Raw genomic sequence first — 56,257 nt, 5'->3', positions numbered from 1 at the left:
CGGCGGCCACGTGCTGCAGGCCGCCATCGCCCGCGCGGGTATCGAGCCGGGCGAGGTCGAGGATGTCATCATCGGCTGTGCCAATCCGGAAGGCGCCACGGGCGCCAATATCGCGCGCCAGATCGCCCTGCGCGGCGGCTGCCCGGTGTCCACCGCCGGCATGACGGTCAACCGTTTCTGCTCGTCGGGCCTGCAAACCATTGCGCTCGCGGCGCAGCGCATCATTGCCGGCGAGGGTGACATTTACGCCGCCGGCGGGGTCGAGTCGATTTCCTGCGTGCAGCAGGAAATGAACCAGCACATGCTGGCCGATCCATGGCTGATGGAGCACAAGCCGGAAATCTACTGGCCCATGCTGCAAACGGCAGAAACCGTCGCCAAGCGCTACAACATCGGGCGCGACCGCCAGGATGAATATGGCGTGCAGAGCCAGCAGCGCGCTGCCAATGCGCAGGCCGCCGGCTTGTTCAATGCAGAAATCGTGCCGATGACCACCACCATGGGCGTGGCCGACAAGGCCTCGGGCATGCTGCTCACGCGCGAAGTGACCATCAGCGCCGACGAAGGCATCCGCGCCGACACCACGCTCGAAGCCGTCTCGAAGATCCGCACCGCGGTGCCGGGCGGCGTGATTTCCGCAGGTAATGCCAGCCAGTTCTCCGACGGTGCCTCGATTTCCATCCTGATGAGCAGCAACGTGGCGCAAGCGCGCGGCCTGCAGCCGCTCGGCATCTTCCGCGGCTTTGCCGTGGCCGGTTGCGAGCCGGATGAAATGGGCATCGGCCCGGTGTTTGCGATTCCTAAACTGCTGCACAAGGCTGGCCTGTCGATCGCCGATATCGGTCTGTGGGAACTGAACGAAGCGTTCGCGGTCCAGGTGCTGTATTGCGCCGACCGCCTCGGCATCCCGATGGACCGTCTCAACGTGAATGGCGGCGCCATTGCCGTCGGCCACCCATACGGCGTCTCCGGCGCCCGCCTGGTCGGTCACGCGCTGATCGAAGGCAAGCGCCGTGGCGTCAAGTACGTGGTGGTTACGATGTGCATCGGTGGCGGCCAGGGCGCGGCCGGCCTGTTCGAAGTCGTCTGATCCACGCCGGGGCGCGCCGCTCCGGCGCCGCCCCGCTTCCTTGCTGTCTTCCCCGGGGCCCAAGATGCAATCCAAAATACTGTCGCGCCGCGACCTCGACTTCCTGCTGTACGAATGGCTGGACGTGGAGGCGCTGACCGCGCGTCCGCGCTTTGCCGACCACAGCCGCGAAACATTCAACGCGGCACTCGATACCGCCGAACAGATCGCCACCGACCTGTTCGCACCCCATAACAAGAAGAACGATCAGCACGAGCCGCATTTCGACGGCCAAACCGTGACGATCATTCCCGAAGTAAAGACCGCGCTCGACGCCTTTTCCGCCGCCGGCCTGATGGCGGCCGGGCAAGACTACGAGTTCGACGGCATGCAATTGCCATGCGTGATGGAAAAAGCCATTACCGCGTACTTTACGGCGGCCAATGTGGCTACCTCGGCTTACATTTTCCTGACCATCGGCAACGCCAACACCTTGCTCAAGACCGCCACGCCGCAGCAGATCGAGCGCTTCGTGCGGCCTTTGTACGCCGGCAAATTCTTCGGCACCATGTGCCTGTCCGAACCGCAGGCCGGTTCCAGCCTGTCCGACATCGCCACGCGCGCCGTGCCGGACCCGGTTGACGGCCCCGATGGCGAGCGCCAATACCGCCTCGCCGGCAACAAGATGTGGATTTCCGCGGGCGAACACGACCTTGCCGGCAATATCGTGCACCTCGTGCTGGCCAAGATCCCCGGCCCGGACGGGCGCCTGATTCCCGGCGTCAAAGGCATTTCGCTGTTCATCGTTCCCAAGTTCCTGGTCGGCGACGACGGCGAGCCGGGCGAGCGCAACGACGTCGTGCTGGCTGGCCTGAACCACAAGATGGGCAACCGCGGCACCACCAACTGCCTGCTCAACTTCGGCGAAGGGCGCTTCAAGCCGCTCGGCAAGGCCGGCGCCGTTGGCTATCTGGTCGGCCAGCCGCACCAGGGCCTGGCGAACATGTTCCATATGATGAACGAAGCGCGCATCGGCGTGGGTCTCGGCGCGGCCGTGCTGGGCGTGACCGGCTACCTGCACGCGCTCGACTACGCGCGCGGCCGCCCGCAAGGGCGCCATCCGGCCGAGAAAGACCCGGTCAAGCCGCAGGTGGCCATCATCGAGCATACCGACGTGCGGCGCATGCTGCTGGCGCAAAAAGCCTATGCCGAAGGCGCCATGGCACTGGTGCTGTATTCGGCGCGCCTGGTCGACGAGCAGCGCACCGCCCCTGATCCGGAAGCGCGCGCCCACGCCGGGCGCCTGCTCGATTTTCTTACGCCGATCACCAAGTCGTGGCCGTCGCAGTGGTGCGTGGAAGCGAACAGCCTGGCGATCCAGGTACACGGCGGTTACGGCTATACGCGCGAGTACAACGTCGAACAGTTCTACCGCGACAACCGCCTCAACGCCATCCACGAAGGCACGCACGGCATCCACGGCCTCGATCTGCTGGGCCGCAAGGCGTCGATCCAGGAAGGCGCGCTGTTCAAGGCCATCGGCGGCGAAATTGCCGCGACGATCGCCAGGGTGCGCGCGGCCGATGTGTCGGTCGACCTGCACGCCAATGCCGACCTGCTCGAAGAAGAATGGCAGCGCATCGCCACCGTCACCAGGACCTTGTACGCCGCAGGCGACATGAACAAGACCCTGGCCAATGCCAGCCTGTACCTGGAAGCGGTCGGCCACACGGTGATCGCCTGGATCTGGCTGGAACAGGCGCTGGTGGCCGCGCATGCGCTGGCGGATGCGCGGCCGTCTGTTGATGACAGCAACTTTTACAACGGCAAGCTGCAAGCCTGCCGCTATTTCTTCCACTGGGAGCTGCCCAAGGTCCAGCAGCAGCTCGACCTCCTGGCCAGCATCGACACCACCACGCTCGACATGCAGGATGCGTGGTTCTGAGGATCGACTAATCAATGATCAAACACATCGTCATGTGGAAGCTGAAAGACTTCGCCGAGGGCGCCGACCGCGCTACCAATGCGCGCAAGATGAAGGAACAGCTCGACGCCTGCGCCAACATCGTGCCGGGCATGTTCGCCTTTGAAGTGGCGCTGGCCCAGCCGGGCCTGGAAGCAAGCTACGACGTGGTGCTGTATTCGGAATTCGCCGACAAGGAAGCCTTGAAGGCTTACGGCGAGCATCCGACCCACCACGCACTCAAACCATTCTTTGGCGCCATTCGTGAAGCGCGCCAATGCATGGATTACACCATCTGATAACGACAGCTGACTGACAAGGATTCGCTATGCGCACTACGCAAGAATTATTTTCCCTCGCCGGCAAGACGGCACTGATCACCGGCGGCTCGCGCGGCCTTGGCCTGCAGATGGCCGAAGCGCTGGGCGAGCAGGGCGCCAGGATCGTCATTTCCTCGCGCAAGCAGGCTGACCTGGACGAAGCTTGTGCCCACCTGAAAGAGCGCGGCATCGACGCGACCGCCATCGCCGCCGACCTGGCGCAGGACGCGCATATCCAGCCGATGGTGGACGAAGCGATGAAGCGCCTCGGCCACATCGATATCCTGATCAATAACGCGGGCGCCAGCTGGGGTGCGCCGGCCGAGGAATATCCGGTCGAGGCGTGGGACAAGGTGATGAACCTGAACATCCGCAGCATCTTTTTGGTGACGCAGGCGGTCGGCAAGGCGTCGATGATTCCGCGCAAATACGGCCGCATCGTCAACATTGCGTCCATCGCCGGCCTGGCGGGCAACGCGCCGGGGACCATGAAAACGATCGCCTACAACACCTCGAAAGGCGCGCTGGTGAACTTTACCCGCACCCTGGCGGGTGAATGGGGCGCCTACGGCATCACCGTCAACGCCATCGCGCCGGGATTTTTCCCGTCCAAGATGACCAAGGGCGTGCTGGAAACCCTCGGCGTCGAAGCGCTGGCCAAGGATGCGCCGCTGGGCCGCATCGGAGACGGTGAGGATTTGAAAGGGGCAACCTTGCTGTTCGCGTCCGACGCGGGCAAGCACATCACCGGCCAGACCCTGGCGGTGGACGGCGGAGTGTCCGCGGTATGACGGCCGGTACCTATCAGCGCATCGTCCTGGCGTCGCGTCCGCGCGGTGAACCGCAGCCTGACAATTTCCGCCTTGAGAGCGCGCAACTGCCGCAGCTTGGCGACGGCCAGGTACTGATCCGCAACCATTACCTTTCGCTCGATCCGTACATGCGCGGACGCATGAGCGAAGCGAAAAGCTACGCGGCCACCCAGGCGATTGGCGAGACCATGATCGGCGGCACGGCTGGCGAAGTGCTGGCCTCGAAGCATCCGAAATTTGCCGTTGGCGACATGGTCGTCGGCATGCTCGGCTGGGCGGAGATGGGCGTGGCCGACGGCGCCACCCTGCGCAAGGTCGATACTACGCACATTCCGTTGTCGGCCTTCCTGGGCGTGGCGGGCATGCCGGGCATGACGGCCTGGTATGGCTTGAATCACATCATGAAGCCGAAGGCGGGCGACACGATTCTGGTGTCGGCGGCCAGCGGCGCGGTCGGCAGCGTGGTCGGCCAGCTGGCCAAGCAGCAGGGCTGCCGCGCGGTCGGCATCGCGGGCGGGCCGGACAAGTGCGCCTACGTCGTCAATGAACTCGGTTTCGACGCCTGTATCGACTACAAGGCCGGCAAGCTGGTGGAGGATCTGGCGGCGGCCACGCCGGACGGCATCGACGCCATTTTCGAGAATGTGGGCGGAGCCGGTTTCGACGCCGCCTTGCCGCGCATGAACGCGTTCGGCCGGGTTGCGCTGTGCGGCATGATCGCCGGCTACAACGGCGATGACGTGTCGATCCGCAATATGCGTCACATGCTGACCAGCCGCCTGACGATTCGCGGCTTCATCGTCAGCGAGCACCTCGAGCTGTGGCCGCAAGGGCTGGGCGAACTCGGTGCGCTGGTGGCCAGCGGCAAGCTCAAGTACCGCGAAACAGTGGCGCCGGACCTGGCATCGGCGCCTGAAGCATTCATCGGCCTGCTCAAGGGCCGCAACTTCGGCAAACAACTGGTAAAGCTCATCTGACATGAAAAACTTCCAAGATAAAGTCGCCGTCATCACCGGCGGCGCGAGCGGTCTCGGCCGCGAATTCGCGAAACGCGCCGCCGGCCTGGGCATGAAGCTGGTGTTGGCCGACGTGCAGCAAGATGCGCTCGATGCGACGCAAGCCGAGCTCGAAGGCGAGGGCGCCCAGGTGCTGGCCATGCTGTGCGACGTGCGCAAGGGCGAGCAAGTCCAGGCGCTGGCGGACGCCACCATGGCGCGTTTCGGCGCCGTGCATCTGGTGTTCAACAATGCGGGCGTGGGCTCGGGCGGCTTGATCTGGGAAAATTCCGAGGCCGACTGGGAGTGGGTGCTCGGCGTGAATCTATGGGGCGTGATCCATGGCGTGCGCATCTTCACCAAACTCATGCTGGAGTGCGCCAAGGACGACCCGGCGTATGAAGGGCATATCGTCAACACGGCCTCGATGGCGGGGCTGCTGAACGCGCCGACCATGGGCGTGTACAACGTGTCCAAGCATGCGGTGGTGTCCTTGACCGAAACCTTGTATCACGACTTGCAGCTGGTGGAGGCACCCATCGGCGCATCGGTGCTGTGTCCGTATTTTGTTCCGACCGGCATCAGCCAGTCGCACCGCAACCGGCCCGAGGACGTGAAGATGACGGGCGGGCCGACCGCCAGCCAGAAGGCGGCGCAGGCGATGACGGTCAAGGCGGTCGAGTCGGGCAAGGTGTCGGCGGGCGACGTTGCGCAAACGACCTTTGATGCGATCCGCGACGGGCAGTTCTACATTTACTCGCATCCGGGGGCGCTGGGCAATGTGGGCGAGCGCATGGAAGAGATCGTCAAGGGGATCAATCCGGGCGACCCGTACAAGGCGGCGCCGCATATCCGCGACATGCTGCGCGCGAAGATGAAGGGCTAGGATGGCGAGGCGGCCGGCGCCACGCCGGCCGCTTTCACCTTGCAAGGCGCCGGCCACGGCAGTGGGCGTTGCCGCGCAGGAGCGCAGGCTAAGTCGGCATCTTGTCGCGCGGAAGGCTGATCATGAAGACGCAACTCTTGCACGGGACATCGCGCACGGTCAGTTGCCCGCCATTGGCGGTAATGCTCTGTTTTGCGATGGTCAATCCCAGGCCGATGCCGGTCCGGTCGACGCCGGCCTGGTTGAACGGCAAGAACATGTTTTCCGCGACGCCCGCCCAAGGCCGCCGCACTCATCCTGCACGTCGATATGGATGCGATTGCCGCAGGCTTAGGCCGTCAGGACGATCTGCGTGCCCGGCTTGGTGAATTTGAAGGCGTTTTGCAGCAGGTTGGCCACCGCCGCAATGAGCAGGTCCCGCGTGCCGACCACGGCCAGCTCTGCGTCGACCGGGGCTACCCGCAATGTACAGCCGTGAATTTTTGCCGACAGGGATGCGGCATTGTCGATCTCGGTGATCAGTTCGGCCAGCGAAAACGCCTAGAGCACAATACTGCTTTGACCTACTTCCCTGACATCTTCCAGCGAGGTGGTGATCAGCTTTTCCAGGCTGGTCAGGCTGCGTTCGAGGATATTGCCGGTGGCGCCGCCGAGACTGAGATTTCCCTGCTTGGCGGCCGAAAAGGCCAGCGAAGCGGTCCCCAGCAGGTTGCGCAGTTCATGCGCGAAATAGCCCATTTTTTCGCGCGTGTCCATGGCATGCGGATCGGCGACGGCCGCATCTTCCAGGAACCCGAATTCGGTGACCGCTTCGGCAATGGCGTTGTCGAGGCAACGGTTCAAGGTGCGAAACTCGACCACTGCGAACGGCGCGTCGCGCTCCACCGCAAGGTCGGTGATCGCCTGGCACAAGTCGCCGTAATCGTGCACGACCTGGTCGACGGTCAGCCCCAGCGCCAACAGATCCTTGCCATGCCGTGCGGCTGCCACACGCACTTCCGACAAGGCCGCGCCCCCGCCGGTCGGTCCCGACACGCGGCGGCTGTCGGACGGCGTTGTGGTCTGCTCGATGCGCAGTGTGCTGATCAATTGATCGAGGAACAGGGGAATGCCATTTTCCAGCTGCTCTTCCGTGGCGGAACGGCCCGGCCGCTCGCCAACCTTGACGCGGCACCTGCGCGCCAGTTCGTCGCGGTTGTCCGCTAAAAAATCATGCATCATATGAGCCTCGCGCCTTAAGACTGGCTTGAGAAAAGCATCGCAGATGTGCCAAGCAATCTTGACGATTACTCATCTTAACACCGTCGAATTGGCGCACGGCAATACTATTGGTATTTTTCGATGGATTACCAACCAGGTGGGCTTGGGCACTTCCTTGACCGGGACGAACCTCAGGCCAGCATGCGCTCGTGCAGTTCGGCAGGGGCGTCGTCATACAATTTGACCACGGTCGAGGTGCGCGTGCCGTAGCCGGGAATTTCGATGCACACCGCCGACAGCCCGCGTTCCAGATCGAGCGCGATGCCCGTATCGGGCAGGCGCATATCGGCCGCGCGCGTGGTATCGGCCAGCATCTCGAAATACGCGTCTTCCGGGGCGCCCTGGCACAGCAGGCTGGCGAACTGCGCCTTGGTGCGCACCACCTTCGGCCACGGGGCATCGAGCAGGCTGTTGGAAATGCCGTAAATCCCCGGTTCCAGCGCCTGCCCGTTGCGCGCATCGCTCCCGCCGCGATTCGAGAACCAGTACATGCCCGTACGGTCGCCCAGCACCAGATTGAAGCCGTTGTACGCGGCGCTGCCGTCGGCAATCTGTGCGATGTAGTCAGCCGCAGTCATCGTGCCCGCCAGATAATCGACCACCAGCGCCCCGCGCGATGGCGCATCGGTGCGGCGTTCTTCCGGCGCGCGGATATTGGTCAGGGCTGCGAAGCGCGGGCCGTTGGCGCCGTCCTGCGTGATGCCCATCCAGCTGCCGCCGAATTTCAGGTCGCGCCCGGCATAGATGTTCGGATGCTCGGGCCACACGCCGGCCGGGGCGGTCGGGCGGTCATAGAATTCGTCGCGGTTGGCGGCGGCAATGAGGGGCACGCCGGGAACGACCTGCCATGCAAAAACGATCAGGCACATGTGCTTATATCCGTAAAAACTTCCGTGTGGCGCGGGCCATCGGTGAACTGGTCCAGTCCGGCATGCTGAAGCGCCGCCGACAGTGCCTTGTCGAACCCGTCCGGCGTGGCAAGGTAGATTTCCATCCAGGTCTGGCGCCCATCGAGCGCGCCGGGACGGCGCTTGACCGTGCCCGACACCCCGGCTTGCGCGGCCAGCGCGGCCTGCATGGCGCGCACGCGCGGGGCAAGCTGCTGCGCGTGCTCGTCGCGCACCTTGTAGTAAATATAGAGGTCAACCATGGCAGGCTACAGGTCGAGGGCGTCGAGCGCGTAGGGCAGGGACAACAAGCGCAGGGGCACGCCGCTGGCCGAGCCGAGGCGGACGTCGCCTTGCTCAAGCGCGGCGAGTTTCATTTCCACCAATGCGTCGACACCGCCGCTGCCGTTGGGCGCGCTGTTGACGATCATGCCGCAAGGCTGGTCGGGGTCGTCCACGGCGAACACTTCGTCCCCGGCCTGGGCTGGCGCATCGATGGCAGCCAGGGCCGTACGGCGCTTGAGCTTGCCCAGATACTGGCTGCGGGCGACGATTTCCTGGCCCGGGTAGCAGCCTTTCTTGAAATTGACGCCGCCGAGCAGTTCAAGATTGACCATCTGGGGAACGAATTGTTCCTGCGTCTTGAGCGTCACTTGCGGCACGCCGGCGTGGATCTCGGCCAGGCGCCAGGCATCGGTGCCAGCGGGGCGCAAGGCGGCGGCCAGCGCCGGCCAGGCAGTTTGGGCCGCTTCGGGCGTTGTCAGCCACTGGTAGCGGGCACTGCCGAAAGCATCGGCCACGCGGATCAAGATGCCGAGCGGGTGATCGATACGGGAATAGGGCGTTGGCGGCAGCGCGCCGAACAAGGGCGTCAGCGTGGCCTCGGCAGCGGCGCCGCCGATGCCGAGCAGCACCTGGCCGGTGCCGGCATCGGCCAGCTTGGCCTTGGCGCGCAGTACGAACATGGACAGGCGCTTTTGCAGCGCCGGCTGGAGTTCGCGCGCCAGCTGCAGGAAGACGGACTCGCTGGAGCGCCACATCAGGAACGTCGCCTGCAACCGGCCTTTGGGCGTGCAGTAGCCCGCCAGACGCGCTTCGGCCAGGCCGAGGTGTTCGACGTCGTTGGTCAGCTGCTTATGCAGGAAGCCGGCGGCATCGTCGCCGGTGACGGCGATCAGGCCCTGGTCGGTAACGGGCGCGACAAAGCCCGGCGCGAGCTCGGCGACGCCCAGCGATTGGCCGAAATCAGGCACATGGCCGCTGCCATCTTGCGCGAGGCGGGCGCCCCGGGACGAGAGATATTCATTCCAGTTGTTCATAAATTCCAAATATTTCCCGATTTAAGCTTTATCATTACGGCCTCATTATAGAGATGTCGTGAAAATCGCGCCGGCAACGGCGAAAACCACAGAATCGAGTACGCACTTGTTCAAAAAATTACTCATATTGACGCTCCTGCTGTGTACCGCAGCGATGACGTACTTCTTCCACTGGGCCAAGGAGCCGATCACGACGGACGGCGATCCGATCCCGTTTACCGTAGAGCCGGGTAGCGGCGTGGGCGCCGCAGCCCAGCAGATCGCCGAGGCCGGCGCACCGGTCAACCCGTACATGCTGTCGATGCTGGCACGCGCCACCCAGACCGCGTCGAAGATCAAGGCCGGCACCTACGAGCTCAAACCCGGCACCTCGCCGCGCAAGCTGCTCGACCAGCTGGTGCGCGGCGAGTTCGCCCAGGAATCGCTGACCATCATCGAAGGCTGGACCTTCAAGCAGATGCGCCAGGCGGTGGCCGCCAGCAAGGGCCTCAAGCACGATACGGTGGAGCTGTCCGATACCGAACTGCTGGCCAGGATCACCACCGAATACAAGGCGGCGGAAGGCTTGTTCTTCCCGGATACCTATCTGTTCGCCAAGGGATCGAGCGACTTGCATATCTACAAGCAAGCGCACGCCTTGCTGCTCAGCCGCCTGGGCGCCGCCTGGGAAAATCGCGACCCGAGCTTGCCGTACGAAAATCCGTACCAGGCGCTGGTGATGGCATCGATCATCGAAAAGGAAACCGGCCAGAAGTCGGAGCGCGCCATGATCGCCGGCGTGTTCGTGAACCGTTTGCGCCTGGGCATGATGCTGCAGACCGATCCGACCGTGATTTACGGCATGGGCGACAAATATGCCGGCAACATCCGCAAACGCGACCTCGAAACCGACACGCCTTACAATACCTACACGCGCACCGGCCTGCCGCCGACCCCGATCGCCTTGCCCGGCGTGCAATCGCTGGCAGCGGCGCTGGGCCCGGCCAAGACCGACGCCCTGTATTTTGTGGCGCGCAAGGATGGCACCAGCCAGTTTTCCAGCAATTTGTCCGACCATAACCGGGCAGTGAATCAATATCAACGATAGGCGTTTTGCGTTCCATGACCGACAGTACCGCCTCAAGAGGCAAGTTCATCAGCTTTGAAGGCATCGACGGCGCCGGCAAGTCCACCCACATCGCCTTCGTGGCCGCGACCCTGGAAGCGAAGGGCAAGCGGGTCGTCTCGTCGCGCGAGCCGGGCGGCACCGCGCTCGGCGAAAAGCTGCGCGACATGCTGCTGCACGAGAAGATGCATCTGGAAACCGAGGCGTTGCTGATGTTCGCCAGCCGCCGCGAGCACATCGCCCAGGTCATCGCGCCGGCGCTCGAACGCGGCCACTGGGTCATCTCCGACCGCTTCACCGATGCCAGCTTCGCCTACCAGGGCGGCGGGCGCGGCCTGGACCGCGCCAAGATGGAGGCGCTGGAGCAATGGGTGCACCCGCATCTGCAGCCGGACCTGACCTTGCTGTTCGACGTGCCGCTCGATGTCGCGCGGGCGCGCCTGGACGCCACCCGTACCTTGGACAAGTTCGAGCAGGAAAAGGCGGATTTTTTTGCCGCATGCCGCAATGAATACCTGCGCCGCGCTGCCCAGTTTCCCGAGCGGATTGTTGTCATCGACTCCACGAAAACCATTGCTGAAACGCAGGGAACCCTGGTCGGAATACTTGAGAAACTAGGTTAAGTGTAACTTGAAACCACATGAGGTTTCTCATGCAAGTAATTGATTAAACGAAGAATGTCGCGATGAGTAATACAATTTATCCTTGGCAGGCAAGCGCGTGGCAGCAGTTGCAGCTGATGCGCGAGCGCTTGCCGCACGCGATCCTGTTTCACGGCGCCGCAGGCACCGGCAAGGCCGATTTTCTGGAAGCCTTTGCCCAATCCCTGCTGTGCGAAGACGTGCGTCCGGATGGCCACGCCTGCGGCGCGTGCGGTTCCTGCGGCTGGTTTTCGCAACAGAACCATCCCGACTACCGCCGGGTGCGTCCCGAAGCGCTGGAAGACGAGCCGCCGGCCGAGGGCGAGGAGGGTGCCGAGTCCGATGGCGGCAAGAAAGCCAAGTCGACCAAGGCACCGTCGAAAGAGATCAAGATCGAGCAGATCCGCGCGCTGGCCGACTTCATGAATATCTCGACCCACCGCCAGGGGCTGCGGGTGGTGGTGCTGTATCCGGCCGAAGCGCTGAACATGCCGGCCTCGAACGCCTTGCTCAAGACCTTGGAAGAGCCGCCGCCGGGCACCGTATTCCTGCTCTCGTCGAACAGCCTGGACCGGCTGCTGCCGACGATCTTGTCGCGTTGCCGCAAGTTTGCCCTGCCGATGCCCGACGAGACGGCGGCGCTGGCCTGGCTCAAGGAGCAGGGACTGGCCGACGCCGACAGCTGGCTGCGCGAGCAGGGCGGCGCGCCGCTGGCGGCGCTGGCACAGTCCGAGACCGGTAACCGCGACGATCTGGAAGCATTATTGCAATGCCTGGCGCATCCGAGCGTCGATGGCGCGCTGCGTACTGCCGAGAAATTGAGCAAAGCGCCCCTGGCGACGTTGGTTTCTTGGACGCAGCGCTGGCTTTACGATCTGTTTTCCTACAAACTATCGAACAGTATCCGGTATTATCCACGTTACCAGAAGGAAATCGCCGTGCTTGCTGGCAAAGTGCACACCGCGAACCTGCTGCGCGCGATAAAAAATGCAAACGACCGGCGTGCGATCGCGGACCATCCGCTGTCGCCGAAACTGTTTGTCGAAGACCTGTTGCTTGATTACACTTCATGCTGTACCTGAAAGGATTTTAATGTCTGGCAACCCTACTGACCCGAGCGCTCCGCAAATCACGCGTCCTTCGGTCCTGTCGCTTGCCATCAAGGAAAAGGCGGCGCTGTATGCCGCGTACATGCCTTTCCTGCGCAACGGCGGCATGTTCGTGCCCACCGTGAAGCCGTACAAGATCGGCGATGAGATTTACCTGATTCTGGCGTTGATGGACGATACCAACAAATACCCGATCGCAGGCAAGGTTGCCTGGATCACGCCCGCGGGCGCAAACAATAACAAGGCACAAGGCATCGGCGTGCATTTCCCCGACGACGAGACCGGCCAGCGCGCCAAGTTGCGCATCGAAGAGATCCTGGGCGCCGCCCTGCGGTCCTCGCGCGCCACCCACACGCTGTAGGACCCGGCCTTTTAACCTGACTGTCACCGTTCGCCGTATGCCGTCTTTCGTTCACCGCGTTGCCCGTCCCGACGACTTGCCCGTCATCGTCGACATTTACAATTCGACCATCGCCTCGCGCGAGGTGACCGCCGATACCGAACCGGTGTCGGTGGCGTCGCGCCAGCAATGGTTCGACGACCATGACCCGGAGCGCCGCCCGCTGTGGGTGCTGCACGCGGCAAACGATACGAGCGCCAGCCCGGCCGTGATCGGCTGGATGTCGTATTCCAATTTTTACGGCCGCCCGGCGTATTCGGGCACCGCCGAACTGTCGATCTATATCGCGGAAAGCTGGCGCGGCAAGGGCATCGGGCGTTATTGCCTGGAACAGGCGATTGCCTACGCCCCGAATATTGCCGTGCACACCTTGCTCGGCTTCATTTTTGGCCACAATGTGCCCAGCCTGGCCTTGTTCAAGAAGTTCGGCTTCGATACCTGGGCCAAGCTGCCGCGGGTGGCCAACCTGGACGGCATCGAGCGCGACCTGATCATTCTGGGCAAGCGTATCGCCTAGCGTTTACAATGGCGGGATGTATATCGACTCCCACTGCCATATCAATTTCCCCGAGCTTGCCGCGCGCATGCCCGAGATCCTCGCCAAAATGGCCGAGAACAAGGTTACCCACGCGCTGTGCGTGTCGGTCGACCTGCCGGATTTTCCCCAGGTGCTGGCCCTGGCCAAGGAATATCCCCACATCTACGCTTCGGTCGGCGTGCACCCCGATTATGAGGACACGCCGGAACCTTCGGTCGACCAGCTGGTCGAACTGTCAGCGCATCCGAAAATCGTCGCCATCGGCGAGACTGGGCTCGACTATTTCCGGCTGCAGGGCGACCTGGAATGGCAGCGCGAGCGTTTTCGCGTGCATATCCGTGCTTCAAGAATTACCGGCAAACCCTTGATCATTCACACCCGCGCCGCCAGCGTGGACACGATCCGCATCATGCAGGAAGAGGGCGCGGGAACGGACAAGGGTGGTGCGGCGGGTGTCATGCATTGCTTTACGGAATCACTGGAAGTGGCGGAGGCCGCCATCGCGATGGGGTTTTACATCTCGTTCTCGGGCATCGTCACCTTCAAGAGCGCCAAGGATCTGCAAGCCGTGGCGCGGGCCGTGCCGCTCGATCGCATCCTGATCGAGACCGATTCGCCGTATCTCGCGCCCATGCCGCACCGGGGCAAGATGAACGAACCGGGATTCGTCTGTCATGTGGCGGAGTACCTTGCGGCGTTGAAAGACGTGCCGCTGGCAGCGGTGGCGCAGCAGACTACCGACAATTTCTTCAATCTTTTCAAGGTGGTACGGAGCTGAGTTCATGTTGAATCCGCGCTGTCCGCGGTAACTGCACAGTTCTCGATGCGCCAATAGTTTTCTCAATGTTTTCAAGGCAGTAGGGAGTCAACTTCATGTTCATTCTGATTAAGCGTTTGCTGCTTGCCACCCTGCTCGCTGGCGCGAACGCGGCGGCCGATCCGGTGCGCGATGTCGTGGTGGCGGCGCAGATGGACAACGCGTCCATGGTGAAGAAACTGCTGAAAAACGGCGTCAGCCCCAACACGGTCGACCCGATCACCGGCCAGACCGTGCTGATCCTCGCGCTGCGCGAGGACGCCAACGACGTCGTCAATGTGTTGCTGGCCCAGCCCGGCATCGACCTCGAACGGGCCGCGCCGAATGGCAACCGCGCCCTGATGATGGCCGCGTTCAAGCACAACAAGCCGGCGGTGCTGGCCATGCTGGCCAAGGGTGCGATCGTCACCTATCCCGGCTGGACGGCGCTGCACTACGCGGCCGCCAGCGGCTACGCCGAGATCGTCCGCATCCTGCTCGAGCACCACGCCTATATCGACGCCGAAACGCCCAGCAAGCTGACCCCGCTGATGATCGCCGCGCGCGAAGGCCACGAATCGGCCGCCAAGCTGCTGATGCAGGAGGGCGCCGACGCCACGCTGAAGAATAACGAAAGCCTGACCGCCGCCCAGATCGCCGAGCGCGCCGACAAGCCGCGCATCGCCGACGCCATCAACGCCCACCTTTCCCTCGGCCGCAAGGGCTTGTAAGGGCTTCCCGCGGCGTGCAAGCGCCGAACTGGCACGGAAAAGCGAGTTATCTCGCGGCATCAAATTACACCCATGTTGTTGATAATGATTATGTCGTACTGATCAAGCCAAGCAACGGCGCAGGGCATCCGGGGCGCCACATCAAAGGGAAAATTTATGCTGAACGAACGCGAAATCGAAAGCTGCTATCTGGGGCAATTCATTCCTGTCCATTATCACCACAATATGTTGATGGACCAAAACCGGATGCACGGGTTCAAGTCAGCGATCCATTACGCGGTTTTCCCTGGCGCCAAGGTGCTTGAGCTCGGCGGCGGCACCGGCGTGCTGTCCTGGTTTGCGGCCGCCAAGGCCGAAAAAGTCTACTGCGTCGAGTTCAATCCCGACATGGTCAAGGAAGCGCGCAAGATGATGGCCAGGAACCCCAACGGCCACAAGGTCGAGGTGGTGCATGCCGACGCCTTCGAATACCTGCCGCCGGAACCGGTCGATATCGTGATCTGCGAAATGATTCACGTCGCCATGCTGCGCGAAAAACAGGTGGAAGTGATCGAATCGTTCAAGCGGCGCTACCTGGCGCGCTTCGGCGGCCCGCTGCCGCGCTTCTTGCCGGAAGCGGTGATCATGGCGGTGCAGCCGCTGCAGCAGGAATACGATTTCGAAGGCTTTTACGCACCCATCGTCCAGTTCCAGGAAACCACGGTGATCCATCCCGGCACGGTGGAACTGGCGCCACCGTCGGTGTACAGCATTCTCGACTTCAGCCAGCCGCTCGACACCCGCATTGCGTGGGAAGGCAAGTTCCTGGTGGAGAAGAACGGCGTTGTCAACGCGATGCGTTTCATCACCAAGAATGTGCTGGCGGTCGTGAGCGAAGAAAACGCCACCATCGACTGGCTGAACCATTACATGACCTTGCCGCTGCAACAGGGCGTGCAATGCAAGGCTGGCGACGTGCTGCAGGTCAGTTTCCATTACCGCGCGGGCGGGTCGATTCCTTCGCTCGAAGCGGCGATCCGGGTCGACGTGCTGCACGCGGTGGTGCCGGAAACCGCCGAACGGGTCCGGGTCTACGCCTGATGCCGCTTGCCGGTGGCGGGGGCTGGCCAGGGCCGCCCCGCCATCCTGGCCGATCCATTTGCCGCGCGGCAGGCGAGCCCGTAAAATGGCGGCTTCAACCGTTTATTTAAGTGCTCCATGGAAAATATTGACCAGCGTTACCTCGTCCAGCAAAACAAACTCAGCGATGATGCGCTGAAACCGCCCGTGTTCGCCAAAGTCATGCGCAGCAAGGAAGGCAAGTTCGAGGGCGTTTCCTTTATCAAGAACAAGGAAAAAGCCACGATCATGACCGTCGGGCAAGCCCAGGAAGTAATCGACTGGGCAACAAACAAGAAATCCAACGCCCACGAGTACGCCACCAAGATTATCTGCGTCGGCCAGTAAATCCCGTTTATCCGCGTTTTTTGCGCTTTGCGCGTGCCAGCCTGCGCTTGGTCGCAGCCGCATTGCCGCATTCGCCCCATGTCCTTACAGTGAACTCACCTGAACTTTTCCGATACGGAGAAAACGATGTTGAGTTTCCTGCTGTGGCTCGTGGTCCTCTTCCTGTGCTGGCCCCTGGCTCTGCTTGCGCTGCTGCTGTATCCGCTGGTGTGGCTGTTGCTACTGCCGTTTCGCCTGGTGGGCATCGGCGTGGAAGCGGTGTTCGAATTGCTGCGCGCCATAGTCATGTTGCCGGCGCGCGTGCTGCGCAGCAGCCCGGGGCGCTAGCCGGGCACCGCTTGCGGCGCGCTTGCCCGGTACTGGCGCGTCACGCCTGTTTTAATGCCTGACGCTTGGCGCCGGCGGCACGGCGCGGTGCGGCGGAAGCAAGGGGACGGGCAGGCGCGGGATGGCGCGCCGCGGCCTGCACTGCTTCATTTCCAAGTGTAAAGATACTCATCGCCTCCACCAGCGTGGCCGCCTGTTCCTGCAAGCTGCTCGACGCCGCGGCCGTCTGCTCGACCAGGGCCGCGTTTTGCTGGGTCATGTCATCCATCTGGGTGACCGCGTGATTGATCTGCTCGATGCCGGCGCCTTGCTCGGCCGAAGCCACGGCAATCTCCGCCATGATGCTGGTGATGCGCGTGACGCTGCTCAGGATCTCGCCCATCGCCGTGCCGGCTTCGTTGGCCAGCTGGTTGCCCGCTTCGACCTGGCCCACGCTATGGCTGATCAAGACCTTGATTTCCTTGGCCGCCGAGGCGGAACGCTGGGCCAGATTGCGTACCTCGCTGGCCACCACGGCAAAGCCGCGGCCCTGCTCGCCGGCCCGGGCCGCTTCCACGGCGGCATTGAGCGCCAGGATATTGGTCTGGAAGGCAATGCCGTCGATCACAGCGATGATGTCGACAATCTTGCGCGAGCCATCGTTGATGTCGCCCATGGTCCGTACCACCTGCGACACCACCGCCGCACCCTTGGTCGCGGCTTGCGACGCGCCAAGGACGAGTTCGTTGGCCTGATGGGCGTTGTCGGCGTTCTGCTTGACCGTGGACGTGAGTTCCTCCATGGACGAGGCTGTTTCTTCCAGGTTCGAGGCCTGCGATTCCAGGCGCGATGACACGTCGTTGTTGCCGGAGGCGATGTCATGCGTGGCCGCGCTGATGTTGTCGATGCTGTTCCGCACATCGCCGACGATGCCGCGCAAGCTGTCGTTCATGTCCCTGAGTGCACGCAGCATCTTTCCGACTTCATTGTCGGCGCCGACATCGAACTCATTGACCAGGTTGCCGCCGGCGACGCTTTGCGCCACCGCGACCGCATTGTTCAGCGGCACCGTGACGGCCCGCGTCACCAGCACCGTAAAGTAGCCGGCGGCGACCAGCAGGGCCAGCATGACGCCGAGCATGGTCCAGCGCTCCGTGTGGAAGTTGCCGATCTTGGCGACAAACATGGCGTCCAGATCGGCCTTGGCGGCGCTGTTGACCGCGAACTGGGCATCGATCGCGCGGGTGGCGGCCGCCACATATTCGCTCGCGCTGTAGCTGAGCGTCTCCGGTTTGAGAATCTGGGCGGTGGCCAGCTCGGTGAGCGCGACCGACATCGACACCGCGTCGTTCATCACGGCGCTCAGGCTCTTGCCGATGTCCGGGTTGTAGGCCGCCGCTTTGCCGAAGGCATTCGTGGTCTGCAGCACGCGGTCGTTGATGCGGCCGATCATCGATGAAATGATCTGGCGTTCTTCCTGGCTCGCTTCTTTCTTGCCGAGCAAGCCGGCACCTTTGGCGCGCAGCTGGCCGAGCTCTTCCGTCAAATACGGGAGCTGGTAGTACATCGCCTGGATCAACTGGTAGGAATCCTTGTCCGGATCAAGGCTGAGGCCGTAGTAATCGCCGACCAGCTCGTTCACCTTCAGCAATTTGGCCAGCAAGGCGGTATGGGCGGCGTAACTTTGAGGCACGGTAATCGTTTTTCCGGAAACGCCAGCGCGCAAGCTTTCCCATTCCCGCTTCGGGTCCGACCACAACCGCCCAATGGCAGGATCGTTGATCTTGCCGACGAGGGCGTCGACGTCCTTGTAGGCGGCGTCGGCGTCTTGTTGTTTGGCGGCACGCTTGTCGCTTGCGTCGCCGGTGCCGCCCAGCACCAGCGCCGACAGGCCGCGATGCTGCTGGGTGAACTGGATCACGCGCAGCATGCTCGCCACGCCCGGCATGCCCTGCTGCTCGGAGGAATAGGCCGCCAGGGCCTTGCCCGCTTCCTTGATGTACAGGTAGGTCGGGATCCCCGCCACCATGATCCCGATGACGCTCAGGATCAGATACGTGTGCCACACCTTGAGCCTGCCGAGTATCGATTGCGCGGACATGATAATTCCTTCATTAAGGTCGGTCAGGATTGCATCTTGAATGTTGCTCTACGCAATCAATAAACCAATCATAGCTTTATCGATCCCAATATGCATCAAAACTCACGGCGTACTCAACAAACGTTGGCACAAAAAAGACATCTCATGTTGAATACTTAACAGACGAACCGGCGCGGCTAGCCTACATTGGGGCACGGACACTGCCTCCACGCGGAAAGCAGGAGTTCGCATTCTCATTTTTATAGGACATCATCATGCGCTTGGACATCTACCGCAGGGCCGAACACGACGGCAAGTTCTCCTACCTGGCAGTTCCGCAAGACCGTAATATTCCGAATGAGGCCACCAATACGGACTGGGAAGTGGAGGCCAGGGCCTTCGAGATCGCTGACGAAGCCGACCAGCTGCCCGACTACGATATCGAACGCCTTAACGAGCAGATCGCCGAAAAAGGCTATGCGGTGACCGCGCTGCATTAATAACCCACGTAACCGTCCCTGCTGGCGGCGCGCGCCATCGATGCGGGCTGCCAGCGCCAGTAATCAATTCCATTTTTTGCAAGAATATCCGGTGAGTCCCACTCCGGACGTGCTGCCTTGCCGCGGCGATCGTCGTGCGGCCAAGGAGCTGAACGAGCCGGGCAGAGCATCCGGGTCGATGGGATAAGGCAGTGGCGGGGCGCAGTGCGCGCCCGCGCCGTATGAAGATTACTGCCCGAACGCAAGGACGGCGCACGCCGTCCCTGGTCTTCGTCAGTCCTTATGCGCCCGTCAGGCCGCTCGTCCCCGCCAGTGCGGCATCGTCGGGCAGCGTCATGCCGACCAGCTGCACGGGCGTTGGCGCCACGCCAGCCGCGCCTTCGGCCTGGTTGAAACCGACACCCTTGGCATCGACAAAGTTCGCCTGCGTCAGTGCGCTGTGCCAGTTCACGGTGGCCAGGTCGATCCGGCCCTCCAATGTCGCTTTGCCATTGTCCGCGCCCGCCAGATCCTCGATCGAGTAGATCATCGCGGCATTGGTGGTGCCGTCGACCACTGCCACCACGTGGGTCATGGTTTCGGCGTTGTAGCCGTTGAAGAGGGCGCTGATCTTGGTCAGCGTGTCGTTGGTCGTGCCTGCCGCGACGATGGTGATCGACTTGTCGGTCGCCAGGTCGGCCGTGAGGGTCCTGCCGCCCAGTGCCGTGAAGTCCAGGTGATCGATGCCGGTGCCCGCCGCGTTGAAGCGGACGATGGTGTCGTTGCCGAAGTTCTTGTCGAAAACCACGGTATCGTTGCTCGACGCCGCTTTGGTCGCCCCTGCGGCCGTTCCAAGGATCACCACATCGTTGCCCATGCCCGGCAAAATCAGGTTGTCGCTGGCCGCGGTACTGTTCGCACCGGTGAGGCTGTGCACAGCGCCGTGATCGACCGCCATCGCGCTCGCGTAGTCGCCGTTCGCATTGAATGCGGCCAGCGAGGTGTGGATCACGTTGAGCAAGCTGTCGATCGATACCGCGCCGCCGGTCAGCCCGTAGGCCGCGGACCAGGCGCTCACCTGCGCCTCGGGCAGGCTGGCGGGGTCCAGCGTTTGCAGCGATATGTTCAGGTCGGCCGGGCTCATGACGCCGTCGATCAGCGCATGCACCATCAGCGCGCTGCCGGGACCGTCGTTGGCGCGGAGCAGTTGGCTCAGCACCGGGTCGTCATTGATGGCATGCTTGATGGCCTCGTTGATATCCTTGTCGGTCGGCATGGTCATCGTCAACTTGGTTCCCACCGTCACCGTGCTGCCGATGCCCTGGAAGGTCACGTTGACCTTGGTGCCGGCCAGCTTGTAGGTATCGAGTGCATCGCTTTTCAGCGCGCCGAACTCGCGCGCCGGCGCCAGCAAGCCAATCTGGTCGGCGGTGTTGAAGACCCATTGCGCCCCGATGTAGGTGGTCGACGTCATGGTGGGCTTGGCCTCGGTCGACAGGGTCACTTCCTGCAAACCAGAGCCTTCGGCGTAGATGGCATCGTTGCCATTGCCGCCGTCGAGCACGGCATCGCCCGCACCGGGCTTGCGCAGCGTATCGTTGCCTTCGCCACCGCTCAGGGTAATGTTGTTGTTCAAGTCCTGGTTGGCCATCCAGGCATTGTTCCCTTGCACGGAAGGCAGGATACGCAAGGTCATCTGGTCGTCCCCGAAGCCGCCGGCCATCTTGAAGCGGAAATCCGTCACGCCGGCCGCGCGGGTGCCGTGCTTGGCAGCCATGTTCGACGTGATGTCCAGCATGAGATTGTCGTTGTTGTTGCCGCCAAGGTAGATGAAATCGACGCTCTCGGTGAGCGCGCCGGTCTGGCTGCCGGGCTGGCCGATGTACTTGGCCACCGCCAAGTCGCCGATCACGGCTTCGATATCGACCTTGCCTTTCATGGCGCCGGCGTTGACCTGACGTACATCGTGGAAACCGTAGGTGTCGCCGTGCTGGGAACCGCTGCGCTCGCTGACGAGGCCGGGCAAGGACTGGTCGGCGCTGTCGGTGCTGCCGCGCACCGCCACATCGCCCTTGACGACGCCATTGACCAGATTGACCGATTCGAGCTTGTTGTAGGTCGAATTGATGGTTTGCAGGCGGCTGGAGTTTTCCACGGTGATATTGAAGGCCTCCACCCCGGGCTGGGCGAGCGTGGCGGTCGCTTTGGCGCCGATGACCAGGTCGCCGCCGGTGCCGCCGCGGCCGACGCCATCGAGAACGACGGTGCTGGTAATGAGCGCGCGCCCCGCCGCGGCCGGACCGATCGGGAGCGCCTTGTGCATGTATGCATCGTTGGGGATGACCGGTGACAGCCAGCCCGAAGTGTTGTCGGTGGTCATGGTGCCGGTGCCCGGATTGGTGATCACGATTTCCGTCCCGCTCAGCAGGTGGCCGGACTGCGAGTCGTACGTCTCGAACTTGCCGCCCAGGGTCGCCACCAGCTTTTCCAGGCCCGGCGTGACGGCGAGCTGCGCCCGGATCGCGACGAGCAGCTCGGGATAAGTCTGGGCGTTGTCGATCGCGGGCGAACGGACCTGCGTCGGCTTGCCATTGAACGAAAACACAAAACCGTCGTAAGGGTTGCCTTTCAAGGGCGCGCCGTCGGTGTCGGCCGAGCGGGTATCCATCAGCTGCAGGCGCAAGCTGTTCCCGCCAACGGTCGGATTGAGCGCGCGCAGGGCGGCCGTGTCGAAGTACACGCCGAAGTCGACATTGCCGGCATCGGTGCCGACCATGGCGACGGTGACGTTTTCCGGCAGCTGCGAACTGGCGATGCCGGCGCGGTCGATGACCAGGTCTCCGCGGCTGTGATTGCTTTCCCAGCGGGTGACGCCCTTCATCAGCGCGCCGTTGATCTCGATCGGCGCGGTCGTGCTGATGCTGCCGTCTGCGCGCACGACAATGTTTTCGACGCCCTGGGTTTCCAACGCCAGCGCGCTCGCCTGGAACACGCCGACATTGGCGCGCAGCGTGTCGACGCCGTCGCCGGCGCTGATGCGGTCGCCCGACTGCAAGGTGTTGCTGCTGCCTGCAATGTTGGCAACGAACAGGTTGGCGCCGCTGACGCCGGCGAGGTTGTCGGCACCGGTGGTCAGCGCGATCGCCTTGGTCATCTGCGCGAGCGTGCCGACGACACCTGCCTGGTACGTCCCCGGGTCGGTGCTTGCGCTGACCCCGGCGAGCACGTCGCGCCCTATCTGGGCGGCGACGGCGCCGTGGTAGGCGCCCACTTCCGCCACCGTGTCGAGGGCGTTCGTGAAATTGGTGGCGACGGCGACTTTCTTGGCGATCAGCGCGGCATCGGCGCCATTGGCGACGATGGCGCCGGTCAGGATCGAGTGGGCGGCGGCGGCGAGGGTCAGCGAGCCGGTATCGATCGCATTGGTCCAGAATGCAAGGCCGCTCTCAGCCGGCGCGCGGCCGAACAGGTAATGGAAGACTTCGGTCACGAAGTGTGCGGTGACGAGGCCGGCCGCGCCGGTGCCGTACAGAACTGTCGACTCTGCGCTCTTGCCGAAACTGTCCATCAGCGCGCGAACGCTTGGGTTCGATGAATAGGCGGCATCGAGGTCGGAGGTCGTGGTCGGCGCGCCGGCCGCGGCCAGCGCGGCGGTCATGCTCTGAAGCCCGGCGCTGTCGGCGGGGCGGCCAAAATAGGAAATATAGAGTTCTTGCGCTACTTTCGTGTATGCACTTGCCGTGGCCATGGTCGTTCCTTGAAAGAATGATGGGATGCAGGAGCAGCGCGCCAACGGAACATACGGGCGCGGCCGGCCTGGCGAATATCTCTATATTGCCACATCGAAATTGCAAAACGGGATGATTTTATTGTAAATATTTCTTTTTGTGGCCGGCTGGCGTCCCGCTCGCGGGTTTCAATACCTGGACGGCAGGGCCGAGGCACTGGCCTGGTCCGGATGCGGCCACCAGGCCGCCCATTCCGCGTTTCAAGTCGGGTAAGGCTTTCCGGGCAAACGGGAAGCCGGGCGCTCCCCGTTGCCCTGCTTATTTCACTGCCGGCAGGATGTAGCGGTTGAGCAAGCTGAACGGGAATTCCGCCTTCTTCAAATTGTAGTTTTCGCCCGTGAAGACGGCGACGATATCGAGCGCGGGGACGATCATGATGTACTGGCCGCCATTGCCGTCGGCGAAAATGACGTCGTAGGAGACGTCTTTCATGGTTTCGACGCTGCGCCACCAGAAATAGCCGTAGCCGTTGCGGTTGGGCAGCGAGGTGAATTGCGTATGCTGGCGCGTCGATTCCGCCATCCATGCCGCGGACACCAGCTGTTTTCCATTCCACTGTCCCTTTTGCAAGGCCAGTTGGCCGAGTTTGACCATGTCGCGCGGACGCATGTGAATGTGGCCGCCGGTATCGGTCTGGGTCCGGTTATCGAACTCGGCCCACCTGGCGCTCTGGATGTTCAGCGGGCCGAACAGGAATTCGTTGGCAAACGCCGGGATCGGCTTCTTGCCGGCCACGGCGATCACGCGCCCCAGCGCCATTGGATTGCCGGTGCAGTAGCGCGTTACGCGGCCGGGGGCGTTGGGCGCCTGCAGGTTGACGTAGAACTTGACCCAGTCGGTCTGCTGATACATGTTTTCTTCGTTGCCCGGCGAGCTGCGGGTCCAGTCGTCGCAGTCGAGGCCGCTGCGCATGGTCAGCATATCTTCCAGCTTGAGGCCCAGGCGGTAGGCTGGCGCGTTCGGATACAGCGGGTTCAGGTAGCTGCTCAGGGTATCGCCCACGCCGCCGACCAGGCGCTGGTCGATCGCCACGCCCATCAACAGCGACGTGATGCTCTTGGTCGCCGAGCGCAGGTCGTGCAGGGTGTCCTTGTCGTAACCGTTCCAGTATTGTTCCAGCACGGGCTTGCCGCGCCGCGTCACCAGCATGCTGGAGATGCCGTGGGCGCTGGCATCGGACAGCGAGGCGACGCCAGCGGCCAGCATGGCCGCATCCATGCCGACCTCGGCCGCTGGAACGAGCGTCCAGTCATCCGACGGGTTGGGGGCCACGCGGACCTTGGTGTCCGGGCTGTTGCCGGTGGCGTTGTTGCCACTGCCGCCGTCGCCACCGCCTCCACAGGCGCTCAGGGCGACGGTGAAAGCAAGCATGCACGCGAAGGCGGCGGTGTCGCGCTTGGCCAGGCGCGACGGTAAAATGGGGGGCTGGGTGTCGTTCAAAGTGTCTCCACGTAATTGTTGTTGTATTTACATTCGTCGCACACGGGATTACAACACAAGTTGGCACTTGTCAGTAAAACGTTTTTTCTTAAGAAATAGCGATGACGGCGCGTCGACGGCCAGCAGTCGGGACGCTATGTCGACCGGAAGCACGCGTCGCTTCGCGTGCGTCGCGCCGCCCCGGTGTGGCGGTCAGGCGCACATGCCAGCACCGACGGCGGCCCATTGGATTTGCTGCTGATTTGGAGGGTAAACGTTTGTCGATAACGCATACTGCCTGTCGTTGTATCCCGAAGAACAAGGCTCCAGTCTTCCCGGGGGCGCACGGCGCTTTTGCCGCAGGGATATGTCTGGCCCTTGTTTTGCACCGGGCCATTTTTAAAATTCGCTTAAGGAAATGTCGTGGAGATCGTGTCCCCCGCCAAAAAAGTTCGCAAGGAGCGCCATGTCGTCCGTTTTTACGATGAGGACGAATCGTTGCTCGAGGAAGTCGCCGATTTTCTCGACGTTGCATTACGTTCGGGAGGCACCTCCATCGTTATCGCCACTGCGGAACACATTCAAACCCTGCGTCGTCATCTGGGCGGTCTTGGTACCCAGGCCGATCAGGCGCCCTGGTTTACTGGCGAGCTGATTGCCTTTGAAGCGGAGGTGCTTCTGGCCCAGTTCATGATCAACGACTGGCCCGATGAGCAACGCTTCAATGAGATTGTCGGCAATATCGTTCGTGAAGCTTGCCGCAGTGGCCGGCCGGTGCATGCGTTCGGCGAAATGGTGGCCATTCTCTGCGACCACGGTTTTTACGATGCGGCTATCCGCCTTGAGCAATTATGGAACGGCTTGCACGACGCGGGTCATGTCTTTTCCCTGTTTTGTGCTTATCCCTGGAGCGCGTTCTCGTCAGCGGACCTGCTGACCAAATTCCAGCAGGTGTGTCGCCAGCACGACCACGCGTGCTCCCATAGCGCTGTGCCTGCGAGGCCGACGCTGGTCGACCTTCCCATGCGTGTGGTCGAACTGGAGCAGCAGAACAGGGTGCTCCAGGGGGAATTGGAACGTGCCAGTGAGGCGACCCAGACCCTGCGCCATCGGGAACAGGAACTGGCCGATTTTGTCAACAATGCGGCGGAGGGGATTCACCGCGTCGGGAGCGACGGCACAATTCTTTGGGCGAATAAGGCCGAGCTGGCAATGCTGGGTTATCGTTGGGAAGAATATGTCGGGCACCACATCGCGCAGTTTCACGTCGATCAGCCTGTGATTGAAAGCATTCTGGTGCGGCTGCGCAATGGCGATATTGTTTACGATCAGCCGGCGCGGCTGCGCTGCAAGGACGGTTCCGTCAAACATGTCGTCATTCATTCGAACGCCTGCTTTGAAGACAACAAGTTGCGCCACACGCGTTGCTTCACGCGGGATGCGACCGATCGGCTTCACCTCGAGCAAGCCCATCGCGAGCGAGAGGCATTACTGACCGAGCTGACGCACATGAATCAGGCCAAAGATGAGTTCCTGGCCATGTTGGCACACGAATTGCGCAATCCGCTGGCCCCAATATCGGCGGCAGCTCAGGCGCTCACGTTGATGGCATCTGATCCCGAGCGCGTCAAGCAGACCGCCGCCATTGTCGCGCGCCAAGCCGGGCATTTGGCCGCGCTGCTCGACGACCTGCTCGATGTGGCGCGGGTCACGCGCGGCCTGATCGAGTTGGATCGGGAGCGGATCGACCTGCGCGCTGTGGTGACGGCAGCCATCGAGCAGGTAGCGCCCTTGGTCAGCTCTCTCTCGCATGTCGTTGCCGTGGAGATGTCCGATATGCCGGCGTGGATCCGGGGCGATTACAAGCGTCTCGTTCAGGTGATGGCCAATATCCTGACCAATGCGGCGAAATACACGCCGGCAGGCGGCCTGCTGGACATCCGGCTGACGAGCAATGCGCACGAGGTGGAGTTGACGGTTTCCGATAACGGCATTGGCATGGCCGCTGACCTGGTTGACAAGGCCTTTCAACTCTTCGTTCAGGGGGAGCGCTCGTCGAATCGTTCGCAGGGCGGCTTGGGTGTGGGCTTGGCACTTGTCAGAAGCCTGGTGCACGCCCATGGCGGTACGATTGGCGCCCGAAGCCCCGGTGTGGGCCAGGGAAGTACGTTTACGTTGCGCCTGCCGCTTCTCCATCACACTGACGTGCCGGCTGTTGCACCGGCTTGCGACGATGCGACGTCGCCGTCACCTTCGTGCTTGGGTGTGCTGATCGTTGACGACAACATTGACGCCGCAAAAATGCTGGAAATGTTGCTGGAAATCGCCGGCCATCGTGTGACGCTTGCCCATACCGCAGCAGATGGCATTTGCAAGGCGCTGGAGCTGGCGCCAGACGTGTGCCTGTTGGACATCGGCCTGCCGGACATGGACGGCAGGGATCTCGCTGCCCGCCTCAGGACCATGCCGGTGTTGGCGCGTTCACAGTTGATTGCCGTGTCCGGGTATGGCCAGCCGCATGACAGGCAGCGCTCAATCGATGCCGGATTCGACGATCACCTGGTCAAACCCGTGAAAACCGACGAGTTGCTGGCCTTGCTGGCTCATGGGCGCGCGTGATTCATCCTGCCAGCAGATTACCGCGGGACTGAAGAAGTATCGCAAACCCGGGGGCTGCGGGCTGCTTCGGCTGCTGGCGCCAGCAGCTATGCCGTGATGGCAAAAACGACGATAATGTCGACTCACTCAATTTGAACACTATTTTAGAATTCCCCCATGGAAATTAAGGTCAACTTTCTCGATAAACTTCGTCTGGAAGCCAAGTTCGATGATTTCACAGTGGTCGCCGACCAGCCTGTCCGCTACAAGGGCGATGGCTCCGCGCCTGGTCCGTTCGATTACTTCCTGGCCTCATCGGCTTTGTGCGCAGCTTACTTCGTGAAGTTGTATTGTGTAACTCGCAATATTCCTACCGATAATATCCGCCTATCGCAGAACAATATTGTAGATCCGGAAAACCGTTACCAGCAGATTTTCAAGATCGATGTCGAGCTGCCGGCCGATATCTCCGATAAAGACCGCCAGGGTATTCTTCGCTCGATCGAGCGTTGTACGGTGAAAAAAGTGGTGCAAGCCGGGCCCGAGTTCGTGATCAACGAGGTGGAGAATCTGGACGCCGATGCACAGGCGTTGCTGACGGTGAAACCAGCGTCCGAGGCGAGCACCTATATTGCGGGCAAGGATCTGCCGCTGGAGCAAACCATCGCCAATATGTCCGGCGTGCTGGCGGGTTTGGGCATGAAGATTGAAATCGCTTCATGGCGCAATATCGTTCCCAATGTGTGGTCGCTGCATATCCGCGATGCGCACTCGCCGATGTGTTTTACCAATGGCAAGGGATCGACCAAGGAAAGCGCGCTGGCGTCGGCCTTGGGCGAGTTTATCGAGCGATTGAATTTCAATCATTTCTATGGCGGCACGTTTTGGGGCGAAGACATCGCCAACGCGGCGTTCGTCCATTACCCCGACGAGCGCTGGTTCAAGCCTGGCCGCAAAGATGCGCTGCCGGCTGACATCCTGGACGAGTACTGTCTGCAAATTTACAATCCCGATGGCGAGCTGCGTGGCTCGCATCTGGTCGACACCAACTCCGGCAATGTGCAGCGCGGTATCTGTTCGCTGCCGTACGTGCGCAAGTCGGACGGCAAGGTGGTCTATTTCCCGTCCAACCTGATCGAAAACCTCTATGTCAGCAATGGCATGAGCGCCGGTAATACGCTGGCCGAAGCGCAGGTGCAATGCCTGTCGGAGATTTTCGAGCGGGCGGTCAAGCGTGAAATCCTGGAAGGTGAAATCGCATTGCCCGATGTGCCGCACGAGGTGCTGGCGAAATACCCTGGCATTCTGGCCGGCATCGAGGGATTGGAAGAGCAGGGCTTTCCGGTGCTGGTGAAGGATGCGTCGCTGGGCGGGGCGTATCCGGTGATGTGCGTCACCTTGATGAACCCGCGCACGGGCGGTGTGTTTGCCTCGTTCGGTGCGCATCCAAGCTTCGAGGTGGCGCTGGAACGCAGTCTGACGGAATTGCTGCAGGGTCGCAGCTTTGAAGGTTTGAACGATTTACCTCGCCCCACCTTTGTCAGTAATGCCGTCACCGAGCCCAATAATTTTGTTGAGCACTTCATCGATTCGAGCGGAATCGTGTCGTGGCGCTTTTTCAGTGCCAAGGCTGATCATGATTTTGTTGAGTGGGATTTTTGCAGCCCGGGTCAGAACGCCAACGCCGAGGAGGCTGCGACCTTGTTCGGCATTCTCGAAGGCATGGGAAAAGAAGTGTACATGGCGGTGTATGAGAATCTAGGTGCCGCTGCCTGCCGCATTCTGGTGCCGGGTTATTCGGAAGTCTATCCGGTGGAAGATTTGATCTGGGATAACACGAACAAGGCGCTGCTGTTCCGCGCCGATATTTTGAACCTGCATCGCCTGGACGATGCCAGCCTCGAGGCACTACTCGAGCGTTTGGAGAACAGCGAGCTGGACGAATACGCCGACATCGCCACCTTGATCGGGATCGAATTTGATGAAAATACGGTCTGGGGACAGCTGACGACGCTGGAGTTGAAGCTGCTGATCCATCTCGCCTTACAGCAATTTGAGGAGACGAAAGAGTTGGTGGAAGCCTTCCTGCAGTACAACGACAACACGGTCGAACGGGGATTGTTTTACCAAGCCTTGGATGCCGTGCTTGAGGTGCAGCTGGATGACGACCTGGAACTGGACGATTACGTGGTCAATTTCCGCCGGATGTTTGGCGACGCTCGCATGGACGCGGTCATGGGGTCGGTGGACGGCAGCGTGCGTTTCTTCGGTTTGACGCCGACGAGCATGAAACTGGAAGGGCTCGATAAGCACGAACGTCTGATCGACAGCTACAGAAAAGTGCACACCGCACGGGCGAAAATTGCGGCTAAATCGTAAATATTCCTGGTATCGCCGCATTTTTCGTTAGGCGCAAATGAAGCGGGCGAGGGCGGGATAGGACGGGGCGGCCATGCGTACTTTTAAGTAAGAGCAATTCATTTCATCTGGTTAAGGATGTCGAGAATCTTTACATATGTTCCAGCGAATTTGCCATGCGCTGATGCAGGTCATTGAATGCATTCATGATTTTTTGACAGGCATGGATATTGCTAAATATCAAATGTAAATTTATCAATCTTAACAAAGGATTCACATGAAGCGCATATTGCTCGCAGCATTGCTGTCGGTGGCAGGTTTGAACGCCAACGCCATCGTCCTGACATTCGACGACATCGACGAGGTTTACCCCGGCCTCGAACACGAGCCCGTTCCGACTCCGTACCACGGCTTCCAGTTTAACGATCCTTCGCACTGGATCAATACCGTCGATTCGCCCTACAACTATGGCGCGCACAGCGGTAAATTCACCCTGTTCAACCTCTTCGGCGGCCCGATTGCCGTCATGATGCAGGACCGTTCGGATTTCACACTTGGCGGCCTGTGGGCGCAAACCTGGGCCAGGCAGCCCGACCGTACAGGCTTGATTCGCGGCTACCAGGACGGAGTGCTGGTATTTTCGTCACCCGTCGACCTGACCTCGAGCTTCAGATATTTTTCCGGCTATGCCGGCAAGCTCGATTCGCTGGTACTGGACTTTGGCGACTACTTCCTGGTTGACGACCTGGAGCTGACCGGTCCATCCGTCGCCGCCATTCCGGAACCGGGTTCGCTGGCTCTGCTTGGCCTCGGCCTGGCCGGTTTTGCCGCCGCGCGTCGCCGCGGCCGCGTCAGGCAAGCATGAACGTGAATGGCTGTGACCTTCTGCGACCTTCATGAAGGCGCAACGATGCTCACGCCATCAGTACTCATGGGCCTGACGACCGGTTAAAGGAGAGTAACTGAACATGACAAAATTTCTCATTTCCTTCCCTGCGAGTGCGATGGATGCTCCTGCCGAGGACATGGCAGCCGTCAGCGAGGCGTCGCGTGCAGTGATCCGCGAAGCCAAGGCTGCCGGGGTTTACGTTTTTGGTGGCGGCATCAACGCCGAGATCGGGTCGCTGTTGGTTGCGCCGGATGGCAGCAGTACAAGCGAGACCTACCGCCAGACTCGCGAGTTCGATGGGGGCTTCTGTGTGCTTGAGCTCCCGTCAAGGGACGTTGCCGTTCAATGGGCGGCCAGGCTCGCCATGGCCTGCCGCTGCGCACAAGAGCTGCGCGAGTTCCACGATGACCCTGAAAGCTGACCATGTCGCGCGCTGGGCACTTGCGACATCGCCCAAGCATGCGTAGGCGAGGGCGGCGGAACGTATGTGCCAGTTGTGGCCGCTTACCCAAGGCAGCTCGCTGAGGACGGAGCAGGGCGCAGGGAAGCGTCACCTAAGGTCAACGACCATGCCGATTTATGCATATTGCATAAAGAAATACGCACAAAGGTGCTTTAAAACAGATGGTAAAATGACAAGAACTCGAGTTGGCCCCTTACACCGAAAGCGACACGCCGATGATCAAGAGCACCGAGGATCTACGGCGCTGGTTTCTGCAGAGCGGGGTGGCCTCGCCATTGGACCTCTGCATTGGTCCATTGCCACGTTCGAAAGCCGCTTTGGGACGCTGGTCTAGCGGCCATGCCGAACACGTGGTCCGTTCTATGAGTCCGCATCCTGGGAATTATCGGCTTTCCCTCATGCTCTCTCCTCTGGAGGCACGGATCTGGGCCGGCAACAAGCCGGTCTGGGGTGGCATGATCGCTGCGAACCGTTTTCGGATTTCCCCGCCTGGTGAATGTGGTCAGTGGACCCAGATGAGCGCTTGCGACATCGTCAATATCTTCATTCCGGTCGACTTGGTCGATCATCTCGGCGGCCTGCGCGATGACGCCGCCAGCAATAAGTTGGTGGCCAACGTGTTCGTGCAGGACCGGATCGTGCTCGACCTCGTGCAGAAAATGCTCAATACCGCAGCGATGGCGGGACAGCTTGCGCAAGAGGCGTGCGACGGCTTGATCACTGTCCTTGTGTGTTATTTGCTTGAGCACTATACCCAGCCAAACAGCTTGCCCGAGAGGAGCGGCCTCGGCGGCAGCAGGCTGCGCAGCGTGCTTCGGCACATTGCGCAGAGTTCGGCTGAACCGGTTTCGAATGCCGAACTTGCCGCACTGTGCGGCATGAGCGAGGCTCACTTTTCACGCGAGTTTCGGCGCGCGGTTGGACTGCCGCCACACCAATACATGATGAAGCTGCGCCTGGAACGGGCCTGCGCGGCGCTACTTGCGGAGCAAGCGCGCGTGCTGGATATCGCGCAGGAATGTGGCTTTACCAATGCCAGCCATTTCTCTCGTGCATTTTCCTCGCAGTACGGAATGTCGCCCACGATCTTCCGCCAACAACACCGAACTGCAACATAAACGTTGATATCATTTTGCTTGGCACGCTCCGCTTACAGCAGCAGTTTTATGCAATATGAGCAGGATTGAAGGCGCGACGTTTCCAAAATGGAAACAAACTCCTTGTTCGAAAACAATAATCTCGAACGAGGACGACAATGAAACTACTCACATCTTTATCGCTTACATTGGTGGCCCTGGCAAGTCTGACAGTCGCGGCACAGGCGCAAAATATCTCGCTGCGCGTGAGCGTCAGCGAAGGACGAACCGGCGTCAATTTTGCGCCGATTCACGCCGAAGTGGGTGAGTTTGCGCTGACCCCGAGCCTGCCCGGCCACGCCCAAGGCCAACAGTGGCGCGTAGTCGCACGCAATGCCGCAGGTACGGTAGTGCATGAAGTGGCGATCAAAAACACCCAGCAAAGGCACGTTGAAGTATTCAATCCGAAAACCGGCGCCATTGATATGTCGCGCCACGTGAAGCAAGCTGACGGCGTTTTTGAGGTGTCCTTGCCGTTTAACGCGGAAATCGCCAGCGTCGACGTACTGGCGCCAGCGTCGACCAATGCGGGCATCAAGGCCGTTACCGCACCGCTGGCAAAATTCGACCGCGCGTCACTGGAAAAAAAGGTGGGCGCCAGCAAGATGATGCGCACCCAGAGTATGGCCGCCGCGGCGCCAGCGGCGAGCGTCACCACGGTCGTCAACACTGGTCCGTCCAACGCGCGCATGGACTATGTGTTCATCGGCGATGGCTATACCGCGGCCGAAATGAGCAAATGGCAAGCCGATGCGAAGAAAGTGATCGACGGCTTCATGGCCGATCCTTTGTTCGCTGCCAATCGCGCCAACATGAATGTTCGCCGTGTCGATATCGCGAGCAATCAATCCGGGGTCGATGAGATCGATAAAGGCATCTATCGCGACACCGCCATGGATGGCGAATTCTACTGCTATAACATCGAGCGCCTTCTGTGTGTCAACGAGACCAAGGTGTATAACATCGTCGGCTCGGTTCTTGCTCCGGACCAGCGCGACGTCATCGTCGTCATTTCCAACTCGACCCGCTACGGTGGTTCGGGCGGGGCGATCGCAACCGCGTCGATGAACACCTCGTCGGTCGAAGTGGCTTTGCACGAAATCGGCCATACCGCATTTGCGCTGGCGGACGAGTACGAAGGCGGCACATGCGACCTCAGTTCCGAGCCAACGGAAGGCAATGTGTCGCTCAACCGCACGCGTAACGTCAAATGGGGCAGCAAGATCGCCGCCGCCACGCCGGTACCAACCACGGTCGGTAGCGTGGCGAACGGCACGGTAGGGGTGTTCCAAGGGGGGCAATACTGCTCGAGCGGTACCTACCGCCCAACCGAAAATTCACGTATGCGCACCCTCGGTTATCCTTGGCACGCAGTCAATGAAGGACTGGTGAAGACGGTGTTCGGCAAGTATACCGCCGTTACCCAAACCGGAACGCTGGGCAGTGGCGGCATCGCCTACGCGCCAAACACAAGCCCGGGTTACATTCAAGCGGGCAATGGCAGCTACAACGTGCAGTTGACCGGACCGGCCGGCGCCGACTTCGATTTGTCCCTCTACAAATCGCTGAGCACTGGCTGGAGCAGGGTCGCGGTCAGCCGGGGCAACACATCTAGCGAATCGATCAACTATGTGGGAACCGCAGGCTATTACTACATAGAAGTGAAATCGTATTCGGGTTCCGGAAGCTACACGGTGAAATACTCTGTTCCGCCGAAGTAAAACTTGCGCTCGCGCGCTGAGCCCATGCCGGGATTCGGCATGGGCTCAATATCGTGCCGGCGCTCGAGCAGAGCTTGGCGCTAAGCGTCACGAACAGTTGGCGCGGCGCGCCCAGCAAGGTCAGGAAACTGCGGCCCGGGTCGGCGGCAAGGAAACCGTTGGTGCCGACCGTGCTGTAGTAGCGCTTGTTGAGTATATTGGTCGCGCTGATCAGCAGTGTCACGTCCTGGATGCTCAGAAGAAGGAGGGCGCTGGTTCGACGATTTCCAAAGTGACTTTTCCAAACGGCAAACGTACCACGGTGAAGAAAGGGACGTTTATCCCGATCCATCTGGAGTACTCAATCAATACACCGCACGGCCTGATTTCCAGCATGATTCCGGATACGAAGTGCAGCATGACGTATGCCGGCGTGACTGAGTCGCTTCGGGGCCAAGGGTGTATTCAGATGGGCTTCACGGTCGGAGAAAAGCGCTCGATCAAGCACGTACGAGTCTTACTGCGCAATGAGGCGGAAGGATACGTCTACGAACAACTTCAGCTTTAACAGCGACTCCCTGATATGGCGAAAAGTACTGGCAGACGCAACACCTAGACTATTACTAAATCTTCGCATAATCTATATTATGTCAAATCAAACCCGAAAAACGCTCGGCAGTGATCGCGGAAAACGATTTATACCGTTTATACTATTCCGCCGCCTAAAAGTCACCACGCTCCCTACGTCGACGAATCGAATGGCATCGCAATTCCAGCTCATAACATCGCTCACAAACACGAACACGAAGACAGTAGCGCGCCTCCCTAACCGCCCAGCGCGGTACCCCAAGTAGATACATGAAGTCGGCCAACACTCGGACCCGATTGACAGCGCGCCAGTTAGTTCCTCGCGAATTCCTGATGATCCAATACTGATTCCGGAACTCATCCTCAACCCCTTGAAGCACAACATTTTCAGCCTCCCTTTTTTGTGACTCTGTTACCAAACCGCCGATTACCAAATTAGCGGCGCGCACGTGCAGCCCTCTTTTTCTCATACCGCACCCCAAGGAAGAACATGACACCTCCGTAAATGTATGCGGGAAAATTCCTCACGAAGACCGAAAACATATCGTCTAGCAAAAACTCCAAAAAGCCCATAGCGTTTCCAAAAATTTCGCAAAGGAAACACTATATCAGAAGGGACAACTTTCACTAGAAAGCAACAGGCCCGGCTCGGTAGCCAAATAAACGACTCCAAGCGCGTTGTTACACCACGACTGAAGACCATTTAACGAATGCCCATGCAAGGCAGCAAACGCAGCGTTGACGGCGCCAAGCATGTCGGTGCAAGGCAAGCGCCAAGAACGGACCTCCGGCAGCACCACGCCCTTAGAGCGGAAGTAGCGCTTCTCGTTTAAATCTCGACACTGCATTTCCTTGCCACAATATTTTGCGATGTAGCTGGCGATTTTGTGCGCGCCCTTATTGCCAAAACCAAACCGATGAGGATCACGCACATTGACCTGCCCCATCTGCTGACCATCAGGACCAAGACCAAGGATGCGTTGCCAAATCGAACGCAGCAGTACGTAGTTCTGGCGCCCGCGTACGGCGACATGAAAGTGAAGCGCGCCGCGCTCCTGCTGTTCAATAACGGCAACATAATGAAACTCCGCAACCTTGCCCAAGCGGCGACAAAAGGCTTTCCAGTGCCTGAGAGCCAGCTCCCGATCAAGCATGTTCTCACGGTAGGTCAAAGTCACCATACGATCGGCACCGATCTGCTTACAGCAAAGACGGACTTGCTTCTTTGCGCGCCGACCGGCGTCATCTTCATTGGCCTCACGCTTTTCAGATTCACCCCGCTTTGTCCGCGTGCTAGGCGTGATTGCAGCCCCTACAAAGAACCGTTCCTTGCATACCGTCACTTCGGTCTGCCCATCTGGAAAAACACGCTGACGGGCCACATAGGTATCTTGCCACGTACCTTTGACACCATCGTCAGACCACCAATCCGGTTTGTACTGATCTACCGCAGGAGCACCTGAGAAATCAATTGCAGCAATGTCACGTTCGTAGTCTAATTCAGTCATTCGAGCTTCCTGTCTGTACCAGGGTGTTCGGATCGACCCCCGATAGTTTGCGGCTACCGGGGGTCAACTTTTTTGTACTTCACATTTCGTTGGCCTAGCGTAAGACAACACGATTGCCACACGATATATTCAACTTGGCGGATCGCTCCGCGCTTAGGCCATCGAGGGCGGCTCGTTCACCACCCTCAATGTTTACCGGGCTCTACATCAAGTAGAGCCTTTTTTTTGCCCCCACTCCAACCTCGCTTCGCGAGAATGACCCCATAAAGAGCCTGTCCCTTCGGGCAGTAAAAGCCAAGGCCCGTGCTACGCCGGTAGAAGCCTGTCCCTTCGGGCAGTAGAAGCCAAGGCCCGTGCTACGCCGGTAGAAGCCTGTCCCTTCGGGCAGTAGAAGCCAAGGCCCGTGCTACGCCGGTAGAAACCTGTCCCTTCGGGCAGTAGAAGCCAAAGCCCGTGCTACGCCGGTAGAAGCCTGTCCCTTCGGGCAGTAAAACCAGAAACTAAGAAAAACAAACCTATAAAGCGGCCCTACAGCCTATTGATGTTCTTAAGTGTCCCTTATACAAGTTTAGCGCTCGCTTCGCTCGCGCAGTCCTCGCAAGCTGCGGGCTGCGCGAGCTGGCCACACGCCGCACCCAGCACACATCTACACACGGCGCTCTGGAGAGCACCCGAAAATCTCCAGTGGTGCCTTACCCCCACCCCTAACGATCTGCATACACTGATAGCTACAGCATCGGGGGGCGATTTTCCCTACGGGCAAAATCGTCGGCCATACCGACAATTCGGCGCAAAAACGCCTCAATGTCGTGCCGATAGCCCCCCACTCGATTCCTCATTTTCGGCTCTGCTGTTTCTGCTTGGCAAAGGAAAGGCATCAACAAAGATAAACGATTTATACGATTTATCACATTGTCAAAGCTTTGTTACTTGAAGCACTAATAGGATTTCGGTACTGGCTTTATCACTACTACGCGTATGCAGGAACGTAGGCAAAAACGACAATCCGTCACGGGCGGTCGTATCCTTGGATTCGGCCAAACCGCCAATGACAACCAGCTCGCCATCGGTCATCGACAGGGCCGTTTTCAGCTCGCGCTTGATGAGGGTCGGGGACGCATTCACGCCGGTATCAGTCTTGACGAAGTTGCTTACCTGCTGCATCACGGTCAGGTCAACGCCCCCGTCATGGATAACCGGCTGGATATCGAAGATCACGCCACTGGAGCGGTACTCCACCGACTGGACGGGCGCACCACCGGTCCCGGAAAAGGTCACGGCGCCGAGGACGGGCACATCCTGGCCAACTGTGAAACGCCCACTGCCCCCGGACACGACACGAAGAACGGGCGTCGACTTGACCACGAAACGGCCATCGGTGGACAACGCGCTGGCGATCAGATCGATACTATTGTTCTTGAAGCGCAGGAAGTCGCCCACGGCGGAACCGCCGCCCAGGGAAAGCCCAAACTTACCGCCCAAAAGATCGAGCGCGAGCTTGAAGCCCGACCCATCACGGCTGTTGGTCTGCACCTCGTACAGCACACCGCGCACCAAGACATCGCCAGCGGCAAAATCGACCTGCTGCAAGAGCTTCCTCAAGCGGTCGACCTCGATGGCAGAACCCGAGAACACTAGGGTATCGCTCTTGCGATCGATGGCAGCAGCCGCCGATCCGGGCGGAGGCGCAGTGTTATCGGCCTTACCGCCGACCGGAGACGCGACGACCTTGCGAGCAGTGAACGAACCCTTGAACAGCGGGGACAGAAGATCGACCAGATAGGACCCGTCGCGAAAACGCGGACGGTACACAAACGTCTCCAGTTCAGGGTCGGGCTTAACAGAGGCAACGGACTTGGCGATGTAGTCGACACCGGAACGGCGGGTGACGGACAAGCCCACCGACGAGAAGAACGCCAGGACGAAAGGCCGGACATCGCCCGCACCGGCGTCATAGCGGAACGAAACGAGCCGGGTATCGGTAAGCACCTCGGGATCGATCACATACGGGTCCTGCAGGGCCTCGGCATAGATCAACTGCACAACCTGGCTAACGCTGATCGAGCGAAAATCGAACCGCGCAGGGACAGGCGACGCAGCCGCGGAACGGCCATCAACCGCGGCACCAGCGAAACCAATCGCGGGGGAAATCACTGCAACCGCGGCGAGAAAAACACACAAGAGCCTCCTCATTTGGGCACCACGGATGAGTGGACGGGTCCGGCCGGGCCGGTGAAGGACGACACGCGCGCGCCGTCGACCTCGCCAATCTGGACCAAGCCGCCGTTCTGGAAAACCGATGGCGACTCCAGGCGCACGCGGCCCTGCGGATCAACGAGCACAACCCAGGAGGCGCCACGCGCCGTATACGAACCGGCAACGCGCCACACGTCACTGAAGGGAGCGCCACCAGGCGGCGATGTAATACCAGGAGAAGAAGCGGCACCAGCTGGGGACGCGGCACCAGCAGCAGAAACGCCGGACGAGGATGCAGCCGCACCGGACGAGGGCAAGGCGGGCGACTTCGCAGCACCACCAAAGAAGCGCGACACGAGATAAGCGGACGCCCCGAACATGAAAATCACACCGGCAATGAACAGCCAGAGCTTGCCGGACGCAAAAACGTTTTGGCGGGCATCGGCATTGACGATCACACCGGAACCTCCACCCTTGAAGCTGGAGTACAGGGGAAAAATCTCCTTCTTGTACTTGCGGATGGACGTACTCAGCAAGGCCGCCTTGACCTGCTTGTGACCTTCCCACATCTGGACCGAATACGTGTTGGTCATTCCCAGGGAAACCTTCTTGTGCGTCCTGAAATTGAAGGCGACCACGTTCTTGATGAACCTATTCAGAGTGCCCATGTCCTGAATCATCAGGACCAGATCGCAAGCGACCTTGGTCACGGGATCAATGAAATGCCTGTGCTCAAGAAAGAAGGACTGGTGGTGCTTGTGGATCTTGGCACCGGCAGCAGGCCAAAAGCGCCAACCTTCATCAATGGCCACGAGATCCCCAGGCTGCACAATCGTGTCGGTGTGAGCGCTCTTGCCATCGTCGTAATACGGGAAAAAGTCGGGCAAAAACACCTGGGCGTTCTCGACGTGGAGAATCGAGCCATAGGCAGCAGGATTATCGTCCGGGTACTTCGCCTGAAGGTAATCGACAATGGCGGCCTCGTTGATGCCATCGACGTTGGTCACCACCCGCCTGCCAACCCGGACGGCGGGCAAGATAACCTCGCTCACCACCTCGTAGCTTTTACCCGAACCCATCAGGCCCGTATAGACGTTGATCGGCATCGTCTATCCGATCACTGGAATACGGCGGATTATGAACCGAGTGCAGCAAGCGGCCAGCACCAGGGGAATCGCAGCACCGACATTGAACAGGTCGAGGAAGTACCAGGCACCGCTCGGAATGCCGCCCAGGGTGGACGAGAGCGCAGCACCAGTGGGCAACAGCGGCACCAACACGGACATCAGCCCGGTCGTAATCATGAACAACACCGAGAAGGCCACGAACTTGATCAGGACGGTACGAACAACGAAACCCAAAACTGTGTTGAGGGCGGAAAGCAGAATGCCGAACATGGAAAAACTCCTAAGCGCGAAGAACGATAAACAGCGCGACCATGGCCCAAACAGCAGCCATCACAGTAGCAAGAGTGGCGCGGATCGACTCGGACATTGTGCAGTGTGAATCAACGACGAACTGCTTGCCGAAAGCGGAAAAGTTCGCAACAGGACACTGCGACGAATGCGAAGGCACCGCGAACGATTTCAGGGTCGGGAAGAGATCGAGAATGGGCGCGAGGATCATCTGAGGGGTAGGCGTCGGTTCCAGCGTCGGCGCGCCGATGCCGGGATCGGTCCCGAGATTCTGCAAAGGCGACGACGCCGCAGGATTGACACCGGTCGATGGCGCAGGCCCCGGATTCTGCGTAGGCGCCGTAGGCGAGCTGGGAAGAGTCCACGGACTATTGGCCGGCGACTGCGGCGCAACAAAATCACCAACAGTCGGATAACGGTCCGGATTGGCATCCTTCCAGGCGCTGACATCAGCCGGCGTGATGGGATCATTGGCCAGATACGGCAACCCATCGTAACCAGGCTTGGAAGCCGCATTTTTCCAGGCAAGATCAGCGACAGCGGCCACAATCGCAGGATTAAGCGGCTTGCTCGTTTCCGACTGCGGCAACTGCTTGACCGCCTCTTCCGGAGTTAGACCGGTCTTAGGCGGCACCACCGGCATAAGCGGATAGGTCAACGACTGACAAGCACCAAGCACCTCCTGCATGCCACGACCACAGCTTATGGTGGCCTTATAACCCTTGAGCGCGGTAGCGTTACCGCACCAGTAGATAAGCGTTCCATCAGCAAAACAATGCGGCGTAGATGGCTCCTTGACACCCTGACGGATCAAATCCGTGTAGTAATGTTCATTGGCAAGGCTATGGCCCGATCCGCCGAGACGAAGACCGGTGATGAATGGATCGTAGTATCCCCAAACATCATCGCCCGCCTCAAAACCCGGCGAATCATAGGACAGGTTGGATTTTCCGGTCTGATCGATTTTGCCGTCAGGACGGAAATACCAACTCACCAGGGCATCAATGCCAACGCTCACCGCGTAACTGACGACCGTGGCGACACCGGCACCAATGGCAACGCTAACCCATGCCGGAGCCGTAATAGTGCCAACGACGGCAGCGGCAGCGACACCGCCGATAAAAGCAGCACTGCCATTGACGGTCGCCGCGTAACGGGGATCGTTCGCAGCAAATCCCCTTTGACTCATCTTCTGCTGCATGACCCCGGAAATCGAACTCTGCATCCTACTGACAGGAACCGCCTGGGCAAACGCCAGCGAGCAGGAAAGATACAGAACCAGACCAAGGAACAAGGCAGCAAACGAAACACCCGCAATCTTGCCCAAAGCTCTTAAAATGTTCATCCCTTGAAGCCCTCGATCACGGCCCAGGCGGACACGAGGCCCCACAAGAACATGCCGAAATACCAATACTGATTGGCTGTCATAACAACTCCCTAGACTGGAAACGAAAGACGAAAAAAAAGGGCCGCGCAAGCAGCCCCAGGGAATCAGAAACGATTAACCCGATTTGACCATAGCGATAATCCACTTGGCGCCACGCATGACGATATGCACACCCATAAACGCCACGCCGATGGCGAGGATGGCGGTGCTGACGCTGGCGAAGTCGACCGAAGCAGTCAACGGGGACAGATCGACAGGGGCGGCGAAAGCCGAAGCCGACACCAGGGAGCCGACACCAGCAGCCACCAGGGAGAGAGATTTTTTCATCTAAACACCTTACAAAACACCCGGAAAACGCCGGGACGCTGCCTAACGGCGAACCATGGAAACGATCATACCGACGCTCTTGGCGACGAGATAAAGGCCAACCACAAAAGTAAACGCGAGGGACCAGAGGCCAGCGGCAAGCCCATAATCGAAAGGAGCAGCCACGGCATCCAGAAAAGCCTCGGATTCTGGAGAAAGAACGTAGGACGGACGAGCGACAAGAAAACCGTTATTACCATCAGGCAAGGTGCACACGATCTGGTTTGACGTTCCAGCCACAAACAGGGCCGACTTGGGCGCAGTGCGCTGGCAAACGAAAACGACAGCCTGAGAACCAAGCGGCATGATTAGGCAGCTTTAGGAGTAGGCGCAGGGCGCGCTTGAACCTGCACAGGAACCATCGACGAGACAACGGACCCGATCCGCTTATCACGATCTACAGACACTTCAAATTCCACCTCGTAACGACCGGGCAGCGTTTCCTTAAATTTTTCAGGAAGGACCAGTTCGCCTATGAGAGGCTCGGGAGCGCCGGTTTCAGGATTGTTACGCTCAACAATGCACTGGGCCATACGCATATCGTAAGCATTGCCAGTCTTCCTCGAGGTTCCAGACACAACGGCAACATAGATGATTTGAATGATGTTTTTCATAATTTTTCCAAGGTGGTTTCGCCCACTAGAGCGATTTTTTTAACGTGACTGTCACGGAAATCTGCTATCGTTCGCTTAACCCATTCGGGATAGGTCTCATACCAAACGGTATAACTATGGTCTCATACCAAACGGTATATAGCAATGCGCAAAAGTAACAACATTGATTGGATATTGCAATGAACTATGAAGAATTGATAGCTAAAGCGTTAAAGGGAAGGTCAATCAACTCTATGGCGAAAGCATGGGGAGTGAATCAACCGACGCTAAGTAGATGGGTAAACGGCCAACGACTTCCCGACTACAACACTGCGCTCAAGATCGCGAAAGAAGCTGGCGTAGAACCCGGGGAAGCGTTTGAGGTGTTCGCAGCGCAAGAACGAAATCACAGCTCCAAAAACTTCAGATTACAACAGGGTTTTGTACAAACTGAGCTTCTGCTCCTACTAACAGTAGCAGGGGGTGTGACACTTTCTATATTATGTTAAATCAAGGGGGTGGGAAACGCCGTCGTCGACTCTTCTGTCCGAATAGCTTGGCAGACCAAGGCGCCTGTTCCGGATGACGTTTCAGTCCCAATCACGCCCGGGCTGGTCTCGGCCGCACCGATGCACGGAAGCTGCGCTGCCCGCTGCCCGCTGCCCGCTGCCCGCTGCAACGCCACGCCAACCCCGCCGGGCCAGGATGCTGTCGGGTTTGCCAGTTGCGCTCACGAACGGGTAGCAAGTGCGCTCTGACCGTCCGATCACTACGGAGTCAAAATGGCCGCACGGTCGCCATTCCATCAACACTGGCATCAGCGTGGACATGCTCGAGAATCAAGCGCATCACACCGACCTGGTCCGCGCCAAACTTTGCTGCAAGGTTACGCTCGAACTGCACATGGAAGCGATGCGCCTCCGCCATTGCCGCCACAGCGCGCGGCGTCAATGCGAGGCGCTTGCTACGGCCGTCGCCGGGTTCGTCATGGCGTTCGACGTAGCCCTTGGCAACCATGTCATTAATCACCTTCAAAGCACCTTGTGCGGTAATACCCAGCGCCGACGCCACCTGTTTGAGGCTCTGAGGCTGGGCTTCCAACATGCGAAATACGTACCCAAAGGACGATCCGAGATCGTCAAATCCCTTTTCCGCCAGACGCTTGTGCAACTGGATCTTGAACGTGCCGAAGGCCACGTTCAGCAGGATGCCGAAATCCGTCATCGCTTTTGTCGACATTTAATTCACCTAAGCTTATAATCTTAGGTGAATTATATAACAGGAGCCATTATGTCTTTCATTGCGAGCACCGAAGCGCCAACCTTTAACCTGCATGGCGCCTCGTTCACCGGCCTGGCTTCGCCCAGCCGCGGCGCGACCGAAACCGCCGTCTGGATCGTCACGCTCGATTCGGGCACGCCAGCCACGCCTCACCAACTCACGCGCGAAGAGATATTTGTCGGCCTGGAAGGCCACGCCACGGCAAAAATCGGAGATCAATCGTTCGAAGTCACACCGGGCAGCGCCCTGGTCGTGCCACCCCACACCATGTTCACGATTACGAACTCAGGTGCGACCCCGTTCAAGGCCGTCGCGGTCCTTCCGGTCGGTGGACAAGCTGTGATCGCCGGCCAGCCGGCGTTCACTCCGCCTTGGGCTGCGTAGAGCATGTAAACGAGCCAGTCGCGCCGGCCAGCACGCCGGCCAGGGCGAGCGAAGTGCGCCTCAATACATCGCTCGCCATATCAAGATCCATGTGCGGCCGCCCCAGCACCCAGCTGTCAACCAGCGATAGCTGAGCCTGCGCGATCTGACGCGCGATCACCTCGACTGGCATGGTCGACGCACCCGTAGCCTGGCCTTCGAGCCTTTCCAGGACGAGCTTGGTGCGGTAATGCTCATAGAAAGTCGAGCGGCCGATATTGGCCTGAGGTAACTCGAAAACTGCATGCTGACGTACGACCCATGAACCTGCCAGGCTTGATTGCCAGCAGGTGGCCACCGCCTCGTTGCCCAAAATCGAAGGTAATATTTTAAATCGACAATATAACGGGTAATGTCGATTTAAATAAATGGCATGACGGTGTTTGCCTCACTGTCGACCCCGCCAGTTTTTCTGCAGTGTCTCGAAAACGCCTGTTGAAATGGTGACAAAATTTCGAACTCTTCCACATCGTACTGAAGCTACCAGCCATTTTCCGCATCCTCCACCTTTGCCCATGCCAAGCGCGGGATGGGCAAAGGTCAGTCCGGCCCCGGTCTGTTTCCTGATCAGCCTGGCCGGCGTTCGCCGCCCCGCTTCTCCGCCGCTTGCAGATATCGAATGCCGGCTGCACGCAAGGTGCCAGACCGGCGTTTCAGCGCCCTGCTTCGATCGCAAAGCGCCAGGCGCAACCATGTCACGCCTCTGCGCTGCGCAGCCGTTTACCGGAAAAGCCTATCGTCGCATGGGCAATTTTGTCCCAGGCGCCAAAGTGGTACACAATCCTCCCCCGCAGATTGGCCAGGACGATCAAGGCGATACCGAAAAATATTGACGCGATGGCGGCGGCACTGGAATAGCCGGCAAGGAGCCAGGGGGCGGCCAGCAGCCATGCGCCGAATCCGATATTGGCGAAGCGCAGCGGCCGCGCAACCTCCCCCCATGCCATGATGGAAAACGTAACGATCAGCGAACCGATGATGTGGTCGTTGTCGGCAGCCTCGTCCGCCGTGCCGAACAGCAGCCGCGTACACATCAATGCCACCCCGATGGCGGTACTGGCCAGCAGGCTCGAGGGAACACTCACCCCGCTGAGCAGCATTTCGCGCAGAATGGCCCCGATCGGCGCTTCGAAATTGTCCGAATAATCGGCGCTGCCGCCGTCCATCGTGTCGCCGCGCAGCATGACGTACCAGAGGGGCCTGCCCTGCCGCCGGCGCGCCTTGAGGAACTGCAGCGTGGCGAGGATCTCGTCGAATGAATAGGGAATCTGCAGCAGCATCGCCAGTGCGCCGATCAGGCACAGGGTGCACCAGGTGCCGATTACGATCGGCTGGATGATGATGAAGAACACGCTGACTGCGCCCAGCGGCACAATCAGCACACCGAACAGCAATACCAGCCAGGGCATCGTGCGCCAGCGCCGCTTGTCGCCGATGACCCCGGTGACGATTTCGAGCACATAGACCGATGCGCCGAGCCCGGCATCGGCCACCGGCCATGCTTCCGATACCGATGAAGTAATGATGCGCTCGGTCCCGTCGCCGAAGAACGGGTCCCATGCCGCGTCGATGTGCCCCAGCTGGAACGCCGCCAGGTAGCGCGAGATGACAAGGCCGACCAGGGCCAGCGCGATGATGGGCAGGCGGTTGGTCCAGCCGGACGGGCTGTAATCCCATCCCGGCGGGGCGTCCGGGCCGCTGATGCGCGCCACCGGCGTGATTGCGGGCGGCGCTGGCAGCGCGACCGCGAAGATGATCAGTAAGGCGCCTACCAGGGTATCGTTGGCATAGGCCGCCGGGCTGCTGGTCCAGAAAAGAATGGGCGCGAACAGCAGCCACAGCCCGACTGCCGCCGTACTCCAGCGCGCCCAGCCGAAATCGCGCGAGAGCGAGAACAGGCCGAACAGAATCACCAGCAGCCCCGCGGCGATGTCGCTGGCGGTCATCCAGGATGCGCTGTAGGCCAGGCCGCGCCCGTTGGGAGCCCAGGTGGTGCCGGCCTGCATCCATTGCTGCGCCAGGCCGAACGCGAACGGACTGGCGATGAGCCACATGCCCAATGCCATATTGGCGAAATGGCACCAGAGCGTCTGGCGGTGCCCGGCGCGGGCAGTCATGTTGTAGTCGGCGATCATCCGGGCGCTGGCTGCGCCGGCATCGCGCACGTCTTCCAGCCATAGCGGGAGCGTCAGCTTGTTGCGCCGGTACCAGCCGGGCGGATCGGCACGCAGGCGCGCGATGATGGTTTGCAGGCTGCGCCGCAGGGAATGGGCGGGCCGCCAATCGAGCAGCGTCTGCGCCCGGGAGATGTCGAGCTCGTAGTGCTCGTCGGCCATGCGGACCATGAACGGCTTGACGAAGGGGGCCTGGCCGCGGTCGATCGCGTCCGGCACCACGATCTCGGCTTTTTGCTGGAACCAGGCGCCGGCCGCGGCCACGGCTTTGGGAATCCGCCGGGTCTCCCATGGTTCGCCATGGAGCAGCCAGGCGATCAGGTTTTGCAGCGTTTCGTAGCTTTCCGCGACTGGTTCGCCGATCAGCACCGTGGTTTCCTGCGCCAGCCGCGCGCGCCTGTCGACGGCGGCGCGAAATGCCGCTGCCACGTCGTCGATGTGGACGCAGGCCTGCCCATGCGAGGCGTCGCCCGGAAATACGCGGCTGAGCATCTGGCGCTCGAAGATGCGCTCGATCTGGTGCGCCAGCGAGGGCAGCTCGCAATCGTCCGTGTACACCCCGGCAATGCGGAAAATCACCGACGGGGTGGTGCCGCGCTCGGCTTCGACGATGCGTTCCGCCGCCAGTTTCGATTGCGGATACGGCCATGCGGGCGCCAGCGGCGACGTTTCGCTGATGAGGCGCCCTGGCGAACTCGGGGCATGAACCAGCATCGTACTGGCGTAAATGAACTGGCCGACCTCGAACGATTGCAGGGCCCGTAGCAAGTTCCGGGTGCCCATGACGTTGACCGCCTCGTACAGCGGATCGGGTTCGTCCGAGAAATCATAGAACGCGGCAAGGTGGATGACCGAGGCGATCCGCCCGCCGTAGCTCGACCGCAATGTATCGAAGGCCTGCGCCAGCGCCGCCTCCGAGGCGATGTCGGCGTCGATGCAGTCCGGGCCCTTGCATTGCCGCTCGAGGCCCACCACACGGTAGGCATCGGACAGACGGGCAGCAATCGCGGTGCCGATTCTGCCCTCCGATCCCGTGATCAAGACAATCGGTTTGTCCGCGCTCATCTCCGTACCTTCAGGTTGGCTGAAACAGAAGAATCGGCGCCGATCCGGCGCGCATCGTCCTCCAGAGCCCTATTCTAGGATCGGCACCGCATCTCTCTTTGATGTATGCGTTGGTCGGTCATGCAACTTTTAGCGCACATGCTTGCCGGATGCTCGCGTGCATCACATTTGCCGAAGGCCGCATCGGGGCCGAACCAAGTACTCGCCGCACGGATCTATAAGGCAGCGCGTGCATGCGAAAATGGGGCCAGTCGCATGCGTTCGCTTCAGGCCCGGCCGCAAACGGAGGAACCATGTGTGCGACAGAGGCGAAACACATTGATATTGCGCTGCAGGGCGGCGGTGCGCATGGTGCGCTCGCCTGGGGAATGCTCGACCGTTTGCTGGGGGATGAACGCCTGTCGATCAGGGGGATCAGCGGCACCAGCGCCGGTGCGGTGAACGCCGTCGTGCTGGCCGACGCGTTCGCCGGCGCCCGCCGCGCGCTGGCCACCTTCTGGCGGGCGCTCAGCCATGCCGCCCGTCTCAGTCCGTTCCAGCGTACCCCGCTCGACCATCTGATGGGGCGCTGGAGGCTTGACAGTTCGCCGGCGTACGCGTTTTTCCAGATGGCGACCAGCATGGTGTCGCCCTATGAATTCAATCCTTTCAACATCAATCCCTTGCGCAGCCTGTTGGCTGAACTGATCGATTTCGAGCGCGTCCGTGCCTGCGACGAGCTGGGACTGTTTATCTCTGCAACGAATGTGCGCACGGGACTGGCGCGGATTTTTCGCCGGCATGAACTCGATATCGACAAGGTAATGGCGTCGGCGTCGCTGCCACAGCTGTTTCAGGCAGTGGAAATCGACGGCGAGGCTTACTGGGATGGTGGCTACATGGGAAACCCGGTGTGTTTCCACTGATTGACGAATCCTGCCCGCGCGACCTGGTGATTATTCAAATCAATCCTGTGGTACGCAACGAGCTGCCGCGTACCGCCGCCGAGATCGCCAACCGGCTCAACGAAATCACTTTCAACGCCAGCCGGGGTCCGGGAAATCAGTTCCATCCTCCTGCTCAAGCGACTCATCGACGAGGAAAATCAGGCGCACGTCCGCTTCGCCGATACGCGCCTGCATCGGATCAGCGCCGACGACGCGGTGCTGCAACTGAGCGTGTCGAGCAAGGTGAATGCCGCGTGGGACTTTTTGTCTTACCTGCACGACGTCGGGTACGCCGCCGCCGATGGCTGGATCGAGCGCAATTTCAAGCTCGTCGGTCGCCGCTCGTCCATCGAGGCGGGGCCGGTAAGCGGACCGGGTCCGGAACCGGAACCGGAACCGGATGCGGATGCGGAAGGCGGGCCGGCGCGCTCTGCACCTGCCAGGCGCAACCCGGCCCGGCACCGGGATCGCTGAGTGCCCGGAAAAATCGGCTCATGTCGGCGCGCGCCCCGCAGCCCGGCCGCATCCGGGCCGGCCGGCCGCGGCACATGCGGAGCCGTTGACGTCGATGCGATCGCCAGGCGGTGCACCCGGCGTTTCCCCGCGCCGATGCACTCGGGGGCGGCGCCGCAACGCGCCCGAGATCAACGCGCCCGTGATCGGCGCGCCGGTGATTCGGCATCCACCCGGCGGCAGCGGCCGTGGCGCCACCGGCTGGGTGCTAGCGCTTATGCGGCAGTGGCCACCATGCGGCGGCATTCGTCCGCACAACGGCGGCATGTCTGCGAACAGGCCTGGCAGTGCGCAGCCTGGTGCCTGGCGCATTCTTCGCCGCAGGCGTCGCAGACGTCCGCGCACACCTGGCACAGCGCGCGGGCGAACTGGCTGCCGCGGGCCATGAATCCGGCAGCGGCCCGGCAAAGATGGGCGCAGTCGATATCGAGAGCAATACAGCGCGCCATCATCGTCACGTCGTCTTCCTTCAGACAGGCGCTGGCGCATTCGTCGCATGCCGTTGCACAGGAGTGACATGCCTCGATGCAGGAATCAAATTGTCTCTGGTTCATTATTTGCCTCCGGTTTCCAATGATGTCAATCGCTTCCCCGCGCCCCGCGCATGGAGGCGCGAGGGTGCGTACTCAAAAAGCCCGGCACTAGGCCTTCGCGCAGCTCAGGCGTACCGAAGCAAACTCGTCGAAAAAACCCAATGGCTTGCTGATATCGGGTACCCTTTGCCCGGGTTTGAACTGCGCAACCTGATCCGCGAACTTCTGGTTGTCGAACACAGTCAGGGTCGCCTTGGGGCCGATTTCAACGCTGTCGACCTTGTCATCCCAATTGAGCCCGAACGGGCCGCTCATGTCGGCAATGTCGAGCGGTCCTGCCAGGGTGAGCGTGTCGCCGCTGTAGTTCTTGCCCGAATATATCCGGGCCCAGCAGCCGGATTTCATGGCATTGTCCTTGGTGGCGACAGCGACCGGGACCAGCATGAAAATGGTGGCTGGCACCACCATTTGGCCGGCCGCTGGCGCCCCCTGCCCTTGCTGCCCCTCAGTGGCGGCTGCCGCTTTTCCGCCTTGGGAATTGCCTCCTTGCGCCTGCCCGGCGCCGGGCGCGCCATCGGCCAGGCCAGTTGCAGGGGCCGCCGCCAGCGCGGCCAATATGGTAAATCGACGAATCCAGTGTGTGTACATGATGCCTCCCGTAGTCATCCGATGCGGGGCGCGGCACCCGCCTGGCTGCGACGGCGCCCCTGAACATTCGATGGCATTCGCGCTGCGGGGTTCCCGGACCGGCTGCAAGCGCCTGGCATGCGCCCTGGAATACAGCGCGGGCAGCTTGCCGGGGGCGCGCTATTTCACGATCAAGGCGTTCTTTACCTCGCGTACGCCATTGACACGGCGTGCTACATCAAGGGCACGTTGGACGTTTTCATGCGAGTCGACGAATCCGCTTAACTGGACAACGCCGCGGAAAGTCTCGACCTGCACGTCGCGCGCCTTGACGTCCGGATCGCCAGCGAGCGCCGCTTTCACCCTGGCGCTGATGGCCGTATCCTCGATGGCGACACCGATGCGCCGGTCGGTCGGTTCCGAAGCACACCCTGTTGCAAGGGCAACGAGCATGGCGCTGATGAAGGTCAATTTAAGTGGTCTGGCAAGGTTCATGGTTTTCTCCTCAGGTCACGATACGAATCGGCCCGAAAACACGGGCGGGTATGATTCGATCGCAAAAACCCGCGCCGGTTCCTGCGCCGGCCCTGGCAATGCCCGGCGGCTTGCGCCAGCCGCTCTCCTGGCTGTCGAACGCTGGCGCCGTCAGCGTCGCGCGCGGGCCAGCCAGGAGCGGACCTGGTTGGCATCGCGGGCGCGCGAGAATTTGCCTTGTGCGTCGAGAAAGATCATCACCACCGCGCGCCCTTTCACCTTCGCGTGCAGCACCATGCAGCGGCCCGCTTCCGATATATACCCTGTCTTTTGCGTGCCGATGTGCCAGCTCGGGCTGGCAATGAGGCGGTTGGAATTGCGGTACACCGTCGCCTGGCGCCCTTGTGCAATGGTATGGTCGGGGTCGGTCGAATAGGTCCGGATCAGGGGTTGCTGTTGCGCTGCGATAACCAGCCTGGCCAGGTCCTCGGGCGTCGACACGTTCAGGCTCGACAAACCGGTCGGTTCGACAAAGCGCGAGTGATGCATGCCCAGGGCGCGCGCTTTGGCATTCATCGCCAGCACGAATGCGGGCGTGCCGCCGGGATAATGGCGTCCCAGGGCCGAGGCCGCGCGGTTTTCCGAACTCATCAGTGCAATGTGCAGCATGCCGGAGCGCGCCAGGCTGGTGCCGACCCGCAAGCGCGACGAGGAATACTTGAGCCGGTCGACATCGGCGTCGGCCACGGTCAGCACCTCATCCATGTCTTGCCCGGCCCCGATGACCACCAGCGCGGTCATCAGTTTTGTGACCGAGGCAATCGGCATGACCGCGTCCGCATTTTTCTCGTATAACACCTTGTGCGCCGATGGATCGATAATCAGCACGGCGCTCGACCTGAGCGCGGCCAGCGTCGCCCGGCGCGGCGAGTCGGCCCGATAGCGCTTTGCCGGCCTGGCGCCGCTTGTCGCGCGGCGTTTGGCGGGCCTGGCCTTGTGCCTTGCCTTCGGCCTGGCCTGGGCATGGCGCACGCTTTTCGCCACCGCGCCGGCGCCAGCCTGTGCGCTGCGCGCCTGCGCCGGAACAGCCAGGAACGCCAGCAATGCCAGCGCCATTGCCGCCGTGCCGATCATGGCGGGGAGAGAGATTTTCATAAAGTCATCGGCGGCCGCGCCGCCCCTGGTTGGTCGGAAAGCCGATCAAGCGGCTTGCCTGAAGGTGACAAGGACCCGTAGTCCCGTTTCCGGGGGGCGTGAATCGGAAAGTGCAATCGTCGCCTGCATGCTCTCGGCCACGGTGCGCGTGATGGACAGGCCCAGGCCCGAGCCGATTTCGCCATTGCCCAGTACCCGGTAAAACGAATCGAAGACGCGCTCGCGTTCGGCGGGGGCGATGCCCGGGCCGGTGTCGTCCACCTGCAGGATGACCGCCGCGCCCTCGCGCCGTACCGTCAGGTCGACGCGGCCGCCTTCGGGCGTGTAGCGCACGGCATTGTCGAGCAAATTCTTGACCAGCACTTTCAGGTCGACGAAGCGGGCCTGGATGTCACCGTCGGCCTCGCCGATCACGCCCAGGTCGATATTTTTCGCTTCGGCGAGCGGGATCATGTCTTCGAGCACTTCGCGAATGACGTGCGCAAGCGACACCTTGCCCGCCGCTTCGCGCGGCGCTTCCTGGGTCCGCGCCAGGGTCAGCAGCTGGTCGAGCAGGATGCGCGTGCGTTGCAGTCCGGCGCTCAAGGCATCGAGCCGCGAGCGCGCCTCCTGCGGCATGTTGGCCGCGCCCAGGCGTTCGGCCTGCAGGGACATCGCCGTCAGCGGCGAACGCAGCTCATGCGCGGCATCGGCGATGAACCTGCGCTGCACGGCCAGGGACCGTCCCATCCTCACCAGCAGCGCGTTGATCGCCACCACGAATGGCCATACTTCCGTAGGCAGCCCGGCGTGATCGAGGGGGCCGAGGTCGGCTTCGGACCGGCTTGCGAGGTCGCCGGCGAGCGTTTCGAACGGCTTGAACATTTGTTGCAGCAGCACGCCCACCAGCAACACCAGCACCGGCACCAGCAGCAGGATCGGCATCAGCGTGCGCAAGGCGCTGGCGCGCGCCGTGGCGTCGCGCACCGTGGTCTGCTGGCCGACCGCCACCCTCACGCCCCTGGCGTTGGTCTTGACGAAGACGCGCCATTGTTCATTGCCGACCAACACCGTTTGCAGTCCGTCGCCGAGCAGGCTCGAAAAAACCGGCGGACGGGCAGGCAGGGGTGCCGGCAAGCCGTTACCCGTGCGCAGGAAACGCACGACCACGCGCGCATCGAAGTCGACGTCGCCGGCCCGCTCGCGCGCCAGCGGCGAGGACGGTACGGCATCGAGCCGGCTGATCAGGTAGCCGGTCTGGCGCAGTTGCAGGTCCTGCAGCTTGTGCGCTTCATCGGTGGCCCAGACGAAGGAGATGACGCCGGCGGCGGCGGCGATGAGAATGATCGCCAGCGACAGCCACATCGACAGGCGCCAGCGCAGCGAGGCGCCTACCGGCCCTTCGACACCATCCATCCCACTCCCCTCACATTCTTGATGACGTCGGCGCCGAGCTTTTTACGCAGGCTATGGATCAGGAATTCGACGGCGTTGCTTTCCACCTCTTCGTTCCAGCCATACAGCCGGTTCTCGAGCTCCGAGCGCGACAGGATTGCGCCCGGACGCAGCAGCAACGACTGCAGCAGCGAGAATTCGCGCGCGGTCAGGCGCACTTCAACAGCGCCCACCTGGGCTTCATGGGTGGCCGGATCGAGCGTGACGACCCCATTCGACAGGTTGGGGCCGACCGCATGCTCCTTGCGCCGGGTGAGCGCGCGCATGCGCGCCAGCAGCTCGCTCATGGCAAACGGCTTGACCAGATAGTCGTCGGCGCCGCTGTCGAGCCCGGCCACGCGGTCTTCGGTGGCGTCGCGCGCGGTCAGCACCAGCACCGGCACGTCGTTCCTGGCCGAGCGGATCGCGCGCAGCACCTCCATCCCATCCTTCCTCGGCAAGCCCAGGTCCAGCAATACCAGCGAGTAGCCCTGCGCCGCCGCGATGCTGGTGAGCGCGGCCTGACCGTCGCACACCCAGTCGACCGCGTAACTGGCGTCACGCAATTCCTGCTGGACCACGTTGCCGATCATCGGATCGTCCTCGACCAGCAGCACTCTCATGCCGGGGCCCCGGCCGGCAGCGCGCCGGCGGGCGGGCGTTCGAACATCTCGCTGGCCACCCGCGACAGGTCATTCATGCCGGAACCGGCGTCCAGATGGGCGGTGAGCCAGCGTGCCTGGCCGCCGTCGCGCATCAGTTCCCCGATCATGCGGCAAGCCAGGCCGAAGCCGGGATCCGGCGAACGCCGCGCCAGGCGTTCGAGGTCGTCCATGACTACCTGCCTGACCGGCAGGCCGACGCCGGTGCACGGGTTGATCCAGTTTGCCTCGACCCCGTCCTTGGCCGCGTTAAAGCGGTTCCAGGCGTACAGCTCGCGCGAATCGTCGAGCGGCCATGTGCCCGGCGCCTCGAACGCTTCGATGCACAGTTCGCGTGCATAGCAGGCCAGCGCGGCCGCGTAGGACGGGTGCAGCGGGGTATCGAGCACGCGCAGTTCGATGGTCCCGAATTCGGGCTTGGGCCGCACGTCCCAGTAAAAATCCTTGATGCTGTTGACAATGCCATGGCCGGCCAGGCGCGCGAAGTGCCGCTCGAAATCGTGCCAGGTGCGGATGTGGGCGGGCATGGTGCCGCTCATGGGAAAGGCCCCGACGACATTGCTGCGGGCGCTGCAAAAGCCGGATTCCTCTCCCTGCCAGCAGGGCGAGTTGGCCGACAGTGCGATGAACAGCGGCGCGCGTTGGGTCAGCCAGGCGCACAGGCGCACGGCTTCGTCGGCGCTGGGCACGCCGATGTGCACGTGCATGCCGAACACCGTGAACATTTTCGCCAGATAGCCGTACTTTTTGGCCGACTCGCGGTAGCGCTCCTTCGGATAGATGCGCTGCTCGTTCCATTTCTGGAAAGGGTGCGCGCCGCCGCCGGAAATGGCGGCGCCGACCCGGAAGGCGGCCTGCTGGACGCTGGAACGGATTTCCTCGATCTCGGCGGCCGCTTCGGCGTAGCTGCCGAGGATCGAACTGGCCACTTCCAGCATGGACGTGGTGATTTCCGGCGTGGCGATCCATTTCTTGCGTTGCATGTCGAGCAGGCGCAGGATGTCCGGCGCGGCCGGCATCAGGTCGTAGGTGAGGCGGTCGAGCACCATCAGTTCGAGCTCGATGCCCATGCTGCCCAGTTGCGAGTGCGCAAACGGCGGCAGGTAGGCCGGACCCTGCCCGGCCACGGCCAGCGCCTGGGCGGCGGCGAGGCGCTCTTGTTCCAGGATGGCGTCAGCCATGTTCATCTCCTTCGTGTGTCTCGTCTGCAAGCTTCAATCCCCACCAGGTCAGGCCCGGCCCGACCAGCACGTTCAGGGCCAGCAGGGCCGCCATGATGCTGGCCGCGGCCTCGCTCATGTACGAGGCCCCGCTCATCGAATTGTCGACCACCAGCGAGCCGAAACTGACCAGCGAGCACAGCGACAGTGCGATGGCATGCTTCTTGTTCCGGCTCCAGGCGGCGCTTGGCATCAGGGCCAGCCGGGTCAGGCCGATGCGCACGGCGAAGATCAGCAGCGCCGCGAGCAAGGGCATCCATTGGAACAGATGCTGGAGCTGGACCAGCGCGGCCGACATCATGAACAGCAGCGCGTAGCCGATATCCTGGGCCGTCTTGACCTGCGCCTGGAACACGTTTTCGCGCGTTTCTGCGTTACGCAGCAACAATCCCATCAACAGCAGCGACAACAGGGCGCTGGCCGAGCTGACCGAACACAGTCCCAGGTCCATCATCAGAGCCGCCAGCAGGATCCCCGGGCGCAATCCGGCTTGTGCTTTCGAAATACGGGTGGCGATCGTATACAAACCATAGCAGAGAAGCGCAATGGCCGCGCCCAGCGCGAGTTGGCTGCCCTGCCGCAACAACTCGCCGGAAAAGCCGAATTCGGCGTTGATGCCGTGGCTGCGCATCCACGCCAGCGAGCCCGACAGGGCCAGCAGCGCGACCAGGTTGCTGATGCCGACCGTATTGGCCGCGGCATACGTCGCCACCCCGCTGGCGTGCGAGTCCGACACCATCGACGTGAACACGACCGGATTGACGGCGATCAGGATGGCGGCGATGAACGCCGCTTCGCCCCAGCCCAGGCCGAAGGCGGCCAGCACCGCCCACGCGCCCATGCCGCGCAGCACGCAGCCGAGCACCAGCGAGCCGCCCTGGCGCGGACTGCGCCACAGCCACGCCAGGTCCATCTTGCGGCCCACTTCGAACAGGACCAGTGCCGAAGCGGCGTTGAACAGTTCCTGGAACTGCGACAGCAGCGCCGCATCGACCAGGCCCAGGCCGCTGACGCCAAGGATCAGTCCGGCGATGACCGCGCCATACAGCTTGGGCCAGCCGCGCGACTGCATCAGCACCCCGATCACCTGCGACAGCAGCAATCCGGCGCCGACCACGGCCAGTGGTGAAAGCAGCCACAGGGGAAGCGTTGAGACGTCCTCATTCATGCTCGACCGCCCAGCGCGCGGCCAGCGCCCGCAATTCGTTTTGCAGCACCTGCTCGGCGCGCGCGACGGCCTGCGCCTCGACCTGGCCTGGCGGCAGCACGGTCGTGATGCGCAGCCTGACCAGGGGGCCGCTGCCCTTGGTCGGAATCCATACCTGTCCCTTGAGCGTGGTGTTTTCGATCCACACGGCATGGAATTTGGCGCCGCCGCGGGCATGGGGCGCCTTTGGCACCAGGCTGAACGGCGTGAGCCAGGTCGCCTTGGGATAGCGCCGCGCCAGTTGCAATTGCATGGCGGCGCGCTGCTCCAGGCGGCTGTCGTCGGCCGCGTAAGGCAGTTGCATCAATTGCTGTCCGAGTCCCAGGGCATCGACGGTGAGGCACAAGCGCTGCGCCTGCCACTGCCAGGTTCGGGCACCGATTTCGCCGGTCCGCTGCGCGAGGTGCGCTTCGAGGACGCTGTGCAGCATGCGTTCCTCGACCGGTCCGGAGGCCGGCTCGGCAGGCGAGCGCAGCTTGGCGGCGCTGGCTGCCAGCAGTGCCCAGCGCTGCTCCTGCCAGCGCCGGGTGGCGGCGCGTTCGGATGGGTCCCAGCGCCACTCGGTCAAGCGCCATTCGCCGTCGGCCAGGCGCTGCACCGTCACGATGCGCTTCTGCGGTCCGTGCTCGTCAATGACGCTCTGGCTGGCCCACGCGCTGCGCCACACCGGCGCGCCCGTGCCGGCGCGGGCCCAGGCCCACCATTGCGCTTGTGCGCTGACGCAGGCGCCGGGCTTGACGCCACCCTGCCCGCTCCAGCGCCGCATGCGCAGGCGGTTCTGCCATGCGCATTCGGCCACGCCCCCGCTCACACCGGGTCCCGGCGCTGGCGTGGCGTGCTGGTCGACGCAGGTCCATGGCCGTTGCTGCGCAAGCACGCGCAGTTGCGTGCCGACGTCGGCCGCCGGCATTGCTCTCGATGGCGCCGCCGCGCCGATGGCGCTGCCCGGCCATACGATGGCCATGGCCATGGCGATGACAGGCAGGACGCGGGACCAATATGCCGGGCTGCCAGCGGGTAGCTGTTGAGACAATATGC

The 56,257-nt window shown here is 61.4% G+C and carries 58 protein-coding genes (1 of these 58 only partly in view); 28 read left to right on the top strand and 30 right to left on the bottom strand.

The window, feature by feature from the left end:
• The 6 genes from RBA40_RS14875 to RBA40_RS14850 all read left to right on the top strand — a co-directional run.
• Positions 1 to 1,090: the 3' portion of an acetyl-CoA C-acyltransferase gene (locus RBA40_RS14875; RefSeq protein WP_306648593.1), read on the top strand. Its footprint begins 89 nt before the window's first position; only the last 1,090 of its 1,179 coding nucleotides appear in the window; its start codon lies off the left edge, out of view; its stop codon occupies positions 1,088 to 1,090.
• Positions 1,091 to 1,154: 64 nt separating this feature from the next.
• Positions 1,155 to 3,014 carry an acyl-CoA dehydrogenase gene (locus RBA40_RS14870; RefSeq protein WP_306648592.1) on the top strand — a complete coding sequence of 620 codons (1,860 nt, stop codon included), beginning with the start codon at positions 1,155 to 1,157 and terminating at the stop codon, positions 3,012 to 3,014.
• A 14-nt stretch (positions 3,015 to 3,028) separates the two neighbouring features.
• Complete coding sequence (locus RBA40_RS14865; RefSeq protein ID WP_306648591.1) at positions 3,029 to 3,331, top strand: Dabb family protein; 303 nt, start codon at positions 3,029 to 3,031, stop codon at positions 3,329 to 3,331.
• Positions 3,332 to 3,360: 29 nt separating this feature from the next.
• The gene (locus tag RBA40_RS14860; RefSeq protein WP_306648590.1) at positions 3,361 to 4,143 is read left to right on the top strand and encodes an SDR family oxidoreductase; all 783 of its coding nucleotides are present in this window, start codon (positions 3,361 to 3,363) and stop codon (positions 4,141 to 4,143) included.
• Positions 4,140 to 5,141 (top strand): NADP-dependent oxidoreductase, encoded by a 1,002-nt coding sequence (locus tag RBA40_RS14855; RefSeq protein ID WP_306648589.1) that lies wholly within the window; start codon positions 4,140 to 4,142, stop codon positions 5,139 to 5,141. Before RBA40_RS14860 ends, RBA40_RS14855 begins: the two co-directional genes overlap by 4 nt.
• 1 nt (position 5,142) lies before the next feature.
• Entirely contained in the window at positions 5,143 to 6,045 is a 903-nt protein-coding gene (locus RBA40_RS14850; RefSeq protein ID WP_306648588.1) for an SDR family oxidoreductase, read from the top strand.
• An 88-nt stretch (positions 6,046 to 6,133) separates the two neighbouring features.
• Here the strand turns inward: RBA40_RS14850 and RBA40_RS14845 are convergent, their stop codons facing one another.
• From RBA40_RS14845 to ygfZ, 6 genes are all read right to left on the bottom strand, one after another.
• Complete coding sequence (locus RBA40_RS14845; RefSeq protein WP_306648587.1) at positions 6,134 to 6,304, bottom strand: histidine kinase; 171 nt, start codon at positions 6,302 to 6,304, stop codon at positions 6,134 to 6,136.
• Between the two features lie 71 nt (positions 6,305 to 6,375).
• Complete coding sequence (locus RBA40_RS14840; RefSeq protein WP_306648586.1) at positions 6,376 to 6,510, bottom strand: hypothetical protein; 135 nt, start codon at positions 6,508 to 6,510, stop codon at positions 6,376 to 6,378.
• A gap of 75 nt (positions 6,511 to 6,585) precedes the next feature.
• Positions 6,586 to 7,266, bottom strand: coding sequence for a hypothetical protein (locus tag RBA40_RS14835; RefSeq protein WP_306648585.1), 681 nt, complete (start codon positions 7,264 to 7,266; stop codon positions 6,586 to 6,588).
• 170 nt (positions 7,267 to 7,436) lie between these two features.
• On the bottom strand, positions 7,437 to 8,174 hold the full coding sequence (locus RBA40_RS14830; protein ID WP_306648584.1) for an NRDE family protein: 738 nt from the start codon (positions 8,172 to 8,174) through the stop codon (positions 7,437 to 7,439).
• Complete coding sequence (locus tag RBA40_RS14825; RefSeq protein WP_306648583.1) at positions 8,165 to 8,455, bottom strand: DUF4936 family protein; 291 nt, start codon at positions 8,453 to 8,455, stop codon at positions 8,165 to 8,167. Before RBA40_RS14825 ends, RBA40_RS14830 begins: the two co-directional genes overlap by 10 nt.
• Positions 8,456 to 8,461: 6 nt before the next feature.
• A complete protein-coding gene (gene ygfZ, locus RBA40_RS14820; protein WP_306648582.1) occupies positions 8,462 to 9,511 on the bottom strand; it encodes a CAF17-like 4Fe-4S cluster assembly/insertion protein YgfZ in 1,050 nt (349 codons plus the stop codon).
• 106 nt (positions 9,512 to 9,617) lie between these two features.
• Between ygfZ and mltG the strand changes: the two genes are divergently transcribed.
• The 10 genes from mltG (at position 9,618) to RBA40_RS14770 (ending at position 16,604) form a co-directional block, all read left to right on the top strand.
• Complete coding sequence (gene mltG / locus RBA40_RS14815) at positions 9,618 to 10,598, top strand: endolytic transglycosylase MltG (protein ID WP_374710498.1); 981 nt, start codon at positions 9,618 to 9,620, stop codon at positions 10,596 to 10,598.
• A gap of 14 nt (positions 10,599 to 10,612) precedes the next feature.
• Complete coding sequence (gene tmk / locus RBA40_RS14810) at positions 10,613 to 11,239, top strand: dTMP kinase (protein ID WP_306648581.1); 627 nt, start codon at positions 10,613 to 10,615, stop codon at positions 11,237 to 11,239.
• Between the two features lie 62 nt (positions 11,240 to 11,301).
• Positions 11,302 to 12,339: a DNA polymerase III subunit delta' gene (locus tag RBA40_RS14805; protein ID WP_306648580.1), complete on the top strand. Its 1,038-nt coding sequence runs from the start codon at positions 11,302 to 11,304 to the stop codon at positions 12,337 to 12,339.
• 10 nt (positions 12,340 to 12,349) lie between these two features.
• Positions 12,350 to 12,727, top strand: coding sequence for a PilZ domain-containing protein (locus RBA40_RS14800; protein WP_054262511.1), 378 nt, complete (start codon positions 12,350 to 12,352; stop codon positions 12,725 to 12,727).
• 37 nt (positions 12,728 to 12,764) lie between these two features.
• Positions 12,765 to 13,283, top strand: coding sequence for a GNAT family N-acetyltransferase (locus RBA40_RS14795; protein ID WP_306648579.1), 519 nt, complete (start codon positions 12,765 to 12,767; stop codon positions 13,281 to 13,283).
• Positions 13,284 to 13,299: 16 nt separating this feature from the next.
• Complete coding sequence (locus RBA40_RS14790) at positions 13,300 to 14,082, top strand: TatD family hydrolase (RefSeq protein WP_306648578.1); 783 nt, start codon at positions 13,300 to 13,302, stop codon at positions 14,080 to 14,082.
• A 95-nt stretch (positions 14,083 to 14,177) separates the two neighbouring features.
• The gene (locus RBA40_RS14785) at positions 14,178 to 14,831 is read left to right on the top strand and encodes an ankyrin repeat domain-containing protein (protein WP_306648577.1); all 654 of its coding nucleotides are present in this window, start codon (positions 14,178 to 14,180) and stop codon (positions 14,829 to 14,831) included.
• A gap of 156 nt (positions 14,832 to 14,987) precedes the next feature.
• Complete coding sequence (locus RBA40_RS14780) at positions 14,988 to 15,911, top strand: class I SAM-dependent methyltransferase (RefSeq protein WP_306648576.1); 924 nt, start codon at positions 14,988 to 14,990, stop codon at positions 15,909 to 15,911.
• 117 nt (positions 15,912 to 16,028) lie between these two features.
• Positions 16,029 to 16,277: a hypothetical protein gene (locus tag RBA40_RS14775; RefSeq protein WP_099879151.1), complete on the top strand. Its 249-nt coding sequence runs from the start codon at positions 16,029 to 16,031 to the stop codon at positions 16,275 to 16,277.
• A 126-nt stretch (positions 16,278 to 16,403) separates the two neighbouring features.
• Positions 16,404 to 16,604, top strand: a complete 201-nt coding sequence (locus RBA40_RS14770) for a hypothetical protein (protein ID WP_054264522.1) — start codon at positions 16,404 to 16,406, stop codon at positions 16,602 to 16,604.
• A 40-nt stretch (positions 16,605 to 16,644) separates the two neighbouring features.
• Here RBA40_RS14770 and RBA40_RS14765 read toward each other — a convergent pair whose 3' ends face one another.
• Complete coding sequence (locus RBA40_RS14765) at positions 16,645 to 18,684, bottom strand: methyl-accepting chemotaxis protein (RefSeq protein ID WP_306648575.1); 2,040 nt, start codon at positions 18,682 to 18,684, stop codon at positions 16,645 to 16,647.
• A gap of 254 nt (positions 18,685 to 18,938) precedes the next feature.
• Here RBA40_RS14765 and RBA40_RS14760 point away from each other — a divergent pair, with 254 nt between their 5' ends.
• The gene (locus RBA40_RS14760) at positions 18,939 to 19,163 is read left to right on the top strand and encodes a DUF6139 family protein (protein ID WP_306648574.1); all 225 of its coding nucleotides are present in this window, start codon (positions 18,939 to 18,941) and stop codon (positions 19,161 to 19,163) included.
• 280 nt (positions 19,164 to 19,443) lie between these two features.
• Here RBA40_RS14760 and RBA40_RS14755 read toward each other — a convergent pair whose 3' ends face one another.
• The gene (locus tag RBA40_RS14755; RefSeq protein WP_306648573.1) at positions 19,444 to 22,890 is read right to left on the bottom strand and encodes a hypothetical protein; all 3,447 of its coding nucleotides are present in this window, start codon (positions 22,888 to 22,890) and stop codon (positions 19,444 to 19,446) included.
• 298 nt (positions 22,891 to 23,188) lie between these two features.
• A complete protein-coding gene (locus tag RBA40_RS14750; protein WP_306648572.1) occupies positions 23,189 to 24,370 on the bottom strand; it encodes a serine hydrolase domain-containing protein in 1,182 nt (393 codons plus the stop codon).
• 402 nt (positions 24,371 to 24,772) lie between these two features.
• On the opposite strand from RBA40_RS14750, the gene RBA40_RS14745 reads away from it, so the two are divergent.
• From RBA40_RS14745 to RBA40_RS14715, 7 genes are all read left to right on the top strand, one after another.
• Complete coding sequence (locus tag RBA40_RS14745) at positions 24,773 to 26,968, top strand: hybrid sensor histidine kinase/response regulator (protein ID WP_306648571.1); 2,196 nt, start codon at positions 24,773 to 24,775, stop codon at positions 26,966 to 26,968.
• 156 nt (positions 26,969 to 27,124) lie between these two features.
• A complete protein-coding gene (locus RBA40_RS14740; RefSeq protein WP_306648570.1) occupies positions 27,125 to 29,326 on the top strand; it encodes an OsmC domain/YcaO domain-containing protein in 2,202 nt (733 codons plus the stop codon).
• A 256-nt stretch (positions 29,327 to 29,582) separates the two neighbouring features.
• Positions 29,583 to 30,170, top strand: a complete 588-nt coding sequence (locus tag RBA40_RS14735) for a PEP-CTERM sorting domain-containing protein (RefSeq protein WP_306648569.1) — start codon at positions 29,583 to 29,585, stop codon at positions 30,168 to 30,170.
• A gap of 103 nt (positions 30,171 to 30,273) precedes the next feature.
• Entirely contained in the window at positions 30,274 to 30,615 is a 342-nt protein-coding gene (locus tag RBA40_RS14730; protein ID WP_306648568.1) for a YciI family protein, read from the top strand.
• A gap of 227 nt (positions 30,616 to 30,842) precedes the next feature.
• Positions 30,843 to 31,775 carry a helix-turn-helix domain-containing protein gene (locus tag RBA40_RS14725; protein ID WP_306648567.1) on the top strand — a complete coding sequence of 311 codons (933 nt, stop codon included), beginning with the start codon at positions 30,843 to 30,845 and terminating at the stop codon, positions 31,773 to 31,775.
• A 137-nt stretch (positions 31,776 to 31,912) separates the two neighbouring features.
• A complete protein-coding gene (locus tag RBA40_RS14720; RefSeq protein WP_306648566.1) occupies positions 31,913 to 33,514 on the top strand; it encodes a M64 family metallopeptidase in 1,602 nt (533 codons plus the stop codon).
• A 97-nt stretch (positions 33,515 to 33,611) separates the two neighbouring features.
• Positions 33,612 to 34,061 (top strand): hypothetical protein, encoded by a 450-nt coding sequence (locus tag RBA40_RS14715; protein ID WP_306648565.1) that lies wholly within the window; start codon positions 33,612 to 33,614, stop codon positions 34,059 to 34,061.
• Between the two features lie 628 nt (positions 34,062 to 34,689).
• Here RBA40_RS14715 and RBA40_RS14710 read toward each other — a convergent pair.
• The 8 genes from RBA40_RS14710 to RBA40_RS14675 form a co-directional block, all read right to left on the bottom strand.
• Positions 34,690 to 35,589, bottom strand: a complete 900-nt coding sequence (locus tag RBA40_RS14710) for a rolling circle replication-associated protein (RefSeq protein WP_306648564.1) — start codon at positions 35,587 to 35,589, stop codon at positions 34,690 to 34,692.
• Positions 35,590 to 36,504: 915 nt separating this feature from the next.
• Positions 36,505 to 37,770 (bottom strand): type II secretion system protein GspD, encoded by a 1,266-nt coding sequence (locus RBA40_RS14705; protein ID WP_306648563.1) that lies wholly within the window; start codon positions 37,768 to 37,770, stop codon positions 36,505 to 36,507.
• Positions 37,771 to 37,778: 8 nt separating this feature from the next.
• Entirely contained in the window at positions 37,779 to 38,891 is a 1,113-nt protein-coding gene (locus RBA40_RS14700; protein WP_306648562.1) for a zonular occludens toxin domain-containing protein, read from the bottom strand.
• A gap of 3 nt (positions 38,892 to 38,894) precedes the next feature.
• Positions 38,895 to 39,182 carry a DUF2523 family protein gene (locus tag RBA40_RS14695; RefSeq protein ID WP_306648561.1) on the bottom strand — a complete coding sequence of 96 codons (288 nt, stop codon included), beginning with the start codon at positions 39,180 to 39,182 and terminating at the stop codon, positions 38,895 to 38,897.
• A 10-nt stretch (positions 39,183 to 39,192) separates the two neighbouring features.
• Positions 39,193 to 40,545 carry a hypothetical protein gene (locus RBA40_RS14690; RefSeq protein WP_306648560.1) on the bottom strand — a complete coding sequence of 451 codons (1,353 nt, stop codon included), beginning with the start codon at positions 40,543 to 40,545 and terminating at the stop codon, positions 39,193 to 39,195.
• A gap of 156 nt (positions 40,546 to 40,701) precedes the next feature.
• The gene (locus tag RBA40_RS14685) at positions 40,702 to 40,914 is read right to left on the bottom strand and encodes a major capsid protein (RefSeq protein ID WP_306648559.1); all 213 of its coding nucleotides are present in this window, start codon (positions 40,912 to 40,914) and stop codon (positions 40,702 to 40,704) included.
• A 42-nt stretch (positions 40,915 to 40,956) separates the two neighbouring features.
• On the bottom strand, positions 40,957 to 41,259 hold the full coding sequence (locus RBA40_RS14680) for a hypothetical protein (RefSeq protein ID WP_306648558.1): 303 nt from the start codon (positions 41,257 to 41,259) through the stop codon (positions 40,957 to 40,959).
• A gap of 2 nt (positions 41,260 to 41,261) precedes the next feature.
• Positions 41,262 to 41,567, bottom strand: a complete 306-nt coding sequence (locus RBA40_RS14675) for a hypothetical protein (RefSeq protein ID WP_306648557.1) — start codon at positions 41,565 to 41,567, stop codon at positions 41,262 to 41,264.
• Positions 41,568 to 41,746: 179 nt separating this feature from the next.
• On the opposite strand from RBA40_RS14675, the gene RBA40_RS14670 reads away from it, so the two are divergent.
• Positions 41,747 to 42,055 (top strand): helix-turn-helix domain-containing protein, encoded by a 309-nt coding sequence (locus tag RBA40_RS14670; RefSeq protein WP_306648556.1) that lies wholly within the window; start codon positions 41,747 to 41,749, stop codon positions 42,053 to 42,055.
• Between the two features lie 268 nt (positions 42,056 to 42,323).
• Here the strand turns inward: RBA40_RS14670 and RBA40_RS14665 are convergent, their stop codons facing one another.
• On the bottom strand, positions 42,324 to 42,785 hold the full coding sequence (locus RBA40_RS14665) for a MarR family winged helix-turn-helix transcriptional regulator (protein WP_306648555.1): 462 nt from the start codon (positions 42,783 to 42,785) through the stop codon (positions 42,324 to 42,326).
• A 51-nt stretch (positions 42,786 to 42,836) separates the two neighbouring features.
• Here RBA40_RS14665 and RBA40_RS14660 point away from each other — a divergent pair, with 51 nt between their 5' ends.
• Positions 42,837 to 43,211: a cupin domain-containing protein gene (locus RBA40_RS14660; RefSeq protein WP_306648554.1), complete on the top strand. Its 375-nt coding sequence runs from the start codon at positions 42,837 to 42,839 to the stop codon at positions 43,209 to 43,211.
• On the opposite strand, the gene RBA40_RS14655 is transcribed toward RBA40_RS14660, so the two are convergent.
• Positions 43,189 to 43,548: a hypothetical protein gene (locus tag RBA40_RS14655; protein WP_306648553.1), complete on the bottom strand. Its 360-nt coding sequence runs from the start codon at positions 43,546 to 43,548 to the stop codon at positions 43,189 to 43,191. The two genes, RBA40_RS14660 and RBA40_RS14655, sit on opposite strands and share 23 nt — an antisense overlap.
• A gap of 397 nt (positions 43,549 to 43,945) precedes the next feature.
• Positions 43,946 to 46,489: an NAD-dependent epimerase/dehydratase family protein gene (locus RBA40_RS14650; RefSeq protein ID WP_306648552.1), complete on the bottom strand. Its 2,544-nt coding sequence runs from the start codon at positions 46,487 to 46,489 to the stop codon at positions 43,946 to 43,948.
• A 233-nt stretch (positions 46,490 to 46,722) separates the two neighbouring features.
• Between RBA40_RS14650 and RBA40_RS14645 the strand changes: the two genes are divergently transcribed.
• Positions 46,723 to 47,394: a patatin-like phospholipase family protein gene (locus tag RBA40_RS14645; protein WP_306648551.1), complete on the top strand. Its 672-nt coding sequence runs from the start codon at positions 46,723 to 46,725 to the stop codon at positions 47,392 to 47,394.
• Between the two features lie 111 nt (positions 47,395 to 47,505).
• Here the strand turns inward: RBA40_RS14645 and RBA40_RS14640 are convergent, their stop codons facing one another.
• Positions 47,506 to 47,640, bottom strand: a complete 135-nt coding sequence (locus RBA40_RS14640; protein WP_306648550.1) for a hypothetical protein — start codon at positions 47,638 to 47,640, stop codon at positions 47,506 to 47,508.
• On the opposite strand from RBA40_RS14640, the gene RBA40_RS14635 reads away from it, so the two are divergent.
• A complete protein-coding gene (locus RBA40_RS14635; RefSeq protein ID WP_306648549.1) occupies positions 47,632 to 47,889 on the top strand; it encodes a hypothetical protein in 258 nt (85 codons plus the stop codon). The two genes, RBA40_RS14640 and RBA40_RS14635, sit on opposite strands and share 9 nt — an antisense overlap.
• Positions 47,890 to 48,143: 254 nt before the next feature.
• On the opposite strand, the gene RBA40_RS33745 is transcribed toward RBA40_RS14635, so the two are convergent.
• The 9 genes from RBA40_RS33745 to RBA40_RS14590 form a co-directional block, all read right to left on the bottom strand.
• Positions 48,144 to 48,482 carry a four-helix bundle copper-binding protein gene (locus tag RBA40_RS33745; RefSeq protein WP_510184484.1) on the bottom strand — a complete coding sequence of 113 codons (339 nt, stop codon included), beginning with the start codon at positions 48,480 to 48,482 and terminating at the stop codon, positions 48,144 to 48,146.
• Between the two features lie 87 nt (positions 48,483 to 48,569).
• Positions 48,570 to 49,109 (bottom strand): beta/gamma crystallin domain-containing protein, encoded by a 540-nt coding sequence (locus RBA40_RS14625; protein ID WP_306648548.1) that lies wholly within the window; start codon positions 49,107 to 49,109, stop codon positions 48,570 to 48,572.
• A 159-nt stretch (positions 49,110 to 49,268) separates the two neighbouring features.
• Complete coding sequence (locus RBA40_RS14620; RefSeq protein WP_306648547.1) at positions 49,269 to 49,583, bottom strand: BON domain-containing protein; 315 nt, start codon at positions 49,581 to 49,583, stop codon at positions 49,269 to 49,271.
• A gap of 150 nt (positions 49,584 to 49,733) precedes the next feature.
• Entirely contained in the window at positions 49,734 to 50,717 is a 984-nt protein-coding gene (locus tag RBA40_RS14615) for a serine hydrolase (RefSeq protein ID WP_306648546.1), read from the bottom strand.
• Between the two features lie 45 nt (positions 50,718 to 50,762).
• Positions 50,763 to 52,112 (bottom strand): sensor histidine kinase, encoded by a 1,350-nt coding sequence (locus RBA40_RS14610; RefSeq protein WP_306648545.1) that lies wholly within the window; start codon positions 52,110 to 52,112, stop codon positions 50,763 to 50,765.
• Positions 52,088 to 52,753: a response regulator gene (locus tag RBA40_RS14605; RefSeq protein ID WP_306648544.1), complete on the bottom strand. Its 666-nt coding sequence runs from the start codon at positions 52,751 to 52,753 to the stop codon at positions 52,088 to 52,090. The genes RBA40_RS14610 and RBA40_RS14605 overlap by 25 nt, the downstream gene beginning before the upstream one ends.
• Positions 52,750 to 53,973 (bottom strand): YbdK family carboxylate-amine ligase, encoded by a 1,224-nt coding sequence (locus RBA40_RS14600; RefSeq protein ID WP_306648543.1) that lies wholly within the window; start codon positions 53,971 to 53,973, stop codon positions 52,750 to 52,752. The genes RBA40_RS14605 and RBA40_RS14600 overlap by 4 nt, the downstream gene beginning before the upstream one ends.
• Positions 53,966 to 55,180, bottom strand: a complete 1,215-nt coding sequence (locus RBA40_RS14595) for a cation:proton antiporter domain-containing protein (RefSeq protein WP_306648542.1) — start codon at positions 55,178 to 55,180, stop codon at positions 53,966 to 53,968. The genes RBA40_RS14600 and RBA40_RS14595 overlap by 8 nt, the downstream gene beginning before the upstream one ends.
• Entirely contained in the window at positions 55,173 to 56,183 is a 1,011-nt protein-coding gene (locus RBA40_RS14590; RefSeq protein WP_306648541.1) for a hypothetical protein, read from the bottom strand. The genes RBA40_RS14595 and RBA40_RS14590 overlap by 8 nt, the downstream gene beginning before the upstream one ends.
• Positions 56,184 to 56,257: the final 74 nt, after the last annotated feature.

The organism is Massilia pseudoviolaceinigra (genome assembly GCF_030846505.1).
Lineage (GTDB): Bacteria > Pseudomonadota > Gammaproteobacteria > Burkholderiales > Burkholderiaceae_D > Telluria_A > Telluria_A violaceinigra.
This window is presented reverse-complemented; position numbering and strand designations above follow the sequence as displayed.

Bases quoted from the DNA above. Each gene is read 5' to 3' on its own strand.
- RBA40_RS14870 (WP_306648592.1), top strand. From the start codon at position 1,155: ATGCAATCCAAAATACTGTCGCGCCGCGACCTCGACTTCCTGCTGTAC.
- RBA40_RS14865 (WP_306648591.1), top strand. From the start codon at position 3,029: ATGATCAAACACATCGTCATGTGGAAGCTGAAAGACTTCGCCGAGGGC.
- RBA40_RS14860 (WP_306648590.1), top strand. From the start codon at position 3,361: ATGCGCACTACGCAAGAATTATTTTCCCTCGCCGGCAAGACGGCACTG.
- RBA40_RS14855 (WP_306648589.1), top strand. From the start codon at position 4,140: ATGACGGCCGGTACCTATCAGCGCATCGTCCTGGCGTCGCGTCCGCGC.
- RBA40_RS14850 (WP_306648588.1), top strand. From the start codon at position 5,143: ATGAAAAACTTCCAAGATAAAGTCGCCGTCATCACCGGCGGCGCGAGC.
- RBA40_RS14845 (WP_306648587.1), bottom strand. From the start codon at position 6,304: ATGTTCTTGCCGTTCAACCAGGCCGGCGTCGACCGGACCGGCATCGGC.
- RBA40_RS14835 (WP_306648585.1), bottom strand. From the start codon at position 7,266: ATGATGCATGATTTTTTAGCGGACAACCGCGACGAACTGGCGCGCAGG.
- RBA40_RS14830 (WP_306648584.1), bottom strand. From the start codon at position 8,174: ATGTGCCTGATCGTTTTTGCATGGCAGGTCGTTCCCGGCGTGCCCCTC.
- RBA40_RS14825 (WP_306648583.1), bottom strand. From the start codon at position 8,455: ATGGTTGACCTCTATATTTACTACAAGGTGCGCGACGAGCACGCGCAG.
- ygfZ (WP_306648582.1), bottom strand. From the start codon at position 9,511: ATGAACAACTGGAATGAATATCTCTCGTCCCGGGGCGCCCGCCTCGCG.
- tmk (WP_306648581.1), top strand. From the start codon at position 10,613: ATGACCGACAGTACCGCCTCAAGAGGCAAGTTCATCAGCTTTGAAGGC.
- RBA40_RS14805 (WP_306648580.1), top strand. From the start codon at position 11,302: ATGAGTAATACAATTTATCCTTGGCAGGCAAGCGCGTGGCAGCAGTTG.
- RBA40_RS14800 (WP_054262511.1), top strand. From the start codon at position 12,350: ATGTCTGGCAACCCTACTGACCCGAGCGCTCCGCAAATCACGCGTCCT.
- RBA40_RS14795 (WP_306648579.1), top strand. From the start codon at position 12,765: ATGCCGTCTTTCGTTCACCGCGTTGCCCGTCCCGACGACTTGCCCGTC.
- RBA40_RS14790 (WP_306648578.1), top strand. From the start codon at position 13,300: ATGTATATCGACTCCCACTGCCATATCAATTTCCCCGAGCTTGCCGCG.
- RBA40_RS14785 (WP_306648577.1), top strand. From the start codon at position 14,178: ATGTTCATTCTGATTAAGCGTTTGCTGCTTGCCACCCTGCTCGCTGGC.
- RBA40_RS14780 (WP_306648576.1), top strand. From the start codon at position 14,988: ATGCTGAACGAACGCGAAATCGAAAGCTGCTATCTGGGGCAATTCATT.
- RBA40_RS14775 (WP_099879151.1), top strand. From the start codon at position 16,029: ATGGAAAATATTGACCAGCGTTACCTCGTCCAGCAAAACAAACTCAGC.
- RBA40_RS14770 (WP_054264522.1), top strand. From the start codon at position 16,404: ATGTTGAGTTTCCTGCTGTGGCTCGTGGTCCTCTTCCTGTGCTGGCCC.
- RBA40_RS14765 (WP_306648575.1), bottom strand. From the start codon at position 18,684: ATGTCCGCGCAATCGATACTCGGCAGGCTCAAGGTGTGGCACACGTAT.
- RBA40_RS14760 (WP_306648574.1), top strand. From the start codon at position 18,939: ATGCGCTTGGACATCTACCGCAGGGCCGAACACGACGGCAAGTTCTCC.
- RBA40_RS14755 (WP_306648573.1), bottom strand. From the start codon at position 22,890: ATGGCCACGGCAAGTGCATACACGAAAGTAGCGCAAGAACTCTATATT.
- RBA40_RS14740 (WP_306648570.1), top strand. From the start codon at position 27,125: ATGGAAATTAAGGTCAACTTTCTCGATAAACTTCGTCTGGAAGCCAAG.
- RBA40_RS14735 (WP_306648569.1), top strand. From the start codon at position 29,583: ATGAAGCGCATATTGCTCGCAGCATTGCTGTCGGTGGCAGGTTTGAAC.
- RBA40_RS14730 (WP_306648568.1), top strand. From the start codon at position 30,274: ATGACAAAATTTCTCATTTCCTTCCCTGCGAGTGCGATGGATGCTCCT.
- RBA40_RS14720 (WP_306648566.1), top strand. From the start codon at position 31,913: ATGAAACTACTCACATCTTTATCGCTTACATTGGTGGCCCTGGCAAGT.
- RBA40_RS14710 (WP_306648564.1), bottom strand. From the start codon at position 35,589: ATGACTGAATTAGACTACGAACGTGACATTGCTGCAATTGATTTCTCA.
- RBA40_RS14700 (WP_306648562.1), bottom strand. From the start codon at position 38,891: ATGCCGATCAACGTCTATACGGGCCTGATGGGTTCGGGTAAAAGCTAC.
- RBA40_RS14695 (WP_306648561.1), bottom strand. From the start codon at position 39,182: ATGTTCGGCATTCTGCTTTCCGCCCTCAACACAGTTTTGGGTTTCGTT.
- RBA40_RS14690 (WP_306648560.1), bottom strand. From the start codon at position 40,545: ATGAACATTTTAAGAGCTTTGGGCAAGATTGCGGGTGTTTCGTTTGCT.
- RBA40_RS14685 (WP_306648559.1), bottom strand. From the start codon at position 40,914: ATGAAAAAATCTCTCTCCCTGGTGGCTGCTGGTGTCGGCTCCCTGGTG.
- RBA40_RS14680 (WP_306648558.1), bottom strand. From the start codon at position 41,259: ATGCCGCTTGGTTCTCAGGCTGTCGTTTTCGTTTGCCAGCGCACTGCG.
- RBA40_RS14675 (WP_306648557.1), bottom strand. From the start codon at position 41,567: ATGAAAAACATCATTCAAATCATCTATGTTGCCGTTGTGTCTGGAACC.
- RBA40_RS14670 (WP_306648556.1), top strand. From the start codon at position 41,747: ATGAACTATGAAGAATTGATAGCTAAAGCGTTAAAGGGAAGGTCAATC.
- RBA40_RS14665 (WP_306648555.1), bottom strand. From the start codon at position 42,785: ATGTCGACAAAAGCGATGACGGATTTCGGCATCCTGCTGAACGTGGCC.
- RBA40_RS14660 (WP_306648554.1), top strand. From the start codon at position 42,837: ATGTCTTTCATTGCGAGCACCGAAGCGCCAACCTTTAACCTGCATGGC.
- RBA40_RS14650 (WP_306648552.1), bottom strand. From the start codon at position 46,489: ATGAGCGCGGACAAACCGATTGTCTTGATCACGGGATCGGAGGGCAGA.
- RBA40_RS14645 (WP_306648551.1), top strand. From the start codon at position 46,723: ATGCGAAAATGGGGCCAGTCGCATGCGTTCGCTTCAGGCCCGGCCGCA.
- RBA40_RS33745 (WP_510184484.1), bottom strand. From the start codon at position 48,482: ATGAACCAGAGACAATTTGATTCCTGCATCGAGGCATGTCACTCCTGT.
- RBA40_RS14625 (WP_306648548.1), bottom strand. From the start codon at position 49,109: ATGTACACACACTGGATTCGTCGATTTACCATATTGGCCGCGCTGGCG.
- RBA40_RS14620 (WP_306648547.1), bottom strand. From the start codon at position 49,583: ATGAACCTTGCCAGACCACTTAAATTGACCTTCATCAGCGCCATGCTC.
- RBA40_RS14615 (WP_306648546.1), bottom strand. From the start codon at position 50,717: ATGAAAATCTCTCTCCCCGCCATGATCGGCACGGCGGCAATGGCGCTG.
- RBA40_RS14610 (WP_306648545.1), bottom strand. From the start codon at position 52,112: ATGGATGGTGTCGAAGGGCCGGTAGGCGCCTCGCTGCGCTGGCGCCTG.
- RBA40_RS14605 (WP_306648544.1), bottom strand. From the start codon at position 52,753: ATGAGAGTGCTGCTGGTCGAGGACGATCCGATGATCGGCAACGTGGTC.
- RBA40_RS14600 (WP_306648543.1), bottom strand. From the start codon at position 53,973: ATGGCTGACGCCATCCTGGAACAAGAGCGCCTCGCCGCCGCCCAGGCG.
- RBA40_RS14595 (WP_306648542.1), bottom strand. From the start codon at position 55,180: ATGAATGAGGACGTCTCAACGCTTCCCCTGTGGCTGCTTTCACCACTG.
- RBA40_RS14590 (WP_306648541.1), bottom strand. From the start codon at position 56,183: ATGGCCATCGTATGGCCGGGCAGCGCCATCGGCGCGGCGGCGCCATCG.